The organism is Pseudosulfitobacter sp. DSM 107133, from assembly GCF_022788695.1.
Classification (GTDB): Bacteria; Pseudomonadota; Alphaproteobacteria; order Rhodobacterales; family Rhodobacteraceae; genus Pseudosulfitobacter.
Genome location: NZ_CP085154.1, coordinates 2210041 through 2267711, shown reverse-complemented (window position 1 = coordinate 2267711; position 57671 = coordinate 2210041). Strand labels below are relative to the sequence as shown.

General features: G+C 60.7%; 50 protein-coding genes and 1 tRNA gene (1 of these 51 running past the window's edge). 29 read left to right on the top strand and 22 right to left on the bottom strand.

What is annotated here, in order from left to right; translation table 11 throughout:
- Nucleotides 1-21, top strand: the end of a protein-coding gene (locus DSM107133_RS11120; protein ID WP_114295526.1) for an HNH endonuclease. 564 nt of this gene lie to the left of the window's left edge; the window shows 21 of its 585 coding nt (coding positions 565-585); its start codon lies off the left edge, out of view; the stop codon is at nt 19-21.
- 40 nt (nt 22-61) lie between these two features.
- Here DSM107133_RS11120 and DSM107133_RS11115 read toward each other — a convergent pair whose 3' ends face one another.
- Nucleotides 62-1108: an ornithine cyclodeaminase gene (locus DSM107133_RS11115; protein WP_114295525.1), complete on the bottom strand. Its 1047-nt coding sequence runs from the start codon at nt 1106-1108 to the stop codon at nt 62-64.
- A gap of 10 nt (nt 1109-1118) precedes the next feature.
- Nucleotides 1119-2042 carry an arginase gene (gene rocF, locus DSM107133_RS11110; protein ID WP_114295524.1) on the bottom strand — a complete coding sequence of 308 codons (924 nt, stop codon included), beginning with the start codon at nt 2040-2042 and terminating at the stop codon, nt 1119-1121.
- A 108-nt stretch (nt 2043-2150) separates the two neighbouring features.
- Here rocF and DSM107133_RS11105 point away from each other — a divergent pair, with 108 nt between their 5' ends.
- Entirely contained in the window at nt 2151-2576 is a 426-nt protein-coding gene (locus DSM107133_RS11105) for an Lrp/AsnC family transcriptional regulator (RefSeq protein ID WP_114295609.1), read from the top strand.
- Here the strand turns inward: DSM107133_RS11105 and DSM107133_RS11100 are convergent.
- Both DSM107133_RS11100 and DSM107133_RS11095 read right to left on the bottom strand, forming a co-directional pair.
- A complete protein-coding gene (locus DSM107133_RS11100; RefSeq protein WP_114295523.1) occupies nt 2573-3031 on the bottom strand; it encodes a disulfide bond formation protein B in 459 nt (152 codons plus the stop codon). The two genes, DSM107133_RS11105 and DSM107133_RS11100, sit on opposite strands and share 4 nt — an antisense overlap.
- Nucleotides 3028-3606 carry a YqaA family protein gene (locus tag DSM107133_RS11095; protein ID WP_114295608.1) on the bottom strand — a complete coding sequence of 193 codons (579 nt, stop codon included), beginning with the start codon at nt 3604-3606 and terminating at the stop codon, nt 3028-3030. Before DSM107133_RS11095 ends, DSM107133_RS11100 begins: the two co-directional genes overlap by 4 nt.
- A gap of 134 nt (nt 3607-3740) precedes the next feature.
- Here DSM107133_RS11095 and DSM107133_RS11090 point away from each other — a divergent pair.
- The 3 genes from DSM107133_RS11090 (at nt 3741) to DSM107133_RS11080 (ending at nt 11200) form a co-directional block, all read left to right on the top strand.
- A tRNA-Leu gene (locus DSM107133_RS11090) sits at nt 3741-3824 on the top strand.
- A gap of 830 nt (nt 3825-4654) precedes the next feature.
- The gene (locus DSM107133_RS11085) at nt 4655-9031 is read left to right on the top strand and encodes a Hint domain-containing protein (protein WP_162792167.1); all 4377 of its coding nucleotides are present in this window, start codon (nt 4655-4657) and stop codon (nt 9029-9031) included.
- Nucleotides 9032-9346: 315 nt separating this feature from the next.
- A complete protein-coding gene (locus tag DSM107133_RS11080) occupies nt 9347-11200 on the top strand; it encodes a Hint domain-containing protein (protein WP_114295521.1) in 1854 nt (617 codons plus the stop codon).
- Here DSM107133_RS11080 and DSM107133_RS11075 read toward each other — a convergent pair.
- The gene (locus DSM107133_RS11075) at nt 11197-11805 is read right to left on the bottom strand and encodes a nucleotidyltransferase family protein (protein ID WP_114295520.1); all 609 of its coding nucleotides are present in this window, start codon (nt 11803-11805) and stop codon (nt 11197-11199) included. The genes DSM107133_RS11080 and DSM107133_RS11075 overlap by 4 nt on opposite strands.
- 13 nt (nt 11806-11818) lie before the next feature.
- Nucleotides 11819-14236 (bottom strand): FAD-dependent oxidoreductase, encoded by a 2418-nt coding sequence (locus tag DSM107133_RS11070; protein WP_114295519.1) that lies wholly within the window; start codon nt 14234-14236, stop codon nt 11819-11821.
- Nucleotides 14237-14503: 267 nt separating this feature from the next.
- Between DSM107133_RS11070 and DSM107133_RS11065 the strand changes: the two genes are divergently transcribed.
- Nucleotides 14504-16924, top strand: a complete 2421-nt coding sequence (locus DSM107133_RS11065; protein ID WP_114295607.1) for an FAD-dependent oxidoreductase — start codon at nt 14504-14506, stop codon at nt 16922-16924.
- A 72-nt stretch (nt 16925-16996) separates the two neighbouring features.
- A complete protein-coding gene (locus DSM107133_RS11060; RefSeq protein WP_114295518.1) occupies nt 16997-18121 on the top strand; it encodes a histidine kinase dimerization/phosphoacceptor domain -containing protein in 1125 nt (374 codons plus the stop codon).
- Here the strand turns inward: DSM107133_RS11060 and DSM107133_RS11055 are convergent.
- The 4 genes from DSM107133_RS11055 to DSM107133_RS11040 form a co-directional block, all read right to left on the bottom strand.
- Complete coding sequence (locus DSM107133_RS11055; RefSeq protein ID WP_114295517.1) at nt 18096-19412, bottom strand: HlyC/CorC family transporter; 1317 nt, start codon at nt 19410-19412, stop codon at nt 18096-18098. The two genes, DSM107133_RS11060 and DSM107133_RS11055, sit on opposite strands and share 26 nt — an antisense overlap.
- Before the next feature lie 156 nt (nt 19413-19568).
- Complete coding sequence (locus DSM107133_RS11050; RefSeq protein WP_114295516.1) at nt 19569-20543, bottom strand: tyrosine recombinase; 975 nt, start codon at nt 20541-20543, stop codon at nt 19569-19571.
- Entirely contained in the window at nt 20540-22042 is a 1503-nt protein-coding gene (locus DSM107133_RS11045; RefSeq protein ID WP_240310694.1) for a hypothetical protein, read from the bottom strand. Before DSM107133_RS11045 ends, DSM107133_RS11050 begins: the two co-directional genes overlap by 4 nt.
- 28 nt (nt 22043-22070) lie before the next feature.
- Nucleotides 22071-22220 carry a hypothetical protein gene (locus DSM107133_RS11040; RefSeq protein ID WP_205387912.1) on the bottom strand — a complete coding sequence of 50 codons (150 nt, stop codon included), beginning with the start codon at nt 22218-22220 and terminating at the stop codon, nt 22071-22073.
- Between the two features lie 80 nt (nt 22221-22300).
- Here DSM107133_RS11040 and DSM107133_RS11035 point away from each other — a divergent pair, with 80 nt between their 5' ends.
- Together DSM107133_RS11035 and aroB are read left to right on the top strand one after the other, a co-directional pair.
- A complete protein-coding gene (locus tag DSM107133_RS11035; protein WP_114295513.1) occupies nt 22301-22897 on the top strand; it encodes a shikimate kinase in 597 nt (198 codons plus the stop codon).
- Complete coding sequence (gene aroB, locus DSM107133_RS11030; protein WP_114295512.1) at nt 22890-23990, top strand: 3-dehydroquinate synthase; 1101 nt, start codon at nt 22890-22892, stop codon at nt 23988-23990. The genes DSM107133_RS11035 and aroB overlap by 8 nt, the downstream gene beginning before the upstream one ends.
- A gap of 21 nt (nt 23991-24011) precedes the next feature.
- Here aroB and DSM107133_RS11025 read toward each other — a convergent pair whose 3' ends face one another.
- On the bottom strand, nt 24012-24515 hold the full coding sequence (locus tag DSM107133_RS11025; RefSeq protein WP_114295511.1) for a single-stranded DNA-binding protein: 504 nt from the start codon (nt 24513-24515) through the stop codon (nt 24012-24014).
- Nucleotides 24516-24713: 198 nt separating this feature from the next.
- Here DSM107133_RS11025 and DSM107133_RS11020 point away from each other — a divergent pair, with 198 nt between their 5' ends.
- Nucleotides 24714-25298 (top strand): transglycosylase SLT domain-containing protein, encoded by a 585-nt coding sequence (locus tag DSM107133_RS11020; RefSeq protein ID WP_114295510.1) that lies wholly within the window; start codon nt 24714-24716, stop codon nt 25296-25298.
- 169 nt (nt 25299-25467) lie between these two features.
- Entirely contained in the window at nt 25468-25974 is a 507-nt protein-coding gene (locus DSM107133_RS11015) for a hypothetical protein (RefSeq protein WP_114295509.1), read from the top strand.
- Nucleotides 25975-26027: 53 nt separating this feature from the next.
- Here DSM107133_RS11015 and DSM107133_RS11010 read toward each other — a convergent pair whose 3' ends face one another.
- From DSM107133_RS11010 to miaA, 5 genes are all read right to left on the bottom strand, one after another.
- Entirely contained in the window at nt 26028-28112 is a 2085-nt protein-coding gene (locus tag DSM107133_RS11010) for an ABC transporter ATP-binding protein (RefSeq protein ID WP_114295508.1), read from the bottom strand.
- A 95-nt stretch (nt 28113-28207) separates the two neighbouring features.
- On the bottom strand, nt 28208-29677 hold the full coding sequence (locus tag DSM107133_RS11005) for an ABC transporter permease (protein WP_205387911.1): 1470 nt from the start codon (nt 29675-29677) through the stop codon (nt 28208-28210).
- Between the two features lie 14 nt (nt 29678-29691).
- Nucleotides 29692-30738 (bottom strand): ABC transporter permease, encoded by a 1047-nt coding sequence (locus DSM107133_RS11000; protein ID WP_114295507.1) that lies wholly within the window; start codon nt 30736-30738, stop codon nt 29692-29694.
- Nucleotides 30739-31095: 357 nt separating this feature from the next.
- Nucleotides 31096-31896 carry an AraC family transcriptional regulator gene (locus DSM107133_RS10995; protein WP_114295506.1) on the bottom strand — a complete coding sequence of 267 codons (801 nt, stop codon included), beginning with the start codon at nt 31894-31896 and terminating at the stop codon, nt 31096-31098.
- 87 nt (nt 31897-31983) lie between these two features.
- Nucleotides 31984-32874, bottom strand: coding sequence for a tRNA (adenosine(37)-N6)-dimethylallyltransferase MiaA (miaA, locus tag DSM107133_RS10990; RefSeq protein WP_114295505.1), 891 nt, complete (start codon nt 32872-32874; stop codon nt 31984-31986).
- Nucleotides 32875-32967: 93 nt separating this feature from the next.
- Here miaA and pyrH point away from each other — a divergent pair, with 93 nt between their 5' ends.
- The 12 genes from pyrH (at nt 32968) to lpxB (ending at nt 45071) form a co-directional block, all read left to right on the top strand.
- Nucleotides 32968-33705 carry a UMP kinase gene (gene pyrH / locus DSM107133_RS10985; RefSeq protein ID WP_114295504.1) on the top strand — a complete coding sequence of 246 codons (738 nt, stop codon included), beginning with the start codon at nt 32968-32970 and terminating at the stop codon, nt 33703-33705.
- A 111-nt stretch (nt 33706-33816) separates the two neighbouring features.
- On the top strand, nt 33817-34380 hold the full coding sequence (gene frr, locus DSM107133_RS10980; protein ID WP_114295503.1) for a ribosome recycling factor: 564 nt from the start codon (nt 33817-33819) through the stop codon (nt 34378-34380).
- 125 nt (nt 34381-34505) lie between these two features.
- Entirely contained in the window at nt 34506-35180 is a 675-nt protein-coding gene (uppS, locus tag DSM107133_RS10975) for a polyprenyl diphosphate synthase (protein WP_114295502.1), read from the top strand.
- Nucleotides 35177-35971 (top strand): phosphatidate cytidylyltransferase, encoded by a 795-nt coding sequence (locus DSM107133_RS10970; RefSeq protein WP_114295501.1) that lies wholly within the window; start codon nt 35177-35179, stop codon nt 35969-35971. Before uppS ends, DSM107133_RS10970 begins: the two co-directional genes overlap by 4 nt.
- A gap of 6 nt (nt 35972-35977) precedes the next feature.
- On the top strand, nt 35978-37156 hold the full coding sequence (gene dxr / locus DSM107133_RS10965; RefSeq protein WP_114295500.1) for a 1-deoxy-D-xylulose-5-phosphate reductoisomerase: 1179 nt from the start codon (nt 35978-35980) through the stop codon (nt 37154-37156).
- A 4-nt stretch (nt 37157-37160) separates the two neighbouring features.
- Nucleotides 37161-38510: an RIP metalloprotease RseP gene (gene rseP, locus DSM107133_RS10960; protein ID WP_114295499.1), complete on the top strand. Its 1350-nt coding sequence runs from the start codon at nt 37161-37163 to the stop codon at nt 38508-38510.
- A gap of 349 nt (nt 38511-38859) precedes the next feature.
- Complete coding sequence (gene bamA / locus DSM107133_RS10955) at nt 38860-41217, top strand: outer membrane protein assembly factor BamA (RefSeq protein WP_114295498.1); 2358 nt, start codon at nt 38860-38862, stop codon at nt 41215-41217.
- An 8-nt stretch (nt 41218-41225) separates the two neighbouring features.
- Entirely contained in the window at nt 41226-41786 is a 561-nt protein-coding gene (locus DSM107133_RS10950; protein WP_114295497.1) for an OmpH family outer membrane protein, read from the top strand.
- A gap of 79 nt (nt 41787-41865) precedes the next feature.
- Nucleotides 41866-42339, top strand: coding sequence for a 3-hydroxyacyl-ACP dehydratase FabZ (gene fabZ / locus DSM107133_RS10945; protein ID WP_114295496.1), 474 nt, complete (start codon nt 41866-41868; stop codon nt 42337-42339).
- Entirely contained in the window at nt 42336-43118 is a 783-nt protein-coding gene (gene lpxA, locus DSM107133_RS10940; protein WP_114295495.1) for an acyl-ACP--UDP-N-acetylglucosamine O-acyltransferase, read from the top strand. The genes fabZ and lpxA overlap by 4 nt, the downstream gene beginning before the upstream one ends.
- Nucleotides 43119-43125: 7 nt before the next feature.
- Nucleotides 43126-43914, top strand: coding sequence for a UDP-2,3-diacylglucosamine diphosphatase LpxI (gene lpxI, locus DSM107133_RS10935; protein WP_114295494.1), 789 nt, complete (start codon nt 43126-43128; stop codon nt 43912-43914).
- Nucleotides 43914-45071 (top strand): lipid-A-disaccharide synthase, encoded by a 1158-nt coding sequence (gene lpxB, locus DSM107133_RS10930; RefSeq protein WP_114295493.1) that lies wholly within the window; start codon nt 43914-43916, stop codon nt 45069-45071. The genes lpxI and lpxB overlap by 1 nt, the downstream gene beginning before the upstream one ends.
- Before the next feature lie 18 nt (nt 45072-45089).
- Here lpxB and mnmA read toward each other — a convergent pair whose 3' ends face one another.
- A complete protein-coding gene (gene mnmA / locus DSM107133_RS10925) occupies nt 45090-46232 on the bottom strand; it encodes a tRNA 2-thiouridine(34) synthase MnmA (RefSeq protein ID WP_114295492.1) in 1143 nt (380 codons plus the stop codon).
- A 123-nt stretch (nt 46233-46355) separates the two neighbouring features.
- On the opposite strand from mnmA, the gene DSM107133_RS10920 reads away from it, so the two are divergent.
- The 5 genes from DSM107133_RS10920 (at nt 46356) to DSM107133_RS25000 (ending at nt 52083) form a co-directional block, all read left to right on the top strand.
- Nucleotides 46356-46637, top strand: a complete 282-nt coding sequence (locus DSM107133_RS10920) for a DUF1153 domain-containing protein (RefSeq protein ID WP_114295491.1) — start codon at nt 46356-46358, stop codon at nt 46635-46637.
- 131 nt (nt 46638-46768) lie between these two features.
- The gene (locus tag DSM107133_RS10915) at nt 46769-47494 is read left to right on the top strand and encodes a response regulator transcription factor CtrA (protein ID WP_114295490.1); all 726 of its coding nucleotides are present in this window, start codon (nt 46769-46771) and stop codon (nt 47492-47494) included.
- 167 nt (nt 47495-47661) lie between these two features.
- Nucleotides 47662-49755 carry an NAD-dependent DNA ligase LigA gene (gene ligA, locus DSM107133_RS10910; protein WP_205387922.1) on the top strand — a complete coding sequence of 698 codons (2094 nt, stop codon included), beginning with the start codon at nt 47662-47664 and terminating at the stop codon, nt 49753-49755.
- Entirely contained in the window at nt 49752-51842 is a 2091-nt protein-coding gene (gene recG, locus DSM107133_RS10905) for an ATP-dependent DNA helicase RecG (protein ID WP_114295488.1), read from the top strand. The genes ligA and recG overlap by 4 nt, the downstream gene beginning before the upstream one ends.
- 112 nt (nt 51843-51954) lie before the next feature.
- On the top strand, nt 51955-52083 hold the full coding sequence (locus DSM107133_RS25000; RefSeq protein ID WP_275890977.1) for a hypothetical protein: 129 nt from the start codon (nt 51955-51957) through the stop codon (nt 52081-52083).
- A 191-nt stretch (nt 52084-52274) separates the two neighbouring features.
- Here the strand turns inward: DSM107133_RS25000 and DSM107133_RS10900 are convergent, their stop codons facing one another.
- Together DSM107133_RS10900 and DSM107133_RS10895 are read right to left on the bottom strand one after the other, a co-directional pair.
- Nucleotides 52275-53669 carry a methyl-accepting chemotaxis protein gene (locus DSM107133_RS10900; RefSeq protein WP_114295487.1) on the bottom strand — a complete coding sequence of 465 codons (1395 nt, stop codon included), beginning with the start codon at nt 53667-53669 and terminating at the stop codon, nt 52275-52277.
- A gap of 68 nt (nt 53670-53737) precedes the next feature.
- Nucleotides 53738-54187, bottom strand: coding sequence for an iron-sulfur cluster assembly scaffold protein (locus tag DSM107133_RS10895; RefSeq protein WP_114295486.1), 450 nt, complete (start codon nt 54185-54187; stop codon nt 53738-53740).
- Between the two features lie 69 nt (nt 54188-54256).
- On the opposite strand from DSM107133_RS10895, the gene hisI reads away from it, so the two are divergent.
- Nucleotides 54257-54622, top strand: a complete 366-nt coding sequence (gene hisI / locus DSM107133_RS10890) for a phosphoribosyl-AMP cyclohydrolase (RefSeq protein WP_114295485.1) — start codon at nt 54257-54259, stop codon at nt 54620-54622.
- Here the strand turns inward: hisI and gluQRS are convergent.
- From gluQRS to trmFO, 3 genes are read right to left on the bottom strand one after another with little or no spacing between them, the layout of a single operon-like run.
- Nucleotides 54619-55515 carry a tRNA glutamyl-Q(34) synthetase GluQRS gene (gene gluQRS / locus DSM107133_RS10885; RefSeq protein ID WP_114295484.1) on the bottom strand — a complete coding sequence of 299 codons (897 nt, stop codon included), beginning with the start codon at nt 55513-55515 and terminating at the stop codon, nt 54619-54621. The two genes, hisI and gluQRS, sit on opposite strands and share 4 nt — an antisense overlap.
- On the bottom strand, nt 55512-56123 hold the full coding sequence (locus DSM107133_RS10880; RefSeq protein WP_114295483.1) for a class I SAM-dependent methyltransferase: 612 nt from the start codon (nt 56121-56123) through the stop codon (nt 55512-55514). Before DSM107133_RS10880 ends, gluQRS begins: the two co-directional genes overlap by 4 nt.
- A gap of 24 nt (nt 56124-56147) precedes the next feature.
- Nucleotides 56148-57518 (bottom strand): methylenetetrahydrofolate--tRNA-(uracil(54)-C(5))-methyltransferase (FADH(2)-oxidizing) TrmFO, encoded by a 1371-nt coding sequence (trmFO, locus tag DSM107133_RS10875; RefSeq protein ID WP_114295482.1) that lies wholly within the window; start codon nt 57516-57518, stop codon nt 56148-56150.
- Between the last annotated feature and the right edge of the window lie 153 nt (nt 57519-57671).

Genomic DNA, 57671 nt, shown 5'->3' with positions numbered 1-57671 from the left:
GACGCCGAGCTGGAGGCGTAGGCCCGCGCGACAACGGGTGACGCGGATCGTCGTGCGCCCCTCAGGCGTTCGACCGTTGCAGCATTCCGAACAGATCCCGTGGATCGTCAGGATCGGCCAGCAGGTCCAGCGGGTGAAAATACGCAGTCCCCGCGATCCGGTCGCGCACATAGCGCAGTGCGCTGAAATCCTCGGTGGCAAAGCCCACGCTGTCGAACAGGGTGATCTTCGCCTGCGAGGTGCGCCCCGGTTTGGCTCCGCTCAGCACCTCCCAGAACTCGGTCACCGGATGATCGGGCGCAAGCTGCTGAATCTCGCCCTCGATCCGCGTTTGTGGCGGGAATTCCACAAAGATGTCAGAGCGTTCTAGAATCGCAGGGGCCAGTTCGGTCTTGCCCGGGCAATCACCACCAATGGCGTTGATGTGAACGCCCGCACCCACCATGTTGTCGGTCAGGATCGTCGCATATTGCTTGTCTGCGGTGCAGGTGGTCAGGATCTGCGCGCCTTCAATGGCCTCTTCCGGGCTGGAGCAGGACACAACCGTCAGCCCGCTGCCCGCCAGATTGGCCGCGCACTTCGCGGTGGCCTTGGGGTCAGTGTCGTACAGGCGCACCGTATCAATGCCCACGATCGCCTTCATCGCGATGCTCTGGAATTCGGACTGCGCGCCATTGCCGATCATGGCCATGGTCGTGGCCCCCTTGGGCGCCAGCACCCGCGCCACCAGTGCCGAGGTGGCGGCAGTGCGCATCGCGGTCAGCATGGTCATTTCCGACAGCAGCACCGGATAGCCGGTGGCGACATCGGCCAGCAGGCCAAAGGCGGTGACCGTTTGCAAACCGTCTGCGGTGTTCTTGGGGTGTCCGTTTACATATTTGAAGCCGTAAACCTCACCGTCCGAGGTTGGCATCAGTTCGATAACGCCCTCGGCAGAATGCGAGGCCACGCGCGGCGTCTTGTCGAACAGTTCCCAGCGGCGAAAATCGGCTTCGATATAATCGGCAAGTCCGATCAATGCGGGTTCGATCCCGATGTGATGGATCAGCTGCATCATGTGGTCGACAGAGACGAAGGGCACGAGGGCCTTTTCGGAGGGGGTCAGCATGTGCGTCTCCTTAGCTGAAAGCGCGTGTGGGGCGGTCGAAAATGCGGCGGCCAAGCGCAGAGGCGGTCAGTTCCACCATCAGCTGCGCAGTGCGGCCGCGTTCGTCCAGAAACGGATTCAGTTCGACCAGATCAAGCGAGGTCATCAGGCCGCTGTCGTGCAGCATCTCCATCACCAGATGCGCCTCGCGCACGGTGGCGCCGCCCGGAACCGTGGTGCCGACGGCAGGGGCGACAGACGGGTCGAGGAAATCGACGTCCAGCGACACATGCAACATGCCACCTGCCGCGCGCACCTTGTCGAGGAAGGCATTCAGCGGACCTGCGATGCCGTGTTCGTCAATGGCGCGCATGTCGATATAGGTGACATCGGTGTCTTGCAGCGCCGCACGTTCCGCCGGATCGACCGAGCGCAGGCCCAGCATACAGATATTGGCGTGGGGGACCGGGTGTTCGACCACCGGAAAACCGTCAAAGCCTTCGCGCCCCGCGAGATAACCCATGGGCGTGCCGTGCAGGTTGCCGGTGTCTGTGGTCTGTGGCGTGTGGTAATCGGTGTGCGCATCCAGCCACAGCACGAACAGCGGCTTGTTCTGTGCGGCGGCATGGCGGGTGGCCCCCAATACGGTGCCAAGGGCCAGCGCGTGATCGCCGCCCATGAAGATCGGAAAGCCGTCTTGCAACGCCGTTTCGCTGGCATCGGCCAGCGCCTTGGTCCAGGCAATGGTTTCGGGCAGCTTGTGCAGGCGGTCATGGGGGATGGGATCGACAGCGGCAGGGGTGACATTGCCACGATCCTGCACGGTATGACCCAGCGATTGCAGCGCGCCTGCCAGATCGGCGGTGCGATAGGCATCGGGGCCCATCAGGCACCCGGCACGGCGCTTGCCGCAATCCATCGGTGCGCCGATCAGAATACAGTTTTGGGTGGTCATTGCGGCTCTCCTGTCTTGTTATGAACAGAGATATTGCGCGAAACGGGTTGCCGGCAAGCGGCCAAAGTGATCGTATCGGGTGCAGATTGCTCGAAACGGGAGGATGACTTGGACGAAATGGACAAACGCCTGATTGCCGCCCTGCGCCATGATGCGCGTGCATCGCTGTCGGATCTGGCCTTAAGCCTTGGTGTCACCCGCACCACGGTGCGCGGGCGCATTGAAAAGCTGCAGGCACGGGGCGATATTCTGGGGTTCTCGGTTGTCCTGCGCGAGGACGCGCTGCAAGATCCGGTGCGCGGGCTGATGATGATCGGCATCGAAGGACGCGGCACCGAGCGGATCATCCGCCAGCTTCAGGGCATGAGCGCGGTGCGCCATATCCATTCGACCAACGGCCGCTGGGACGTGATCGTTGAAATCGGCACAGAGACGCTGGAAAGTTTCGACAAAGTGCTGTTCGACATCCGCCGTCTTGACGGCGTTGTGGCTTCGGAGACTTCGTTGCTGCTGTCGACGCGCAAATCCTCTTAGGGCTTGCGCAGCGCCATTAGCCAGCACCCGACCAGCACGAACGACAGGATCGCGTTCCAGCCGGCCATCGACAGGCCGCCCAGTTGCCAGACGATATCGTCGCAGCGGGTCAGCGGTGCGCTCATGATCTGGTCGAACAGCGCATCCGTGCTCATTCCCGTGATGTCGCCGGAGGTGCAGGTGGTCGGACCCTGCCACCATTTCCATTCAACGCCCGCATGATAGACGCCAAAGCCCCCGGTGACAGCGGCGCTGGCAGCGCCCAGCAGGATCAGCAGACGGTTGGGCATCCACAATGCAATTGCGCCGATGACGATGGCGACCACATGCGGATAGCGCTGCCAGTAGCACAGCTTGCACGGATGAAACCCGCCAAGGTACTGAAACCCCAGCGCGCCCAGCATCAGGGCAGTCGACCCCAGCGTTGCAATCGTGATCCAGTGGCGCTGTGTCATAGGTACCTCGTCGCGTAAAATCCGACGACCAAAAGCAACAGACATAAGGTAAAGACAAGACCCAAACGCCGTTCGATGAAATCACGAATTGGTGCGCCAAAGCGCCAAAGCAGGCCCGCAACCACGAAAAACCGGATACCGCGCGCGAGGATTGAGGTGACAATAAAGGTGCCCAGCGGCATCCCGGTCCAGCCTGACATGATCGTAATCACCTTGAACGGGAAGGGGGTGATGCCCGCGCCCAGAACCGCCCAAAAGCCGAGATCGTTAAAGCGGGTGTTGAATTCGGCCATCGCGTCGGCCTTGCCCAGCATCGCCAGAATCGGTTGCCCCAATGTGTCAAAAGCCAGCGCGCCAATGGCATAGCCCAGCAGCCCGCCCAGCACCGACGCGACCAGCGCAATGGTCGCAATCAGCCAGGCCCGCGACGGGCGGGCGATAATCATCGGGATCATCAGGATGTCCGGCGGGATCGGAAAGACCGAGCTTTCGATAAAGGCAATGCCCGCCAGCAGCCACATGGCTTTGGGGTGATCTGCCATGCGCAGAACCCAGTCGTATAACTTGCGTATCACCTGTGGCCCTCTTTGCGCCGCTTTGCCCTGCAAGACCATGCAGGACATTTCGCGTCAAGACTATGCGCTGTCGAGTGCACAGGTAAAAAGCCTCTGGACGCGCGCAAGCCGGCGCGCTAAACGGCACCTGTGAGGCCCAAGTGGCGGAATGGTAGACGCAGGGGATTCAAAATCCCCCGCCGCGAGGCGTGCCGGTTCGAGTCCGGCCTTGGGTACCACCTTACAGACAATATTTTGCTGGGCGTTTGTCGTCCCATCAACCACGCCGTTCGTGGGCGCTTGTGCTGTCGGTGGCGTGCGCTGCGTCCTGCGGCCCTTTTTCCTGACCTGAAAAACGCTTTGAAGCGCAACTGCATCCGTGCGTCAGACAGGGGGATCGGACGGCGCAACGAATCGCATTGATTTCAAGCTTTAGGGGAGATTTTGAACCAAAAGCGCAATTCAGACACAATTGGTTCTTAATTCTGAACACCTTCAATTTCCACGGGCCCTGAATTGGGGCAAAATATGGGCTTTGGTTTTTGTATTGCGTTGTTTCCCATTCGGAAACCTAAACCCTGTTCGGCGGCGCCAAAATCGCAAACTTGCACGCTAAGCATTGATTTTTTCATTTTATAGCGGAAACAATTTGGAAAACATGCGCCGCAACTGTCAGTTGATTTGCGGCGTCAAGCGGGCTTTATTGTGCAATTGTTGCTGTTTTTCCGACATTTTTCGCTTTGTTCGCCACATTGGCAATTGTATGACTGAAGGTGCCCAACTGGGGGGCGATGTCTGAAGGTCACGGGGGCGACCGCACTGAGACGCATCAATTTTGATGTGGAAGATGTGCGTGAGCCGGGTTGCTGCCGCAACACCGTATACGCATGAGGTCAAGGCTGTGCCTTGGCTACTGTACCTGCGCGTCAGGACATCTTCCCACGGCTTGTGTGTTTCGTGTGCGGCTCGCCCGACCGCCGAATGCATCGTTCTTTTCAAGGGTACGAGTTTGGTTAGTCCGCAGTGGTGCGGCGTTGGCGTGCACCACGCCTTTAGAGGAAGAGAAACGATGACATTATCCAATGATCCCAAGAGCCCTGCGGACACGCTGAAAACAATCGGTGACGGCGTGGTTGATGGCGATAACAATGCCAACGTGATCGACGCGGGTTACACAGGTGACCCCGAAGGCGACCGGATTGACAACAACGATGCGGTTCTTGCCGGTGAAACCGGTGATATGGACATTGTAGATGCGCGTGGTGGTGACGATCTGGTCAACTCTGGCGCCGATGATGACAAGGTTTTTGCAGGCGCGGGCGACGACACAGTCAACGGCGGCGCAGGGGACGATCTGGTTTACGGTGACAGCGATTACACGCGTGGCACCGACGCTGACCCCACCGCTGCGCGCGATGTCGGCAATGACGTTCTGAACGGCGATGCGGGCGAAGACACCATTTACGGTCAGGGCGGCAGCGACACCATCGACGGCGGTGCCGACAACGACCTGCTGGTCGGCGGTCAGGGCGATGACAGCATCGACGGCGGCACAGGCGACGACGTGATCTATGGTGACAGTGCGGGCGCAACACCCGAAGGATCGACTGAAACCGTGCGCGAAAGCTTTGAATGGGATCAGGCGGGCTTTGCCAACGATCAGGATCTGACGGAGTTCACCCAGAACACCGGCAACGTTGATGTAACGTTCCGCATCACCAACACGACGGGCACCACCGACACCGAGTTTTCGATCGACGAGCAGATCGTTGACGGGATCGTCGATGACGGCGCGCCTGTGGACACCCGCAGCTCGCTTGACAGTTTGACCCAAGGCCGCGGCAACGAAGCCGACTATGAACTGGCCTTTAGCAACGCGGTTGAAAACGTATCCTTCCGCGTGAACGACATTGATGGCGACGGTCTGATCCGCATCAAGGCCTATGATCTGGATGGTAACGAAATCAACGTCGACATGACCGCTGGTGCCAATCTGACACTGGTCGACACCGATGGTCAGTTCGGTGCCGACACCGCAGACAGCAACGGCGGCTATGAAGAAGATACATCAGATAATTATTCGATCCTCGTAGACATTCCGGGCCCTGTTGGCCGGATCACTATTGAACACGATCAGGACGGTTGGAACAATTCGGGTATCAAGGTGACGGATGTCTACTTTGATGCCACGGTTGACGTGCCGGCGGGTGCCGACGGCAACGATGTGCTGAACGGCGGCGACGGCGACGATATGATCTTTGGCGAAGGCGGCGATGACACGCTGACCGGCGGCGAAGGCAACGACACCCTGTCGGGTGGCGACAATGCCGACGTGATCTATGGCGGCGCAGGTGATGTGGTTGACGGCGGTGCCGGCGGTTATGACGCCAATCCAGCGCTGAACACAGACAACGACACACTGGACCTGACGGGTCAGGGATCGTTCTACATCACCGATCAGGTGGCCGACAGCAACGGCAACGGCACAAACGGCACCATCGTCTTTGTGGACGGCGACGGCACCCCGACCGGCGATACGATTGCATTTACCGAGATTGAAAACATCATCGGCGACGAAGTGAACCAGGCGCCCGACGCGATGGACGACACAGCCACCACCGAGGAAGACACCGCGGTGACAGTGGATGTTTTGGCCAATGACACCGATGGCGACGGCGATACGCTGACGATCACTTCGGCAACTGTTCCCGCGGCGCAGGGCACCGTTGAAATCGTCGGCAACCAGCTGGTGTTTACACCTGCCGAAAACTTCAATGGCGACGCGACACTGACCTATGTGGTCAGCGACGGCATGGGCGGCGAAGACACTGGTGAAGCGGTTGTGACCGTGACGCCGGTGAATGACGATCCTGTGGCAATGGATGACACGGCCACTACCGATGAAGATACGTCCGTCACTATCGACGTGCTGGCCAACGACAGCGATGTGGACGGCGACACGCTGACCGTGACATCTGCGACGGTGCCTGCCGCGCAAGGGACCGTAGAGGTTGTTGACAATCAGGTGGTGTTCACGCCGACCGACGGCTTTGTCGGTGATGCGACCGTCAGCTATGTGGTTCAGGACGGCAATGGCGGTGAAGACACCGGCGAAGCGGTCGTGACCGTGAACAACGTCAACAGCGGCCCCGATGCCGTGGACGACGCTGCCGCGACCTTTGAAGCGACGCCGGTTCTGATTGACGCCGTGGCCAATGATACCGATCCCGATGGCGACGCGCTGACAATCGTCAGTGTCTCGGTTCCTGCCGAGCAGGGCAGCGCAGCCATTCAGGACAACCGGGTTCTGTTCACACCGGCAGCAGATTTCGAAGGTGTTGCGACCATCAGCTACACGGTCGAAGACCCCGACGGGGAAACAGATACGGCTGACATTCAGGTGACAGTCAACGACGGTATCGTCAGTGGCACCGACGGTGGCGACCTGATCGACGGCGCCTATATGGGCGATCCCGGCGGCGACGTGGTGGACGGCGGCGACAACGCATTCTCGACCGATCCGGCCGAAGCCGATGATGACATCATCGACGCGGGTGCCGGTGATGACACGGTGCGCGCCGGAGAAGGCGATGATCTGGTCAATGCAGGCGACGGCGACGACACCGTTGCCGGCGGTCAGGGCGATGACACGCTGAACGGTGATGCGGGTAACGACACGTTGGCTGGCGGTGCCGGTGACGACGTGATCGACGGCGGCGAAGGCGACGACAGCATCAACGGCGGCGACGGTTCGGACACCATCTTTGGCGGTGCGGGCAACGACGTGATCAACTCCAGCGATTCCGACAACGATCTGCTGGTCGACAAGGGCTATCCAGGCCTGTTCCCCGGCGAAGAGGGCACGCCCGCAGCCGAGAACGAACGTGACTATGTTGACGGCGGCGACGGCGACGACACAATCAGCACTGGCGATGACCGCGACACCATCGTGGGTGGCACTGGCAACGACGTGATCGACGGCGGCATCGACGACGATGAGATCACCGGCGACGACGGCGACGACCGGATTGTCGGCGGCGAAGGCAATGATATCATTCTGGGCGGTATCGGCGACGACACCATCTACGCAGGCAACGATCCGCTGCTGGTGCCCGATGCGGTTAACATCGAAGACGACGGGTCCAACCCGTTCGGCCCCGATCTGCGCACCGACAATGGCCGCGACACTGTTTACGGCGGTGAAGGCAACGACGTGATCTATGGCGCCGACGACGATGACCTGCTGTATGGTGACGAAGGCGACGATTTCATCGACGGTGAAATCGACGACGACACCATCTATGGCGGCACCGGCAACGACACGCTGATGGGCGGTCAGGGCAACGACGAGATCGACGGCGGTGAAGGCGACGATTACATCAACGCGGGTCGCAATGCAGACACCGTCACCGGCGGCGCTGGCAAGGACACGATCTTTGGTGAAAACGGCGCCGACCTGTTGATGGGTGGCGACGGCGACGACTGGATTGACGGCGGCACCGGTGACGACACATTGGACGGCGGTGATGGCGATGACATGATCGTCGGCGCAACCGGTGACGACGTGATGACCGGCGGTGCTGGAAACGACACCATCGACGGCGGCAATGGCGGCGACGATCTGATGTCTGGCGGCGCCGATCGCGACACCTTCCTGAACGCCAATGCGGGTGACACCGTGGACGGCGGCACCGACGGTGACGACTTTGACACGCTGGATCTGACGGGACGGGGTGCCTACGAATTCGTGACACGCACTGTGGATGATGATGGCGACTCTACCTCGGGCACCATCCGCTTTATCAACGGTGACGGCACCGATGGAGGTACACTGGACTTTGCCGAGATTGAATCGATCATTCCCTGCTTTACCCCCGGCACCCTGATCGCCACGCCAAAAGGCGAGCGTCGTGTCGAGGATCTGCAAGTCGGCGACCGGGTCATCACCCGCGACAACGGCATCCAGGACATCCGCTGGGTGGGTCAAAAGTCGATGACAGGCGCCGAGTTCGAGCGTGCCCAGCACCTTAAGCCGGTCCTGATCCGTCAGGGTGCGCTGGGGGGCGGTCTGCCCGAGCGTGACATGATGGTTTCGCCCAACCACCGGGTTCTGGTGGCCAACGACAAAACCGCGCTTTACTTCGAAGAGCGTGAGGTTCTGGTCGCGGCCAAGCACCTGACCGGTCTGGAAGGGGTCGATATTGTTGACGTCAGCGCAACAACCTACATCCACCTGATGTTTGACCAGCACGAAGTGATCCTGTCGGACGGTGCCTGGACCGAAAGCTTCCAGCCTGGCGATCTGACACTGGCAGGTATCGGCAATGCGCAGCGCAACGAACTTTTCGAGCTCTTCCCCGAGCTGAAAACGCGCGAAGGCATCGACGCATACACGTCGGCGCGCCGGTCCCTGAAAAAGCACGAGGCGGTCCTTTTGACCAAGTAAGCGCGCCTCGCGCCATCTGAACATATGCAGCACATGAGTCGCCGGTGTGGCCCCAGGCCACACCGGACGAGAAGGGCGACGCAGGGGGCTGTGTCGCTTTTCGCGTTAATGCACCCTTCGATGGCAAAACTGTTTCTGCTTGGGAAATTGCGCCACAAGAAGATGCCTCAACTAGGGCAAGAATATGATGAATTTGCCGATTTCTTGAACGATTGCCGTGTACTTTGGTCCATTGAAGAGTAGATAGATACCCAAGGCGCGCGTGGGGGCGTGGCGCTGGATGTATGTACTTTGAACAGTAAAGGCAGAGCTGCCGTGGCCGTTATCACTGGAACCAGCAACAACGATACCCTTCAGGGCGGACCGGATGACGATGTCATCTCGGGCCTGAACGGACAGGATCTGATCTCGGGCGAGGGGGGCAATGACAGCATCTCTGGCGGAGATGGAGACGATACCATTTTTGGCGATGCCGGCGCGGGCACTGCCCCCGGCGTGGATGCCTCACCGCTGAATCTGGACATCAACAATGTCGTGTCCCAAAGCTATCATGGAAACAATGCCGGCATTAACGATTATGCCGTTTACAGCAATGTGGCGACACTGGCAGATGGCACACCGATTTCGGGCCGTCTGATCCTGGTGTCCAAGTCCGACAGCAAAATGACGGTTGATCTGACGGGCGACAGAGGCTCGGAAATCGTGCTGAACGGGCATGGCATTGGTGACAAAGCCAGCTTTCGTTTCGAGTTTTTCGATCCCGCCACCGGCCAGCCCGTGGCGCTGAATTCGGTGGCCACATTCAATGATCTGGACAGCAACAAAGGCGCTGACCAAGAGGCCGTTACGCTGGACGCGTCCAGCTTTTCCGCCTTTGGTGTATCGCCGGATTCGGTGCTGAACATTGTGCAGGGGGCAGGCACCGTCACCGCCGAAGGGCGCGGGAACAACCAGCCCGATGACCAACAGGCCTGGTTCAGTGCGCAGTTCGAGAACCGAAATTTCATCGAATTCACCTTGGAATCGCGGGATTCGGACTCGGGCTTTACCTTTTCCGGCGATCTGATCGACAATGCGGTGGTAACGCCGATTATCGCGGGCGACGACACCATCGACGGTGGTTCAGGTCAGGACGTGATTTTTGGGCAGGGTGGCAATGACGTGCTGTCTGGCGGCGACGGCGATGACATGCTGGACGGCGGCGAAGGCGACGATGTGCTGGACGGCGGTCAGGGGCAGGACACTTTGATCGGTGGCGCAGGCAACGATACGTTGTCCGGCGGCACCGGCGACGACAAAATGTATGGTGGCGAAGGGCAGGACACCTTCGTGCTTGGCCCCAACAACGACCATGCCGAAGGCGGCACCGGCAACGACCGGTTCACATTTGACGGGATCGGCAACCATACCATCATCGGTGGCGAAGACGCAGATGGCAGCGATATCGACGTGATCGACCTGACCGGCGTGCGGGCCAATGTGTTTACTGATGGCCCCGGAACAGAGTCGGGGCGGATCGAGTTTCTGGATGACCACGGCAACATTTCGGGTCGCACCGTATATTCGGAGATCGAACAGATCATCGTGTGTTTCACACCCGGCACCATGATTGCGACCGACAGGGGCGAGGTGGCCGTCGAGGCGCTGAAGCCCGGTATGCGCGTGTTCACACGCGACAACGGGCTGCAAGAATTGCGCTGGACCGGACGCCGCGACCTGGGCCGTGCAGAGCTGGAAGCGACGCCGGAATTTAACCCGGTTCTGATCCGTCAGGGCGCTTTGGGACGTGGATTGCCCGACCGTGACATGCTGGTCAGCCCGAACCACCGCATGCTGATCACATCCGATCTGGCGGCGTTGATGTTTGATGATCGTGAAGTGCTGGTTGCAGCCAAGCACCTGACAACCATGGAAGGTGTGGACATCGTTCAGGCGAACAGCGTCAGCTATATCCACCTGATGTTCGACCACCACGAAGTAATCCTGGGTGATGGCACCTGGACCGAAAGCTTTCAGCCGGGCGACCTGTCCTTGCGTGGCATCGGTTCCGAGCAACGTCAGGAAATCCTGTCGTTGTTCCCCGAGCTTGAGACGGTTGAGGGTCTGGAAGGGTACACATCGGCCCGCCGGTCGCTGAAAGCCTTCGAGGTCCGCTCGCTTTTGGGTTAATCTCTGCGGGCACGCCAGTTGGCCCACTCTTCGGGCGTGTCCAGATCATTGCGCGCATGGTTGCCTGTCAGGGCAACCAGCGCGACCTTGTTACCGGCATTCTTGACAATCGACTGCCCGCCATTGTCGCCTGTCAGCTTTGCAAACTCTGCAAATAGTGACTTTGCAAATACGATGGGATGGCCCGCACGCCCGTCAGATGTCGTGCCGCGCCAGATCAGTTTTTCTGAATTCATATCAACGGATTGTATGACTTTCTTTAAGTCATCTGAAGTCAGGTCCGGCAAGTCTCCCAACAGCAAAAGCACCGCTTGGGCATCGTCCGGCAAGGCGGAAAAGGCCGTGCGCAGCGATGCGCCCATCCCCTCGGCAGCACTGGCCACTGGCACCGCTGTCACGTCCAATCCGCGGATCGCGCCATAGCGATCATGCGGCGCAGGTGGCAGGGCCACATAGACCCGTTCGCAAACCTGCCGCGCGATCCGGCATTGCCGCCGGACCAGCGGTTCGCCGTCTACGTCTTGCAGCAGTTTGTCGGTGCCGCGCATGCGCGACGATTGCCCAGCGGCAAGAACGATGGCGGGGATATTGCTAAGCTGACCCATGGGGCCATCATACTCAGCCCCGCATCCGTGCGCCATCGGCATCAAAGGGCGGGGTCAGCGTGACTGTAGCGGGGCGCATCTGTCCAAGGATTTCAATTTCTACCTTCAAACCGTCCGCGATGGCCTCTCTTGGCAAGAACCCTTGGGCAATTGACGTGCCGGTATGGTGCGAATAGCCACCAGAGGTGCAGAACCCCACAACCTCGCCGTCCAGCCAGATCGGTTCGTAGCCCTGCACATCTGCATCGTCCGCGTCGACCGCAAAAGCCACCAGCCGGCGCGCAGCCCCCTTGGCGCGCTCGGCCTCGGCGGCGGCGCGGCCAATGAATTTGGTATTTTTCTTGAAGTTGATGAACCGGTCCAATCCGGTCTCGGCGGCCGTGTAGTCGGGCGAGAACTCGGCCATCCAGCTGCCGAAATGCTTGTCCAGCCGCAGCGACATCATCGCACGCATGCCAAAGGGCACCATGCCGTGCGGCAGGCCTGCATTCCATAGGGTCCACCAAAGGGCGCGCTGGCCCATCGGGTCGCAGTAGATTTCATAGCCCAGGTCGCCGGTATAGCTGACCCGCTGCACAATGCAGTCGGTCATGCCCACGGTCATGCGGCGCACGTCAAGGAATTTCATGTCCGAAATATCGGCCAGCGTGCAGGCGGCCAAAACGTCCCGCGCTTTGGGGCCTGCGATCTGGAAGCCGTTGCGTTTGTCACTGATGTTCTCAACATGAACACCATCTTCCAAGTGGCTGTTAAACCATCGGAAATGGTAATTCTGACTGCCATAGGATGCAGTCAGCAGGAATTCTTTTTCGCTCAGGCACGACATGGTGAAATCACCAATCAACTTGCCCTTTTCCGACAGCATCGGCGTCAGCGACAACCGCCCCGGCTGCGGCACGCGGCCCGCCATGATCCGGTCCAGCCAGGCCCGCGCGCGCGGGCCGGTGACGCGGTATTTGCCAAAGTTGTGCACCTCGTTGATGCCCACACCATCGCGCACCCCGCGCACCTCGCGCGCGGTGGCGTCAAAGGCGTCCGAGCGTCTGAAAGATGGGGTTTCATAGCTCGGCTCGCCCTCCTGGGCAAAATAGTTCACCACCTCTAGCCCGTATTGCTGGCCCCAGACCGCGCCCATGTCCGAAAAGATATCATACATCGGCGTGGTACGGTTGGGACGCGCGGCGGGCAGTTCTTCGTTGGGATAGCTGACGGAGAACCGTTTCTGATAGTTCTCGATGACCTTGGGCAGGGTATAGCCGGGGCTGATCCAGTCGCCAAAGCGGGCCACATCCATGGCCATCACGTCACGCTCCGGCTCGCCTTCGATCATCCATTGCGCCAGCGTCAGGCCGACGCCGCCGCCCTGGGAAAAGCCCGCCATGACACCGCAGGCCGACCAATAGTTGCGCACGCCGGGCACGGGGCCGACCAGCGGGTTGCCATCGGGGGCAAAGGTAAAGGGCCCGTGGATCACCGATTTGACACCTGCGGTTTCCAGCGCCGGAAAGCGTTTGTAGGCAAAGGCGATGCTGTCCTCGATCTTGTCGAAATCATCGGGCAGCAGTTCATGGCCAAAGGTCCACGGCGTGCCGTTCACCGCCCAGGGGCGGCAGGGTTGTTCGTAGAATCCGATGCACAGCCCGCGTCCTTCCTGCCGCAGATAGCTTTCGCCGGCGGGGTCCATCACATGCGGGTGTTCGCCGCCCGCGTTCACGATGTCGGCGATCATCGGCACCTCTTCGGTGACGATATACTGGTGCTCCATCGGGTGAAGGGGGAAATAGATGCCCGCCATCGCGCCCACTTCGCGCGCCCACAGACCGCCCGCATTGACGATATGTTCGGCGTGGATCGTACCCTGATCGGTAACCACATCCCATGTGCCGTCGGGGCGCTGGTTGGTTTCGGTCACCATTGTATGGGTCCGGATCGTGGCACCGCCCATGCGCGCGGCCTTGGCATAGGCGTGGGTGGTGCCCGAGGGGTCAAGGTGGCCATCAAGCGGATCATACAGGCCGCCGATGATCCCCGCGATATTGGTCACGGGCGCGATTTTGGCGATTTCTTCAGGGGTGACAATCTCGGTCTCCAGCCCCATGAACCGGTGCTTGGCCCGCTCGGCCAGCAGCATGTCGAACCGGTCCTGATTGTCGGCCAGCGTGATGCCACCCACATGGTGCAGCCCGCAGGACATGCCGGTGATCTCTTCCAGTTCTTTATACAGACGGATCGTATAGCCCTGAAGGGCGGCCATATTGGTGTCGCCGTTCAGCGTGTGAAATCCGCCCGCCGCGTGCCATGTGCTGCCCGAAGTCAGCTCGGACCGTTCGATCAGCATCACATCGGACCAGCCGAGTTTTGTCAGGTGATAGAGCACAGAGGCGCCCACAACGCCCCCTCCGATAACGGCGACGCGGGTGGTGGTTTGCATGGGGCAGCCTCCGGCAGTGATGTTGGATCGGGTCAAGTTTAGGAGCGCGCAGAAGGTGGGCTGGCCCGTTTGCGACAACTATTGTCGTTTGCGCGGGTCGGACGGGCGTATCGGGGCGCTGCCCCGGACCCCGGAGTTTGTCTGGCAAGATGAAGGGATTTATTTCTGCGCTTGGTGTCTGGCCGACATCGGGCGTCGGAAACGATCAATCCTGCGTGGGGCAAGACGGCAGGCTGGACGCAGCAATTTTATCAACGAGGCTACACCATGCGCACCCATGCCCAAGCTGTCGTGATCGGCGGCGGCGTTATCGGATGTTCGATCCTGTACCATCTGGCCAAGCTGGGCTGGCGCGATGTGGTGTTGCTGGAACGCGACGAGCTGACCTCGGGCAGCACATGGCATGCGGCGGCCAATATTCACGGGCTGCACGACAGCACCAACATCAGCCGTATCCAGCATTACACGATGGGTCTGTATAAAGAGCTGGAACAGGAAACGGGGCAGGGTTGTGGCGTGTTCCAGCCCGGATCGCTGTATTTGGCACAGACCGAGGCCCGCGAGCATCAACTGCGGTTGCAGGCGGCCAAGGCCAAACTCTATGGCATGAACTTTTCCGAAGTGGATCGCGACGAAGCGGAACGGTTGCACCCGCTGGTAAACTTCGACGGCATTCGCTGCATCATGTGGGAGCCCGAGGGCGGCAATGTCGACCCTTCGGGCGTGACCCATGCCTATGCTGCGGGCGCGCGGGCGATGGGGGCCGAGATTGTGCGGTTTTGCCCCGTCACGGGCACAGAGCAGCAGGCAGATGGAACATGGATCGTGCGCACCGAACAGGGTGATATTGCAACGCCCTGGGTGGTGAACGCTGCGGGGCTGTGGGGGCGAGAGGTGGCCGCGATGGCGGGTCTGGCGCTGCCGTTGCAACCGACCGAGCACCAGTATTTCGTGACCGAGACAATTGCCGAGATTGCTGCCCTGGACCGCCGGTTGCCCTCGGTCGCGGACCGTGACGGCGAATATTACTTGCGCCAGGAGGGCAAGGGGCTGCTGGTGGGCGCCTATGAGAAAGACATGCGGTTCTGGGCCGAGGACGGCACGCCGCAAGGGTTCGGCCACGAGCTGTTTGCAGACGATCTGGAGCGGATCGAGGACAACATGATGCGCGCGATCGACCGTGTGCCGGTGGTGGGCACGGCGGGCGTCAAACGTGTGATCAACGGGCCGATGATCTGGTCGCCCGACGCCAATGTCTTGTTCGGGCCGGTGCCGGAACTGCGCGGGTATTTCTGCTGTAACGGGATCATTCCGGGGTTTTCGCAGTCGGGGGGCATGGGCCTGTTGGCCGCGCAGTGGATCATCGAGGGTGAGACGCAATACGATATGTTCGCCTGGGATATGGCACGGTTTGGCGACTGGGCGGACAAGGCCTTTACCAAGGCGCGGGTGCGGGACCAATACGCCAACCGTTTCAAAATCCATTTCCCCAACGAGGAACGCAGCGCAGGGCGACCTGCGCGCACGCGGCCTGTTTACGGGATGCAGGGGCAGATGGGGGCTGTCTTTGGCCTGAATGCCGGGTGGGAACATCCGCTGTGGTTTGCCGATGCGCCCGGTGCGCAGGATACCGAGGGGTTCACGCGGCAGAACTGGTGGGGGCCTGTGGGGACGGAATGCCGGATGCTGCGGGAACGGGCGGGGATCATCGACATCTCGAACTTTGCCAAATACCGCTGCAAGGGCGCGGGGGCCGAGGCATGGCTGAACGCGGTCTTTGCCAACCGGATGCCCACAGTGGTCGGGCGGTCGTGCCTGACGCCGCTGATCGGCAAGCGGGGCGGGATTGCGGGGGATTTCACCGTGACGCGGTTGGGCGCGGATGAGTTCTGGGTGATCGGCTCGGGCATGGCGGAACGCTATCACCAGCGGTTTTTCCGTGCCGTGCCGCTGCCCGATGGGACCAGCTTTGAAAGCATGACCGAGGCAATGTGCGGCTTCAACGTGGCGGGGCCGCGCAGCCGCGCGCTGTTGCAGCGGCTGACCAATGCCGCGCTGGAGACAGTGGATTTTCCATTCATGCGGTCGCAGTGGATTGAACTGGCCGGTGTGCAGGTGCTGGCGCTGCGGGTGTCGTTTACCGGTGATCTGGGGTGGGAGTTGCATTGCCGCGCGCAAGATCAGGCGCAGCTGTATGCGGCGTTGATCGACGCAGGCAAAGATATGGGGGCCGGCCCCGTGGGCAGCCGTGCGCTGATGAGCCTGCGGATCGAAAAGGGCTATGGTTCGTGGGGGCGCGAGTATAGCCCGGAATACTGGCCGCAAGAGGTGGCGCTTGAGCGGCTGTGCAAGATGGACAAGACATTTTTGAACAGCGATGCGCTGGCCAAGACGCTGGCGCAGCCTGCGCGGGAACGGCTGGTGTTGCTGGCACTTGATGCCGCAGACACCGACGCCTCTCAGGCCGATGCCACAGGCGGCGAGCCGATTTTTCGCGACGGGCAGGGCATCGGGCGTGTGACTTCGGGGGCCTATGGCTATTGGGTGGGGATGTCGCTGGCCTTGGGCTATGTCAAAGATGCCGGTGCGGGGGATCAGGTGGATGTGATGGTGCTGGGCCGACCGCACCGTGCCACGATCCTTGAGGCGCCGCCCTTTGACCCCGATGGTACGCGGTTACGCGCCTAAACGCTTGCGAACCCCTTGATTGGATGCGCCTATTGTATAGGACTATCGTCTGAACCGATTTGAGGGATCCGCATGCGCGCACCGCTTCATCCCAGACAGAGCGAACGGCTGGCACATCTGCGCAAGCTTGGGATTCTGGACACCAGGACAGAACAGCAGTTCGATGAAGTCGTTGATCTGGCTGCCCGAATTTGCGAGGTGCCGATTTGCCTGATCTCGCTGGTGGATGAGAACCGCCAATGGTTCAAGGCGCGCGTCGGGCTGGATGTTGCGCAGACCGATCTGGACCGTTCGATTTGCAGCCATGTGATCTTGCAGGGTGATCTGGTCGAGATTTCCGACACCACACAAGATTTGCGCACGGCGGACAATCCGCTGGTGACCGGGGCCGATCATATCCGGTTTTACGCAGGCGTGCCGTTGATCTCGGATGATGGGTTGCCGGTTGGGACATTGTGCGTTCTGGACACCAGGCCGCGCAGCCTGACCGAATTGCAACGCAGCACGCTGCGGGTGCTGGGCGCACAGTTGATGCGCCAGTTTGAACTGCGTCTTGCGCTGCATCAGGCCGAGGTTTTGCGCGGCGAGATTGACCACCGCGTCAAGAATTCGCTGCAAACCGTGTTGTCGGTGGTGCGCATGTACAAGTCGCGCGTCGATAATGCCGTGGCGACCGAAGCACTGGCGGCGGTCGAACGGCGCATTGATGCGGTGGCCATGCTGCATCAGGAGCTGTATCAGACCAGCCAGTCGAACCGCGTGGCTCTACAACCCTATCTTGAGCGTGTGGCCTCCTTGCTCGAGGCATCGGCGCCGTCGAATGTGCGTCTGGACATCACCGTGTGCCGGGCGCAGATCCTGCCCTCGGTGGCTGCCAATATCGGCATGATTATCAGTGAATTTACCGCCAATGCGATCAAACACGCCTTTCCCGACGGGCGGCGTGGCACGGTGACCGTCACGGTTGAACAAAGCGACGAGACTGCGGGGCTTCTGGTGCATTGTCGTGACGATGGCATCGGCAGCGCAAATCCGGCCGAGGAAAGCGAAGTGACCCGTCTGGGGCAACGCCTGATGCAGGCGGCAGCCATCCAGATCGGGGCCGAATTTTCGCTGATGGCGCAATCAGACGGCTATCACCTGAACATGCAGGTGCCGCTGAAAGATGCGCCTAGCGCCGAATTAGCGGCCGAATAGCAAGGGCGGCAATGCGGTTGCCGTCGCGCGCGGTCACTTCGAACCGGAAGCCGTGGAACGAAAACACCTGTCCCACTTCGGGGATCATTTGTGCCTCGTGGATCACCAGACCGGCAACGGTGTTCGCCTCGTCATCGGGCAGCGACCATTCGGTTGCGCGGTTCAGGTCGCGGATGGTCATAGATCCGTCGACGATAAACTGGCCGTCATCGCCACGGGTCACCGGATGGTCGGCGTCGGGGTCGAATTCATCGGTGATCTCGCCCACGATCTCTTCCAGGATATCTTCAAGCGTGATCAGACCCTGAAGGCTGCCGTATTCATCCACCACCAGCGCGAAATGGGTGTTCAGACGCAGGAACTGGCGCATCTGATCATCCAGTGTGGTGGTTTCCGGCACGAAATAGGGGGCTGTCGCCACATCCAGAATGTTGAATGATTTGAGCGCCTTGGCGTCACCGTCCGGCCCGCCGACGATCTTGTACATCGCGCGCAGCAGGTCTTTGGCGTGTACCACGCCAATGATGTTTTCCACATCATCGCGATACAGGGGCAGGCGGGTGTGGCTGGATTTCAGGCACTGTTCAAAGATGGTTTCCGGATCGTCTTGCGCATCGATCATCTCGATGCCCGAACGGTGCAACATGATCTCTTCGACCATACGGTCGCCCAGATCCAGCGCGCCCAAAATCCGGTCGCGGTCTTCTTTTTCAACCACACCTTCCGAATGGCCCAGATGCAGTGCGCCGGCAATCTCTTCGCGCACGGCGAGCACGTTGCTGTTGGGATCAATGCGCACGCCAAAGATGAACAACACACCGCGCACGAAATAACGCACAGCCGCGACGATGGGCGAAAACACCAGAATAATCAGCGCAATGGGCCGCGACACGGCGGCGGCCGCGCTTTCGGCATTGGTGATGGCATAGGTCTTGGGCAGCACCTCGGCAAAGACCAGCACCAGCAGCGTCATCACCAGCGTCGCCAGCGCCACGCCGCTTTCGCCAAACACGCGGGTGAACAGGGCAGTGGCCATCGAGGCCGCCAGAATGTTCACCAGGTTGTTGCCCAGCAGCACCGATCCGATCAGCCGTTCATTGTCTTCGGTGATTTTCAGTGCGCGTTGGGCCCCGCGCGAGCCCTTGTCGGCCTGGCTGCGCAGTTTCCCGCGCGATGCGGCGGTCAGGGCGGTTTCCGAGCCCGAGAAAAAACCGGAGAGGAAAAGAAGAAACAGGATGATCCCGCAGGTTATCCAGAAAGCGCTGTCCAGCGTTGCAGAAGAAGGGTCCATTGGTAAGACTGTGTTCCTTGAAGGTTCATAGGGTTATGGGGGCGATGGCCCGCGCATTCAAGGGAAGGCTGTCAGATCAATATACCGGATTCGACACAACGGGGACGATCAGGGGCGTTTTTTGCGGATTGCCCCCCTTTTGTATCGGTCCTGACCCTAGGGGTCGTTCCGCGATGTCTTTCCCGACACTTTGCGGGGGGCGTCGCCCGCTAACGGGTGATGCTCCAGCACCAGTTCGGTCAGGCGCGCGTCCAGCACATGGGTATAAATTTCCGTGGTGGCGACATCGGCATGGCCCAGCAGCGCCTGAATCGAACGCAGATCGGCGCCGCCCGCCAGCAGGTGCGTCGCAAAAGCGTGCCGCAACGTGTGCGGCGTAACCTTCTCTGGCGATACGCCACCCGCCACTGCAAATTCCTTGATCATCAGATAAAAGCGATGGCGCGTCAGATGCCCCGCCACCCCGCGCGAGGGGAACAGAAACCGCGATGCGGGCTTGCCCCTGGCCTTGCCGGCCTCTTCGGCCTGATCGCGTGTTTTCAGCCAGTCGGTCAAAGCGGCGCGGGCAGGGGGCGACAGCGGCACGATGCGTTCCTTGCCGCCTTTGCCAAGGATCAGCAACATGCGCGGATCGCCACGCGCGGCGCTGACGGGCAGGCCCACCAGCTCGCTGACGCGCATGCCGGTGGCATAGAGAAGCTCCATCAGACAGGTGTTGCGCGTGCTGTCGGCGGCGTTGCGCCCCGAGCTGCGGGCGGCCTCCAGCAACCGGTCAACTTCTGCGATGTCCAGTGTCTTGGGCAGGCGTTTGTCCTGTCCGGGCCCCGAAATCTGGATTGCAGGGTTTTCCGCGCGCCATCCTTCTTCAAAGGCAAAGCGGTACATCTGCTTGATCGACGACAACCGCCGTGCGCGGGTGGATTTGGCCAGACCCTGTTCGTCGCAATAGACCAGATAGGCCTCGATGTCGGCCTGTTTCACGGTGTCAAAGGTGCGTCCCTGTCGGGTGGCCCAGGCGGCAAAATCCTTCAGATCGCGCCCATAGGCCAGCAGGGTGTTCTGCGCAGCCCCCAATTCAGCAGCCTGCGCCTCGATAAAGGTGGAAATCCAGCGGTCGGTTTCGGCGCTCATAAGGCGGGCCTTAGCATGATTTGCAGGGCGGCCCGGCGGGCGTTGTCCTCCAGCCCCAATGCGCGCAGGGTGGCAAGCCCCTGACGCAGGGCGCCGGGATCGCCCTTGCTGCCTTCGTTCACCAGCTCAAGCGCACCCAGCAACGCGCGACCCAGCTTGCCGGTGCGCGCCATGCCGATCAGCGTGGCGTCGGGCGGGGCACCGGCAAAGGCGTCGGCCAGTGCCTTTTCCATGGGTCCGTTAGGCTGCGCATCGCTGGTATCGCCCCGCGCAAGCGCGACCAAAAGCGGGGCGCGGGCTGCGGCCTGCGGGTACTTGGTGGCTGCCAGCTCATATGCTGGCGACAGCAGCGTGGTTTCAAATGCGGCGGCGGTGGCGGCGCGGTCCTTTAGCTCGGGAAGACGATCGCCAAAGAGGTTGGCAAAATGCACGGCCAGACCGGCCGCCTGCATTTCGCGCCACGCGGCCGGCAGGGTTTTGGCCACAGCTTCGGCGCTGTTGCTGTCCAGCGCGGTTTCAAAACGTTGCACGGCACGCACACGCTCCCACAGACCGCCAGAAGCTGCGGGCTGACGGTCGGTGTAGATGCCCAGCAAACGGTTGTCGGCGACAGCTCCGGTCTGCGCCAAGCGTTCGACCGCCAGCAATTGCGACCGCCAGCCTGCGATCTCGCGCAGATCGGCATTGGCATAGATGCGCGGCCACAGAGTAGTGGCTATCGGCGTGCCGATGGATTCGTAAACGCGAAAGGCCAGCGGATCGGGCTGGGCGGGTGTCGGCAGATCGGCCTCGCCCTCGAACAGGTCGGGGTCAAGGAAACGTTCCAGCATATCGGCTTGTGCTTCGCTCATGCTGCCCAGCACCCGCGCGGTGCCCAGCAACAAAACGGCGGTGTCCCAATCCCCTGCGCGTGCGGTGCAAAACACCCGCGCGGCGTAACCGGGGGCCAGAGACGGCTTGGCCATGACCCTGGCACAGGCGGCGTCTTCGGTGCCCGCCAGAAGGCTGGCGTCGAAAAAGCGGGCAAAGACGGCGGCAGACGATTCGGGGCCGATCTGCTCCAGAAGCGCCAGGGCAGGGTCGAGCGCACCCAATTGCAGCAGGGCGTCGACACGGGCCAGATTAAAAGCCTCGTCATGCACCGATGGCGGCAGCGCCTCGGCCAGCAGCAGCGTGTAAAACAGCGACTGGGCGGCGGGCAGGCGAATGGATTTGGTGGCGCGTATCGCCTCGGCCAGCTCGAAACCGTCCGAGCCTGTCCACAGCGTATCGGGCAGGCCGGTGATCGACGCAGGGGCCAGTCCCACACGCCGCGCTGCCGGACCATCCAGCGGCGCAACCGTGATTGCGGGCACATTGCCGCTGGGCGCAACGGCGGGTTCGCTGGTTATCGGGCGGGTCTGAACGGCAGGTGTTGGCGCGTTTCGGTCCAGCCAGTCGATCACCGACAGGGGTGCCTCTTGTGCCAAAGCCGTGCCGATAGGCGAAACCGCGCCCATCAGAAGACCCAGCCAAATTGCGCTAACCTTAATCGGCATCGAGGGTCACGGGCACGCGTACTTCGTTTTGCGGCGGGTCAAAGTCCGCGCCGAAAAACGGGCCGGCATAGGCATAGACCACCAAGCCGATAAGTCCCAGAATAATTAGATATATCAAGTATTTGATCAGTCGTCCCATAAATTTGCCTGCCCCGGGTCTTTTGATTTTGACCAACTTATATATGGCCTTTTCTGCAATATCACGTCATTCAACGGAATATGAGCGAAATTCAGCAATCAACGTCAGACAGTTCGTCAGATTCTGTGCAATTTGCACTGCACAAGACCGTTGTCATGGTCGGAATGATGGGCGCAGGAAAAACCGCAGTGGGCAAGGTGCTGGCGGCAAAACTGGGCGTGCCCTTTATCGACAGCGATCACGAAATCGAAACCGCGGCAAACATGACCGTTCCCGAAATCTTTGAACGCGACGGCGAGCCGTTCTTTCGGGTCAAGGAAACGCAAGTGATCTCGCGCCTGCTGGACAATTCCCACGGGATTCTGTCGACCGGTGGCGGCGCGTTCCTGAGCGCTGAAAACCGCCAGAACATTTCACAACGCGGCGTATCAGTGTGGCTGAACGCTGACCTTTCGCTGTTGTGGCATCGTGTCCGTTACAAGGACACGCGCCCGTTGCTGCGCAGTGCTGACCCCAAGGGCAGGCTGACCGAACTGTATGAAGCGCGCGTGCCGATCTACAAACTGGCCGATCTTCATGTGCCCTCCAAACCCTCGTACAGCATTGAAGAGATGGCGGAACGGGTGATTGCGGCGCTGTTGACGCGGCCTGATGTTCTGGAGAAACTGGATGCTTGAAACTGTACATGTCGACTTGCCGGGGCGCGCCTATGACGTGTTGATCGGCACCGGACTGCTGGGCGACGCAGGCACCCATATCGCACCTTTGCTGAAACGCGCGCGGGTTGTGGTGATTTCGGACGAAACCGTGGCGGGGCTGCACCTTGGGGCCTTGCAGGACGGGCTGCGCGGCCATGGCATCGACTGCGCTGCCATGTCCCTGCCTGCGGGCGAAGCCACCAAAAGCTGGCCACATCTGATGAGTTGCGTTGACTGGCTGCTGGATCAAAAGGTCGAGCGCGGCGATATCGTCGTGGCCCTGGGGGGCGGCGTGATTGGCGATCTGGTCGGCTTTGCCGCCGCGATCCTGCGGCGCGGGGTGCGCTTTGTGCAAATGCCCACGTCGCTGCTGGCACAGGTCGACAGTTCGGTGGGCGGCAAGACGGGAATTAACTCCCGGCATGGCAAGAACCTGATCGGCGCGTTCCACCAGCCCAGCCTGGTGCTGGCCGATGTTGACCTGTTGGGCACGCTGCAACCGCGCGATTTTCTGTCTGGCTACGGCGAGGTCGTGAAATACGGCTTGCTGGGCGATGCTGCATTTTTTGAGTGGCTTGAAGGGCAGGGGCCGGCATTGGCCGCAGGTGACGTGCGCGCGCGCATCGAGGCGGTGCGCCGCTCGGTGCAGATGAAAGCCGACATCGTCGTGCGCGACGAAACCGAACAGGGCGACCGTGCCCTCCTGAATCTTGGCCATACCTTTGGCCACGCACTGGAATCTGCCACGGGTTATTCCAGCCGCCTGCTGCACGGCGAAGGTGTTGCGGTGGGCTGTGCGATGGCTTTTGAACTGTCGGCGCGCCTGGGCCTGTGCAGTCAGGAAGATCCAAGTCGCGTCCGCGCGCATCTGCGCGACATGGGCATGAAGACCAATCTGGCCGACATCGACGGCGCATTGCCGGGGCCACAAGCGTTGCTCGCGCTGATGGGGCAGGACAAGAAGGTGGTGGATGGCCAGCTGCGCTTTGTGCTGGCGCGCGGCATCGGTGATGCCTTTGTCACGTCGGATGTTCCGGCGCAGACGGTTCTGGAGGTTCTGCGCGACGGCTGAGCGGCGCGCAGAACCAAAAGCTTAGAACGGGATTTCGTCGTCCAGATCACGCGAAGGCGTCGGCGCATTGCCACCACCCGACGACGGCCCACCATAACGATCATCCGACGGGCCGCTGTCATAGCTGGAGCCGCCACCGCCGCCATAGTTCCCACCGCCGCCACCGCCGCCGCCGGGACCATCCAGCATGGTCAGCGTGCTGCCGAACCCTTGCAGAACGACCTCGGTCGAATAGCGGTCCTGACCGGACTGGTCCTGCCATTTGCGGGTCTGCAACTGGCCTTCGATATACACTTTCGAGCCCTTTTTCAGGTACTGCTCGGCCACGCGCACCAGACCTTCGCTGAAGATTGCAACCGAATGCCATTCGGTGCGCTCTTTGCGTTCGCCGGTGTTACGGTCTTTCCATGTTTCTGAGGTGGCGATGCGCAGGTTGCACACCTTGCCGCCATTCTGGAAACTGCGCACTTCGGGATCGCGGCCCAGATTGCCGATTAGGATCACTTTATTAACTGAGCCAGCCATGTTGTCCTCTCACTCATTCGTACCCGCGCGGGCGATTCCCGAACGGTCGTGACAACCTACAGATTGGTCGGAACATGGTAAACACAAGGCTAATGGTTATCCGAACCAAAGGGGTGGCCCAAAGCGTCGATTTTTGTATAGTGTCGTAATGGGTAAAATCAGAGCCGTGCGGGCTCGGTATCTCGGGGGCGGAAAGTTATGCGCGCAATGATTTCAGCGCTGGTGATCGGTGCGACCATGGCAGGGGCAGCCCATGCCGACGTATTTTCGTCGCGCAGTCGCAGCAAGCTGTTCGGATCGCAGTTGAAAGTGTTGGATTCGCGCGCGTCGCAGCAATACACGGCCTCGGTCAAATTGCAGCCACCCAAGGTGAACACACCAACCAAATGGGACGTGAACCCGGCCTATAGCGGCAAGTACAAAGGTGTTTATCTGGTCGCCGCGCGCGAAGCCGCGCGTCGACATGGCGTGCCCGAAGATTTGTTCCTGCGGCTGATCCAGCAGGAATCCGGCTGGAATCCGCGTGCCAAATCGCACAAGGGAGCCCTGGGGCTGGCACAGCTGATGCCCGCCACAGCACGCCGTTTGCGCGTCGATCCCAGCGATCCGCACGAAAATCTGGAAGGTGGCGCGCGCTATCTCAGCCAGCAGTACCGCACGTTCGGCAGCTGGCGTCTGGCGCTGGCGGCCTATAACGCGGGCCCCGAGGCCGTGAAACGCCACAAAGGCGTGCCGCCCTACAAAGAAACCCAGAATTACGTCAAGGTTATCTGGGGCAGCTGATTTCAGGCTGATTTGAAGAAATACCTATTGGATTCAGATTTTCGGGCGGGTTTCCGCCTGTTTGTCGCGCCCTCGGTCCCGGCTTGGCCATGGCCGAAGGAACAACGACACCCTAAGCCAAGTTGTCATGCATATCGCGGGCCATCACGGCCACCGAAGGAGCAAGACAATGAAAACGACTTTTGCAAAGCTGGCCGCTGCCACGGCCATCGCAGTGTTGCCGTTGGGAGCTTTCGCCGCATCTCCCATTTCCGAAGTGACCGTCAATGCGGATCTTAATGAGCACGTCGACGCCAACGCGATGCAATATTATCCCCAGATCGAAGAGGACGTGATGCGCATGATCGCCGAGCGTATCGAACTGACCGGTGACGCGGGTGATCCTGCCATCAAAGTTGAGATCAAAGGCGTGTTGCTGGATGGCGATTCCGTGCTGCCAGACAGCGCCGAGTTCAACGAACTGGTCGCGACGATCAACTACACAGACGCCAATGCCGAGATCAATGAAGACACGGTTCCGGTGCATATTATGGCCAAGACGGCCGACATGCCCCATGATGGCGTGATTTATGTCGCCCCCGACCGCGCGGATTTTTATCAGGCGATGATTGCAGCCTTGGTTGACGACGTCGTCAATAACATCCCCGATACGCTGCGCTCGGACAGTTCCAAGTAACCGGCTGTATCTGTCTATCAGGGGCGCGGCGTGGGCCGTGGCCCTGATGTCCCCTATTCGGCAGCGATCTCGATCACCGGCTCCATTTCGGCAAATTTCTCTGCGCTCAGATGGCATTTCACCTGATGTCCCGTTGCCATATCGCGCAGCGGGGGCACCTCGGTTTCGCACAGATTGCCCGGCACCTGGCTTTTCCAGCGACAGCGCGTCTGGAACGGACAGCCCGGCGGCGGGTTCATTGCCGACGGAATGTCACCTTCCAGCACGATGTGTTTCTTGCGCACCTTGGTGTCGGCAATCGGCACCGCTGACAGAAGCGCTTCGGTATAAGGGTGATAGGGGGGGGCAAACACCTGATCGGTGGTGCCCAGTTCAACCACATGGCCCAGATACATCACCATCACACGGTCTGACAGATAGCGCACGATGCTCAGATCGTGGCTGATGAACAGCAATGTGGTCTTATGTTCGCGCTGGATTTCCATCAGCAGATCGGTCACCGCCGCCTGCACCGACACATCCAGTGCCGAGACGGGCTCATCCGCCACCACGATCCGCGCATCACCGGCAAAGGCGCGGGCAATGCCGACCCGTTGCTTTTGCCCGCCCGACAGTTGTCGCGGCATCCGGCCTGCAAATTCACGCGGCAGTTTCACCAGATCCAGCAGTTCCAGCATCCGCTGGCGCCGCTCGGCTTCGTTCTTGCCGATCTTGAAAATCTCCAGCGCGCGGATGATCTGGCGGCCCACGGTCATCGACGGGTTCAGCGTGTCGAACGGGTTCTGAAACACCATCTGCACGTCAGCCACCGTTTGCGTGTCGCGCTTTTCAATCGGAATGTCCTGTATTTCGCGGTTCCCCAGGGTAATCGTGCCCTCGGTCGCGGTCTCCAGCCCCATCAGCACCTTGGCAAAGGTCGACTTGCCACAACCGCTTTCGCCCACAATCGCCAATGTCTCGGATTCGCGTGCCTCAAAGCTCAGCGTCTCATTGGCCTTGACCACTTTGGTGGCGCCGCCGCCAAACAGGGCATTGGCGGCCACTTCGTAGTATTTCTTGAGGTTGTCCATCCTCAGAACCACATCACCGATCTCGCCTTTCTGCTTGACCTCGGCCAGTGCCAGCGGGGCCTGCCAGTCAATCTCCTGAAAGCGCAGACAGCGGGTGTTGTGCACGTCGTCACCGGGCACGGGGAACATCTGGATGTCACCCTGATCGCAGCGGCCCGCCTCGAAATAGTCGCAGCGCGGGCCAAAGTTGCAGCCCCGTGGCCGCTCGTGGGGCAGGGGAAAGTTGCCGGGAATGGCGATCAGGGGGCGCGCGTTCTTGTCCGCGCCGGGCAGTGGGATCGAGCGGAACAAAGCCTGCGTATAGGGGTGCTGCATCTCGTCAAAGACATCTTCGATACTGCCGCGTTCGACCGCCTCGCCCGAATACATCACGCAGATGCGGTCGCAGGTTTCCAGAACCAGCCCAAGATTGTGGCTGATGAACAGCATCGAGGTGCCGTATTTCTTGCCCAGATCCTTGACCAGTTCTACCACGGCAGCCTCGACCGTGACGTCCAGCGCCGTGGTCGGTTCGTCCAGGATCAGCAGCGAAGGTTCGGACATCAGCGCCATGGCAATGACGATGCGCTGCTGTTGCCCGCCCGACAGCTGGTGCGGATAGGCGTCCAGAATCCGCTTGGGATCGGGCAGCTTTACATCCGTCACCACTTGCAAGGCGCGGGCATAGGCATCTGCCTCACACATATCGGCATGGATCATCGGCACTTCCATCAGCTGTTTGCCGATCTTCATCGCCGGGTTCAGCGAGGCCATCGGCTCCTGATAGATCATTGCGATTTCCGAGCCGCGGATCGCGCGCAGTTCGTCCTGCGTCATCGCCCCCAGATCGCGCCCCTTGAACTTGATCGACCCGCCGACAACGCGCCCGTTCACGCCCAGATCCTGCATCACCCCCAGCGCCACCGTCGACTTGCCACAACCGCTTTCGCCCACCAGCCCCACGGCCTCGCCCGGTTGCACGCTGACCGAAAAATCCATCACCGCAGGGATTTCCCGCAGCCGTGTGAAAAACGAAATCGACAGTTTGTCGATCTCCAGAATGGGGCCGTCATATGCGTCTTTGACCATTGTCGTTCTCCCTTGCCGCAGCGCCTCTCTTGGGCTTCTTTTGGCACTAAATATCCCGGGGGTCCGGGGGCAGCGCCCCCGAACGCGCCCCCTTGTCAGTCGCGCAAGGATTCCTCGCGCAGACCATCCGCCAACAGGTTCAGCCCCAGCACCAGCGTCATCAGCGCAAAGGCCGGCACCATCGCCGCATGCGGATACAGCGACAACAGCCGCCGGCCCGAGTTGATGGTGGTCCCCCAGTCAGGGCTTTCGCTCTCCAGCCCCAGACCAAAGAAGCCAAGCGTGCCCAGCAGGATAGTGGTGTAGCCAATGCGCAGGCAGAAATCGACAATCAGCGGCCCGCGCGCGTTGGGCAGGATTTCCCACAGCATGATGTACCACGGACCCTCGCCACGGGTCTGCGCAGCGGCCACATAATCGCGCGTCTTGATGTCCAGCGCCAGGCCCCGCACAATACGGAACACCGTGGGCGCGTTGACAAAGACCACCGCCACAAACACGGTCAGCAGCCCGCCGTCCATGTCGATCCAGTCCAGCATCGCAGGCAGGCCCGGAATGCGGTAGCTGTCATTGGCCACAATCGCCCCGTTGTTTGAAATCAGCGACAGATAGGCCCACAGCAATCCTCCCAGCACCACGATCAGCAGCGGGGTGCGGACCGAAGGTTGCGTGTAATAGCGCGCGTTCAGCAGCACCGCGCAGAACACGATGGGAAAGAAGAACAGCACCGCAGCCATGTAATTGGGAATGCCGGTTTCGACGATCTCCGGCGTGACCAGCAGATAAAACAGCAGGATCACCGGAAAGGCCAGGATCAGGTTGGCCAGAAACGACAGGAAGGTGTCCAGCCGTCCGCTGTAATAGCCCGCAGGCAGGCCAAGCGTGATGCCCACCATGAAGGCGAACAGCGTTGCCATCGGCGCGATCTTGACGACGATCCACGCGCCTTTGACCAGCCGCGAGAACACATCGCGCGCCAGATTGTCACCGCCCAGCAGGAACCATTGGTAATCGTCTGCCTCGGCGCCGCGCAGGGGGGTGCCGGGCAGTTTGTTCTTCATGCCCGAAAACTGGCTCAGCGGATCATGGGTGATCAGCATGTCGAACGCGCCGCCCATGATGCCGGTGAACACCCAGAACATGACCAGCCCAAAGCCAATCATGCCGATGGTGCTGTCGAACAGCTTACCATACAGCCCCAGCTTGCGTTTGAAGGTGATCGACACCACAAACAGCACGATCAATGCGATCCACACGGGCAGCATGTTGCGTGACAGCCCGCCGATGATTCCCGCACGCGTGCCCAATACGACGCCGCCGACCACATAGACCAGCACCAGCGCCACCAATGCGAAAAAGCTGTAGCGCAGGGCCTTTGCACTCAGCCCGACCAGTCCGGTCGGGGCCATCAGTGTGCCGTCAGAGTTGACGCCCAGCGGCCCTGTGTCGCGCGCGAACATCGACACGGCGATGCTGGCCAAAATCGAAACCGCAAGCGCAACGATGGAAAGATAGAAAACAACGTTCAGACCGCTCAGGGCGCCTGTCCATGTCAATGGTTCCATGAGTCAGACCTCCCTTATGAAATGCGGATGCGCGGGTTGAGGATGACATAGCCGATGTCCGAGATCAGCTGCGTCAAGAGCACTACGATCACCGACACAACCGAGACCGCCAACAGCAGCTCGATGTCGTTGTTGCCTGCCGCCTGCACCAGAACCCAGCCAAAGCCTTTGTAATTGAACAGGGTTTCGACAATCACAACGCCGTTCAGCAGCCACGGGATTTGCAGCATGATCACGGTAAACGGCGCGATCAGCGCGTTGCGCAGGGCGTGTTTGAGGACGATGTTGCGAAAGCTGACACCTTTGAGCCGTGCGGTGCGAATGTATTGCGCGGTCATCACCTCGGTCATCGACGCGCGCGTCATGCGGGCGATATAGCCCATCCCATACAGCGCGATGGTCAGCACCGGCAGGGTGAAATTCTCGAAGGTTGCGTTTTCCATGGCCGAGGTGGCCGAGCCCTTGAACCACTTGAGGCCAAAGGCAGAGGAAGAAAACACCGCAATGAAGATCACCCCCGACACATATTCCGGCGTGGCCGTGGTGGCGATCGAGAAGGTCGACAGCGTCCGGTCCAGCGGTGACCCTTCGCGCATCCCCGCAAGCACCCCGATCAGCAGGGAAGAGGGCACCATGACCAGCAGCACAAATCCCATCAACTTGCCCGTCAGGCCCAGCCGTTCACGGACGATACCGCCGACATCGTCCTTGAACACTGTCGATTGCCCCCAATTGCCCTGCAACACGCCGCAATAGGTGGCGCGGTCTTCGGGCGGGGTGTCGGGGCCGAAACAGCGGCCCGTCACCGTGCCATCGGGCGCTTCGGTCACCCAGCCGGGGACAACGCCCAGCCATCGGCCGAATTTGACCGGCATCGGGTCCAGATACCCGCGTTTGCCCAGATAGCTGGCCACGGCTTCGTCCGACATGCGAAAGTTGCCTTGGGTCTTGGCCAGTTTTTCCAGGTTCGGGTAAAGATTGGTCAGAAAGAACACGATAAAGGTCAGGCACAAGGCCGTGACGATCATCACGCCCAGACGTCTGAGTATAAATAGTCCCATGTATGCCCCTGTTGGTAGGCTGATACGGGAAGAACCCGCTGGTGAAATTGACCTGCCTTTTGGCTTGGCCGTTTTGATGTTGAAGTGGTCCTTGCGACCGGGTGCGCCGGATGGGCGGCGCGATAGCTTCCCTGTTTCGTGGCCCTGACGGCATATCGGTTTCGAACCGACGGTCAGTCTTGCGCTTGACGTGGTGCGCAGCGGGCGCGTTGCAATTCTGTTGCTCTATCAGGCAATATACAGAGCGAGACGTCAACAAATGGTTTCGCTCGGGATGTTTCGAATGCGACGTATTTCCGCGCAAAAACCGACATTTCGGTTCACGTTTTCTGGCGCTGCGCGGTGGTCGGCTGTCCGTCAGGCGCTGCGCAAAGTGGCGGATTTGCGCAACTGGCTGGGTGTTTTGCCCGTCTGTGTCTGGATGTAGCGGGTGAAATAGGCCGCACTGCCAAAGCCAAGGTGGCGGGCGATATCCTGCATCGGCACGGTGGTGTCGACCAGGGCGCAGCGGGCCGCGTGCAGGATACGCTGGCCCAGCAACTCGGCAGCCGTGTGACCGGTTGCAGCCTTGCAGGCGCGGGCAAGATGGGTGCCGGTTACGCCCAGTTCTTCGGCATGTTCTGCGACGGACATGCCGTTGGCATGATGCCGCGCAACCCGCTCGCAGAACCGCGCAGACAGGCGCGCCGCACCATTCGGCTTCTTCGGCAGGTGGTCGTCCAGGGCCATCTGGCGTCGCAGCCAGACCGAGACCAGCGCCATATATCCGTCCAGTGCATCCTGTGTCAGGCTGCGCTGTGCCGCCGCCTCGCGTTGGGCTGCGTCCAGCAGTGCGGTCAGTTCGGAAATCGGGCCGGAGTCACGCAGGCGCAACTGGCGCGGGGTCTGGGGCAGGCGCACTTCGGTGCCCACGGGAATGGTGGCAATCAGTCCGATGCTTTGACGGCTGAGATCAAGCGCAAACAAATCGCCCGCGGGTACAAAGATTGCATTGTGCGCACCGACACCACGCCGGGTGCCGTGCAGCAGCAAACGACCCTGTCCGCGTGTGGTCCAGATCAGCAGGTGGTCAGGCACGTCGTGCGCCAGCGTCCAGCGCCAGTCATGTGCGCCCCCGGCAGGGGTGATTGTGCTGATGCGGATGGCGCCTAGGGTCATGGCCCTATCTATAGGGCATTGTTTTAAAATCGCAATAATATTGGCGTTCATCCCCAGATATACGGCAGAAATATGGCGGAAATGAAATCAGAACACGTCTGTCGATGGATCAACCCACTGCCAGCGGGCCATTTTCGAGCGTTGCCAGGTCCGCTGGCGCTTGGCGTATTGGCGCGTGGCAATCACCGCGGCGTCGCGGGCGGCCTCCAGCGTGATATCGCCGCGCGCATGGGCCATCAGTTCGGGCACGCCGATCGCGCGGCAACTGGGCAGGGCGGGGTCATAACGGGTGCCCATGGCGGCGATTTCGTCCAGCGCGCCGCCTGCCAGCATCATGTCGAACCGCCGGGCAATGCGCGCGTTCAGCCAGTCTGGCGGGCTGCTCAGCGCGATGCAGGTGGCGGCCCCGTCAGGCAGCAGCGGGGGCGGCGTGTCATCGTGCCAAGCGGCCAGACCCCGGCCCGTGGCCTGTTGCACCTCCCATGCGCGTTGCACCCGCGCGCGGTTGTTGGTGTCGATCCGCGCCGTGGTTTCGGGATCAAGCGCGGCCAACAGCTCGGGCAGGGGAATCGCATCGCCTGATGTGCGCACTGCGTCGGGTGTGGCGGGAATTTCGGCCAGCCCCTTGGTCAGCGCCGTGAAATACAGCCCCGTGCCGCCCACGATGATCGGCCGCTGTGGCCCCGACAGCAGCGGTGCGACCTCGCGCAGCCAGTGACCGGCGGAATAGCTCTGGTCAAAGGCCACATGCCCGTAAAGCAGATGTGGCGCACGGGCCAGATCGGCCGCATCGGGGCGTGCGGTGACCACTTGCCAGCAGTCGTATATCTGGCTGGCATCTGCATTCACGATCACACCACCCTGTGCCTCGGCAATGGCCAGCGCCAGTCCGGATTTGCCCGAAGCAGTCGGCCCCGCGATCAGCACGGGGCGGTCGGGATCGACAGCCGACAGATCAAGGGGGCCCAAAGCGTCCATTTCTTGCCGATACCTTCGTGCTGTGCATTGAACTGAGCGGGGTTTTAGGACAGTTTGCGCCCAAACAAAACTGCCCAAAACCCGGAGAATCCAATGAGCGACGCGATACAATCTGCCTCGGACGTCACTTTCAAACGTGTGATGCTGAAAATATCGGGCGAGGCGCTGATGGGGGATCAGGGCTTTGGCCTGCATCCGCCCACCGTTGAACGCATCGCCCGCGAGGTGCAGTCGGTGCACGAACTGGGCGTCGAGATATGTATGGTTATCGGCGGCGGCAACATCTTTCGCGGGCTGCAAGGGTCGGCGCAAGGGATGGAGCGGACCACGGCGGACTATATGGGGATGCTCGCCACGGTGATGAACGCGCTGGCCATGCAATCCGCCCTTGAGGGGCTGGGCATTCACACGCGGGTGATTTCCGCGATCACAATGAACGAAGTGGCTGAACCCTATATCCGCCGCCGCGCCGTGCGCCACCTTGAGAAAAAGCGGGTCTGCATCTTTGCTGCCGGAACGGGCAATCCCTATTTCACCACCGACACCGCCGCGACCCTGCGCGCCAACGAAATGTCCTGCGAGGCGATCTTCAAGGGCACCAAGGTTGATGGCGTTTATGACAAGGACCCTGTCAAACACGCCGATGCAAAACGCTATGACATCGTCAGCTATGACGACGTGCTGCAAAAGCGTCTGGGGGTAATGGATGCGTCAGCCATCGCCTTGGCACGCGACAACAACTTGCCGATCATCGTGTTTTCGCTGGACGAACCGGGAGGGTTCAAGGGCATTCTGGCCGGCAAGGGCACCTATACACGCGTTCAGGGCTAAGCCACCGCACGCACGTCCAAAGTGAAACCCTGCTGGCCTTTGGGCGGTGGGTTGATCTATACCCGCACCACGCCCGGGGAAGGGGCGCGCGACCAATAAGGGGAAAACCTCATGTCCGAAGACTTTATGCTGGATACCGACGATCTGACGCGGCGCATGGATGGCGCCATTTCAGCGTTGAAGACCGAATTTGCCTCTCTGCGCACCGGCCGCGGGTCGGCGTCGATGCTTGAACCCGTGATGGTCGAAGCCTATGGCCAGCGCACCCCGATCAACCAGGTCGGCACCGTCAACGTGCCCGAACCGCGTATGGTGACGATCAACGTGTGGGATAAATCCATGGTGAATGCCGTGGAAAAGGCCATTCGCGAAAGCGGTCTGGGCATCAACCCGCAGCTGAACGGCACCATCATCATGCTGCCGATCCCCGAGCTGAACGAAGAGCGCCGCCGCGAACTGTCCAAAGTCGCTGGTCAATACGCCGAACACGCCCGTGTCAGCATTCGCAACCTGCGCCGTGACGGCATGGACCAGATCAAGAAGGCCAAGGCCGACGGCCTGTCCGAAGACGACCAGAAAATCTGGGAAGGCGAAGTGCAGGATCTGACCAACACCTATATCAAGATGATCGACGACGCGCTTGAAAACAAGCAGGCAGAGATCATGCAGGTTTGATTGATTTGCCTTATACGTCAGGGCCTGTTGCTGCCCTGACGGCAGCCACGGACACGCATTGATGCCCAAGGAGCCTCGCCATCGCTGATTCCTCTCCACATGGACCACGTCACGTTGCCATCATTATGGACGGCAACGGGCGTTGGGCCACCCAGCGCGGTCGCCCGCGCTTGTTTGGCCATCGCGCCGGTGCCAAACGTGTCCGCGAGGTGGTGGAAAGCTGTCCTGACGTTGGGGTCGAATATCTGACGATCTTTGCCTTCTCGACCGAGAACTGGCGGCGCACGCAGGTGGAAGTGGCGGGGCTGATGAGCCTGTTTCGTATGTACATCAGCCGCGAAGCCCGCGCCCTGGACGAGTTCGGCGCACGGGTGCGGTTTATCGGCGATCGGGTGCGGCTGGATGCCAAGCTGGTCAAGCTGATGGACGAGCTGGAAGTGCTGACCGAGAACAACACCGCCGTGCACCTGACCATCGCGCTGAACTATGGCGGCCGCGACGAGGTGGCCCGCGCCACCCAGCGTCTGGCCCGCGATGTGGCCGCAGGCAAGCTGGACCCCGAAGACGTCGACGAAGAGACTCTGCCGAAATATCTCGACACCTGTGTGTTGCCCGATCCCGATCTGGTGATCCGCACATCGGGCGAGGCGCGGATTTCAAACTTTTTGCTGTGGCAGTCGGCCTATGCCGAGTATGAATTTATCGACACGCTGTGGCCGGACTTTACCAAAGAAGAGTTCGCCAGGCTGTGCGCGTCATACGGCGGGCGTGACCGGCGTTTCGGGGGGGTAAAGACATGAGCACGAGCGATACGAAATGGTCTGATCTGGCCGTGCGCATGGCCTCGGCTGCGGTGATGGTGGTTGTTGGTCTGGCGGGCGTGGCCATTGGCGGGCATCCCTTCAATGCGATGGTTGCCGTGATCTGCGGGCTGTGCGTGTGGGAACTGGTGCGTATGCTTGCGCCGCAAGCGCCAGCGCAGGCGCTGCAATTGGGGCTGTTGTCGGGGGCGGCGCTGCTGGTCTCGGCCTATCTGCCTGCGGGCTGGGCGCTGCCGATCCTGCTGGCGCCGATGATGGTGGGCTTTGGGCTGATGTCGCAGCACCGCACCATATTCATGTCTTACGCGGTCATGGTGCAGCTTGCGGGCTTTGGCATCATGTCGGTGCGTGGCGATCTGGGCTTTGGCTGGATGCTGTGGCTGGTTGTGGTTGTGGTTGTGACCGATGTGGGTGGCTATTTCGCAGGCCGTCTGATTGGCGGGCCGAAATTCTGGCCGCGTGTCAGCCCGAAGAAAACTTGGTCGGGCACCGCTGCAGGCTGGGTCGCGGCCGCAATCGTTGGCTGGATCACCATCGCTCTGACCGGCGCGACAAGCGGCTTGATTGGTATTTCCATCGCTCTTTCAATGGCCTCGCAAATGGGTGACATCGCGGAAAGCGCGATCAAACGGCACACGGGCGTCAAGGACAGCAGTACCCTGATCCCCGGACACGGCGGCGTTCTGGACCGGTTCGATGGGATGATGGGGGCCTCGGTGTTTCTGCTGATCGTGGGGCAGATCATCGGCTTTCCGCCCGGACTGGTCTGATCTGACATGACGCGCAGGCGGATCAGCATTCTGGGGGCCACAGGGTCTATCGGGCAGAACACCATTGATCTGATCAAACGGGATCTGGACGCCTACGAGGTGGTCGCGCTGACCGGCGCGGGCAATATCGCGCAACTGGCGGCAGACGCGCGCGCACTTGGCGCGCAGGTGGCCGTGACCGCAGATGAAAACCGTCTGGAGGATCTGCGTGCCGCCTTGAACGGGTCGGGGATTGTCGCCACGGCGGGGCAGACGGCCCTGTCCGAAGCGGCGGCATGGCCTGCCGACTGGGTGATGTCCGCGATTGTCGGGGCGGCGGGGCTGGCCCCCGGCATGGCAGCGCTGGAACAGGGTGCGACGCTTGCCTTGGCCAACAAGGAATCGCTGGTCTGCGCGGGGGCATTGATCCTTGAGACAGCGGCCAAGCACAATGCACGGCTGTTGCCGGTGGACAGCGAACATTCCGCCGTGTTTCAGGCGCTGGTCGGCGAGGATATGGCAGCCGTCGAACGGGTGGTTATCACCGCCTCGGGCGGGGCATTCCGTGACTGGCCGCTGGCCGATCTGCCCAATGCGACGCTGGCGCAGGCGTCGAGCCATCCCAATTGGGACATGGGCCAGCGGATTACAATTGATTCCGCATCCATGTTTAACAAGGCGTTGGAAGTTATTGAAACACGAGAGTATTTTGGTGTTTCGCCTGACAAGATCGAAGTGCTGGTGCATCCTGAATCGATGATTCACGCGCTGGTGGGTTTTCACGACGGGGCGCTGATGGCCCATGTCGGCCCGCCGGACATGCGCCATGCCATCGGCTATGCGCTGCATTGGCCCGAACGGCGTGCGCTGCCCGTGGAACGTCTGGATCTGGCCGCTATCGGCAGCCTGACCTTCCGTGCCCCCGACACCGCCCGCTGGCCCGCCTTGCGGCTGGCGCGCGAGGTGATGGCGCGCGGCGGGCTGGCGGGGGCGGTGTTCAATGCCGCCAAGGAAACCGCATTGGACGGGTTCATCGCAGGACAGCTGAATTTCACCGCCATGGCCGAGGTCGTCGAACAGGTTCTGACCCGGCTTGACGCAGCGGGCGGTCACATTGATGCCGCCATGACACTTGATAACGTCGCCGCCGCTGACCATGTGGCACGCAAGGCCGCGCGCGACATAATTGAAAAAAGAGCAGGGTAGAGTTTTGGACATTATTGGATTGCTTCCACAGGCCGGTGGCCTGCTTTGGACCATCGTTGCCTTTGTCGTGGCGCTGAGCGTGATTGTGACGATCCATGAATACGGCCACTATATCGTCGGGCGCTGGTCGGGCATTCATGCCGATGTTTTCTCGCTGGGCTTTGGTCCGGTGATCTACAAACGCACCGACAGGCGTGGCACCCAGTGGCAGATCGCAGCGTTGCCTTTTGGCGGTTATGTGAAGTTTGCGGGCGATGCGAATGCGACTTCGGGCAAGGATGAGGACGCGATGCAAGAGGCTGCCACCGATGCGGCCGCGTTGCGGCGCACCATGCACGGCGCCCCGTTGTGGGCACGATCGGCGACCGTTGCGGCCGGACCTGTGTTTAACTTTATCTTTTCGATTCTGGTCTTTAGCGCGATATTCTTAAGTTCAGGCGTGCCGCGCGATACGCTGACCGTGGGCCAATTGCGTGCGCTGCCTGCGCCGGTGAACGAATTGCAATCGGGTGATACCATTGTGCAGATCGCAGGGCAAACGGTGCCCGGGCTTAAGGATGAGGCCTATGTCCGTTTTCTCGAGGACCTTCCCAAGGCCGAAGTGCTGGATTACCGCGTAGCGCGTGACGGGGCCGAACAGGATGTGCGCGGCCCGTATATTTTCCCGCCTCTGATCGTGGGGCTTAGCCCGCGCAGTGCGGCGGTCGCGGCGGATCTTGAGGTGGGCGATGTGATCGTCGGCGTCAACGGCACGCCCATCGTGGCCTTTGACCAGTTGAAAACTGTCGTCGAAAGCTCGGACGGGGCGCCTGTGGCGCTGAAGGTCTGGCGCGACGGTACGATTTTGGACAAGACCCTGAACGCCAAACGCGTGGACGAACCGCAGGCAGACGGTGGTTACGCGACCGAGTGGCGGATTGGCATTCAGGGCGGCATGGCCTTTGATCTGGCCACCAGGCCGCTGGGTGTCGGGCAGGCCGTGTCACGCGGAGCGACACAGACCTGGAATATTGTGGCTGGTTCGTTGTCGGGGTTGGGTCACATCATTACCGGCGCCATCAGTACATGTAACCTGTCTGGCCCGATTGGCATTGCCCAGACCTCAAGCGTGATGGCCAGTCAGGGGGTCCAGTCCTTTGTGTGGTTTATTGCTGTGCTCAGCACGGCGGTGGGGCTGTTGAACCTGTTCCCGATCCCGGCCCTGGACGGCGGGCATCTGGTGTTTTATGCCTATGAGGCCGTGATGAAACGCCCGCCCAGTGATGGTGCCTTGCGCATTCTGATGGGGATCGGGGTGACATTGGTGTTGACGCTGATGGTTTTTGCCCTTGGGAACGACGTGTTTTGCCCTTGATATTTTGCGGGCGGGTCGATTGCCTTGTTTTTGCCATATTTTGACAAACTATCGCCGTAATGCTTGAATATGTCAGTTCCGATAAAAGGGGACATGTGTCATGCAAACACTTCAAAATGGTTACAAGGGCTTGAGCCTTTTGGTGCTTCTGAATGGCGATCGTGCGTTGTATCTGGTCACGATTGCAGCCGCTTTGTGGGTCGGGGCCTACTTCGCGGGGTGAATTCCGCGCCACTTCATTACAACCTGTAACAGCCCGCCCTTCAAGGCGGGCTTTGTCGTTTTGACAAGACGGGTCTTCTTGAGTACTCAGAAGACTAATGGGTGTCTAAAAGAATGGGTCAAAACCATGAGACTGGGGATTGAGGGCGGTGAAGCCAAGCGACAAGGTCGCGGGTACATCGCAGCAGGGTTTTTGCAAGCCTTCGGATTTTTAGCTGTTACTGCAACAGGTTATACATTTTACGCAACCGAGGCACAGGCGCAGACCTATCGTTTCGACCGCGTCGTGATTGAAGGCAATGCGCGGATCGGCCAGTCGGCCATCCTCAGCCAGGCCGGAATCGCACGCGGGCAAACGCTGTCTGCGGGGCAATTGAACGATGCCTATCAGCGGCTTCAGTCCAGCGGGCTGTTTGAAAGCGTTGCAATTGCGCCGCAGGGCAACACGCTACGCATTACCGTGGTCGAGCTGCCGACCATCAACCGCATCAGTTTCGAAGGAAACCGGCGGATCAAGGATGACGCATTGACCGCTCTGGTCAGCTCGTCCGAGCGCCGGGTGTTCAGTCCCGGCCTTGCCGAAAAAGACGCCGCTGCCATCTCCGAGGCCTATTCCAACGAGGGCCGTCTGGCCGCACGGGTCACACCCCGCGTAATCAAGCGTCGCGACAACCGTGTCGATCTGGTGTTTGAAATCTTTGAGGGCGATGTTGTCGAGGTCGAGCGCCTGAGCTTTGTGGGCAACCGCGTCTTTTCCGACCGCCGTTTGCGCCGCGTACTGGGCACCAAACAAGCGGGCCTTTTCCGGGCGTTGATCCGTGCCGACACCTTTGTGGCCGACCGCATCGAGTTCGACAAACAGATGCTGCGCGATTTCTACCTGTCGCGCGGCTATGTCGATTTTCGCGTAAACTCGGTCAACGCCGAGCTGACCAAAGAGCGCGACGGATATTTCCTGGTGTTCAACGTTCAGGAAGGCCAGCAGTTCAAGTTTGGTCAGGTGACCACGGTCAGCGAAATGCCGGGCGTGGATGCAGACGAATATCAGGCCGTGACAAAAATCCGTCCCGGCGTTGTCTATTCACCTGCGCTGGTCGAACAGGAAATCTCGCGCATGGAAGCGCTGGCAATCCGCAACACGGTTGATTTTATGCGGGTCGAACCGCGCATCACCCGCAACGACCGCGATCAGACGCTGGATGTCGAGTTTGTCATCAGCCGTGGCCCGCGCGTGTTTGTCGAACGGATCGACATCGAAGGCAACACGACCACGCTGGACCGCGTCTTGCGCCGCCAGTTCCCTGTCGCAGAGGGCGACCCGTTCAACCCGCGTGAGATCCGTGAAAGCGCGGAACGCATTCGTGCGCTGGACTATTTTGAAAACGCCGAAGTGAACGCCCGCGAGGGGTCCAGCCCCGAGCAGGTGATCGTTGACGTGGATGTGGTTGAAAAGCCAACAGGCTCGCTGAGCTTTGGCGGGACCTTTTCGTCTGATAACGGCTTTGGTTTGGCCGTGTCCTTTGTCGAACGCAACTTTGTGGGCCGGGGGCAGTCGCTGAAGCTGGACTTTTCGACCGCAGAAGAGGCCGAAACCTATGGTATTACCTTTGGCGAGCCTGCGTTGCTGGGCCGCGATCTGGCGTTCGGGTTCAAGCTGCAATACGGCACAACCAACAGCGACGCCAATTCGTTTGACACAGAACAGATCATCTTCCAGCCCAGCCTTGCCTTCCCGCTCAGCGAAAACGGCCGTTTGCAGGTGCGCTATACCGCAGAAGCCATTGATGTGCTTGCGCGCGATACGAACGAAAGCGGTGCGGTTATCACCGGTGACATTGCCGCAGGCGAACAGTTCCGGTCGTCAATCGGGTACACCTATTCCTATGACACCCGTCGCTCGGGTCTGGACCCGACGGCAGGCGTGCTGCTGGAGTTCGGTCAGGACTTTGCCGGTCTTGGTGGCGACAGTGAGTACATTCGCACCACAGCCAAGATTGTCGGCCAAAAGACGATCCTGAACGACGAGGTCACGCTGACCGCAACGCTGGAAGGCGGCGCGCTCAGCTGGCTGGGGGGCACCAACCGCAAGGTGGACCGCTTTGTTCTGGGTCCAAGCCTGATGCGCGGTTTTGAGGCGGGCGGCATTGGTCCGCGCGATCAAAGCAATGGCTTTGACAACTCTCTTGGCGGCAACCTGTATCTGACAGCCCGTTTCGAGGCGGAATTCCCACTGGGTCTGCCGGAAGAATACGGTATTCGCGGCGCGGTGTTCTATGACGTGGGCAACCTGTGGGATCTGAGCGACGTTAACCTTGCCGGCGGCACTGTTGTTGGCGAAAGCGGCTCCTTCCGTCACGTCCTCGGCTTTTCTATTCTGTGGGACACGCCGATTGGTCCGCTTCGGTTCAACTTTACCGACGCGATCAAGAAAGAAGCCTTTGACCGCGATCAAAGCTTCGATTTGACCCTTTCGACCACCTTCTGAGGATCGTGATGCGACGTTTAGCGCGCATCTTTTCGACCCTGCTGGCCGTTGTGCTGGCAGGGTCTTTTGCTGCCGCCCAAGAGCAGGCTGCCCCGACCCAACGCAGCGTCGTGCAAAGCCCGATCCTGACCGTTGACACGGACCGGCTGTATTCCCAAAGCGCTTTTGGCCTGCGTGTTGCCAAGGAAATCGACGAACGCGGCGCTGCTTTGGCTGCTGAAAACCGCAAAATCGAGGCAGAGCTGACGGAAGAAGAGCAGGATCTGACCGACAAACGCGCGACATTGACGCCCGAAGAGTTTCGGCCACTGGCAGATTCCTTCGACGAAAAGGTCCAAAGCACCCGCCGCGCCCAAGAAGCAAAAGGTCGCGAGTTGTCGCAGCAGCTGGAAAAAGAGCAGATCGCGTTCTTGAATGCGGCTGCACCCGTATTGGAGACGCTGATGCGTGATGCAGGGGCTGCTTTGATTCTGGAACGGCGCAGCGTCTTTCTAAGCACCAACGCGATTGACATCACCGACGAGGCCATTGCGCGGATCAACGCCGCACTGGGCGATGGAACCGACTAGCACGACAGCGCCGAAACCTTGCCCGGCTGCCAGCGGCTTGCTAGGCTAAGAGACTGAAACACCACAGAAAGAACAGCTTATGACAACCGAGCTTCTGACAGCCGACATCCACCTGATCCAGCGCATCCTGCCGCACCGCTATCCGTTTTTGCTGGTGGACAAGGTGGTGGACATCGACGGCTATCAGACCGCGCGCGGCATCAAGAACGTGACCATGAACGAGCCGCATTTTCAGGGGCATTTTCCGGGCAAACCGATCATGCCGGGCGTGACCATTGTCGAGGCGATGGCGCAGACGGCTGCCGTGATGGTGGGCACCGCGCTGAACATGGCCGACCGCGACATGCTGGTTTATTTCATGGCCATTGACGGCTGCAAGTTCCGTCGCATGGTCATCCCCGGTGACGTGCTTGAGCTGAAAATGCAAACCGTGCGTGGCAAGCCGGGCGGCAAGGTCTGGAAATTCTCGGGCGTGGCCGAAGTCGAGGGCGAGATGGCCTGCGAGGCGTCGTTCACCGCGATGATGGACCTGCCCAAGGATGTGGTGGCATGAGTGGCATCCACCCCTCTGCGGTCGTCGAAGACGGCGCACAGATCGACCCCAGCGCCACGGTTGGTCCGTTCTGCCTGATCGGGTCCGAGGTCGTGCTTGGTCCTGATGTCGAGCTGAAAAGCCATGTGGTCGTCACCGGGCGCACCACGGTGGGCGAAGGTACCGTGATCTTTTCCTTTGCCGTGATCGGTGAGATACCGCAGGATCTGAAATTCAAGGGCGAAACCTCGGCGCTCGAGATCGGCAAGCGCAACCGTATCCGCGAGCACGTCACAATGAACGGTGGCACCGAAGGTGGCGGCGGTGTGACCCGTGTGGGCGATGACGGGCTGTTCATGGCGGGCTGTCACATTGCGCATGACGCGCAGGTCGGCAACCGCGTGATCGTGGTCAACAACGCCGCCGTGGCAGGGCACTGTGTGCTTGAGGATGACGTGATCATCGGCGGCCTGTCAGGCATCCACCAGTTCGTCCGCATCGGGCAGGGCGCGATCATCGGGGCGGTCACCATGGTGACCAATGATGTGATTCCCTACGGTCTGGTCCAGGCCCCGCGCGGCGATCTGGACGGGCTGAACCTGGTCGGGCTGAAACGTCGTGGTGTGAAACGTGCCGACATCACAGCACTGCGCGCCGCGTTCCAGATGCTGGCTCAGGGCGAGGGCACGTTCCACGACCGCGCCGAGCGGTTGGGGGCCGAGACCGACAGCGATTATGTCAAACAGATCGTCGATTTCATTCTCGGTGACACCGACCGGTCTTTCCTGACACCAAAGTGAGTCTGCAATGCTGGCGTTGATCGTGGGAACGGGGCAGATGCCCAAAGTTGTGGCTGATGCGCAGCCACAGCTGCCGTTGGTTTGTATGCTTGCGGGCAATCCGCCTGACGGTCTGGTGCCTGATCTGACCTTTCGTCTGGAAACGCTTGGGTCGCTATTGGTCGACCTTGGCGCGCGCGGTGTGACCGATGTTTGCTTTGTCGGTGGCATTGCGCGGCCCGAACTGGACCCGGGCGCACTTGACGCCGAAACCGCGCCGCTGGTGCCGCTGTTCCAACAGGCGTTGGCGCAGGGCGATGACGGCGCGCTGCGCATTGTGTTGGATATTTTTGAAAAGACCGGCTTTGCCGTGCGCGGGGTCGAAGACCTGGTGCCCGCGCTGCTGGCCACTGCGGGCGTTTATGGTGACGCATGGCCCGACGCGCAGATGCGCCGCGATGCCGCGGCCGGCGCGGCCCACATTGCCCGCGAGGGTGCGCGCGACATCGGGCAGGCCTGTGTCGTGGCGAATGGCGTGGTGATCGGCATGGAGGATGCCGCAGGCACCGACGCGCTGATCGCGCGGATGGCAGGCAAGCCCAAAGACCGCGCCATCCTGTTTAAAGCTCCGAAGCCGGGGCAGGAACGGCGCATCGATCTGCCCACCATCGGCCCCGATACGATCACAGCCTGCGCCGCCGCAGGCTTTGTCGGCGTGGTTATTGACGCAGGTGATGTGCTGGTGCTGGAACGCGCGAAGTGCGCCGAACTGGCCGACCGGCATGGGCTGGTCCTGTGGGCGCGGACGGGCGAGTGATGCGGGTGTTCATCATCGCGGGCGAGCCGTCAGGTGACAAACTGGGCGGCGCGCTGATGGCGGGGCTGAAGGCGCTGGTGCCGGATGTCACCTTTGACGGCGTCGGCGGCGCCGAGATGCAGGCACAGGGTCTGGCCAGCCGCTTTGACATGTCCGAGCTCAGCATCATGGGGATCATGGAGGTGCTGCCCAAGTACCGCCACCTGAAACGCCGCATCGCCCAGACCGCACAGGCGGTTGTGGATACGGCACCGGATGTGATGATCACGATCGACAGCCCGGATTTCTGCCTGCGCGTCGCGCGGCTGGTCAAGGCGTCCAGCACCATTCGCACCGTGCATTACGTCGCCCCGACCGTCTGGGCATGGCGTCCCAAGCGCGCGGACCATATGGCCGAGGTCATCGACCACGTTCTGGCCCTGTTCCCGTTCGAGCCGCCCTATATGCAGGCCGCAGGCATGGACTGCGATTTCGTCGGTCACCCTGTGGTCTCCGAACCGCAGCCATCGCCGCAGGACGTGGCCCAGTTCCGCGTGCAATACGGGATGGAGACCGCCGACCCGCTGCTGCTGGTCTTGCCCGGATCGCGCAAGGGCGAGGTGTCGCGTCTGGCGCCGCGTCTGGGGGCCGCCTTGGCCCCCGTGCTGGCCGCGCATCCGGGCTTGCGCGTCGTTGTGCCCGCAGCGGCCCCCGTGGCCGAGATGGTGATCGCCGCTGTCGCAGACTGGCCGCTGGTGCCCAAGGTTCTGGATCCGCGCGGGCTGGATGTGGAAACGGCCGCCAATGCCAAACGGGTCGCTTTTGCGGCTGCCGATGCGGCGCTTGCGGCCTCTGGCACCGTGGCGCTGGAGCTTGCAGCGGCAGATACGCCGATGGTCAGCATCTATGACATGAACTGGCTCAGCCGCCGCATCGTGCAGCGGATGATGCAGATAGATACGACCAATTTGATCAATATCGTATCGGAAACCCGCACCGTGCCCGAGTTCATCGGCGCGCAATGCCGGTCTGACCTGATTGCCCAGGGCGTGCTGGATTTGCTGCAAGATCCCGAACCGCAGCGCGCCGCGATGCGCACCACGATGGACCTGCTGGGCCGGAAGAACGGCGAAGACCCAGGCCTGCGCGCCGCACAGGCCGTACTGGCGCGGCTTTAGCGGTCGGACGGCCCGCGATTATCCTTTGTGAATCCAGCCGCCGCCAAAGATGCGGCTGCTGTCGCGATCATAGAACACGCAGGCCTGTCCGGGGCTGACGCCCTCTTCGGGCAGGGTCAGCTCTACCGTCGCTTCGGTGGCGGAAATCGGACGCAGGATCGCGTCAGTGGGCGGACGTGTCGAGCGGACGCGCACGGCGATTTTCCAGGCGTCGCGCGACATCATCGGTTCATCGCCCAGCCAGTTGATCTCGCGCACCGGAACGGTGCGGGTGGCAAGCATTTCCTTGGGGCCGACGACAACGCGCGCGGTGTCTGCGTCCAGCTTGACCACATACAGCGGATCGGCCAGCCCGCCGATGCCCAGCCCCCGACGCTGACCGATGGTGTAATTGATCACCCCGTCATGGGTGCCCAGCACGGTGCCGTTCATATCGACAATCTCGCCCGGTGCCGCGGCTTCGGGGCGCAACTTGCGGATAACGCTGGCATAATCGCCGTTTGGCACGAAACAGATGTCCTGACTGTCCGGCTTGTCCGCCACGCTCAGCCCGTATTTCGCGGCCAAGGCGCGGGTCGCATCCTTGGACGGCAGGTGGCCCAGCGGAAAGCGCAGGTAATCCAGCTGCTGTGCTGTGGTCGAGAACAGGAAATAGCTTTGATCGCGCGCGGCATCCGTAGCGCAATGCAGCTCGGCCCCGCCGTCGCCCATCTTGCGCTGGATATAATGGCCGGTGGCCATGCAATCGGCCTCAAGGTCTTTGGCGGTTTCCAGCAGGTCCTTGAACTTGACCCGTTCGTTGCAGCGGATGCAGGGCACAGGCGTCGCGCCACCAAGGTAGCTGTCGGCAAATTCGTCGATCACCGCGTCTTTGAACACGTTTTCATAGTCCAGAACATAATGGGGAAAGCCCATTTCCTCAGCCACGCGGCGGGCATCGTGAATGTCCCGACCGGCACAGCACGCGCCCTTTTTCGCCAGCGCCGCGCCGTGGTCATACAACTGCAGGGTCACGCCGACCACATCATAGCCTTCTTCGGCCAGCTGGGCGGCCACGACCGAACTGTCGACGCCGCCGGACATGGCAACGACGACCCGTGTTTCTGCGGGCGGCTTGGCAAAACCCAGCGAATTCAGCGGGTGTGCAGTATCAAGTGGCATGACGAACTCCGAGGGTGTCAGGCGATATATAGGAAAATCCTAATTACTCTCAAGAGGCGGCTTCACCGAACCTTAAGACCGAAACGGGCAGTTGGACCTGTAAAGGCGCAACACGAGACAGTCATGTATCTGAAAAAAGTCGACGGTCCAAGGGCGGTCACATTGCTGGACGGGTCTGTAATGACGCAGGCCGATCTGCCCGACGCGGACACGCGACGCTGGGTGGCATCGCGCAAAGTGGCTGTGGTACGTGGTGTCTTGTACGGATTGATCGCCCAAAACGCTGCGCTAGAACGCTACGGAATCAGCGCCGAAGAATTCGAAGCATGGGTGCGCGCCGTCAGCCTACATGGTGAAGAGGCGCTAAAAGCAACTGCTTTGCAGCGGTTTAGGGGGATAGAATAGTAATATTTACAAGTTTATTATTAGCAACCTGAGGTTGCCTTCTGTAAACTCTTCGTCAGTAACGTGTGATTAACCTTTTTTATACAGTGTGTGGTCACTGCCTTATTCTTGACGTGATCCGGAGACTTATAATGCGTGTTCTGCTTGTTGAAGATGATCCGACGACCTCGAAAAGCATCGAACTGATGCTGACCCATGCAAATCTGAACGTCTATGCGACGGATCTGGGTGAAGAGGGGATCGATCTTGCCAAGCTATACGACTATGATTTGATCCTGCTTGACCTTGATTTGCCTGATATGAATGGACATGAAGTGCTGCGTCAGTTGCGTCTGGCACGGATTGAAACGCCGATTCTGATCCTGTCCGGGGCAGATGACACAGAGAACAAGATCAAGGGTTTCGGGTTCGGCGCAGACGATTATCTGACCAAACCGTTCCACCGCGAAGAGCTGGTCGCGCGTATTCATGCCATAATTCGCCGCTCGAAAGGGCATTCGCAGTCGGTTATCGAAACGGGCCTGATTTCGGTTAATCTGGATGCAAAAACCGTCAGCGTGGACAATAAGTCGGTGCATTTGACGGGCAAGGAATACCAGATGTTGGAACTTCTGAGTCTGCGCAAGGGCACAACGCTGACCAAAGAGATGTTCCTGAACCACCTGTATGGCGGCATGGATGAACCAGAACTGAAGATAATCGACGTTTTTATCTGCAAGCTGCGCAAAAAACTCAGCACCGCGACGGGCGGGCAGAATTATATCGAAACGGTTTGGGGGCGTGGCTATGTGCTGTGCGATCCGGAACCCAATGCATTGGGTGCAGACGACGGCCAAAGATTGGCAATCGGCGCCTGAACCAGCGGCCTGCGACTTTCGGGGAAAGACGCGGGATGTTTTCGACCACCACTCACGCTCACATTTCTGATCGGAATGAACTGGACCTGCCCGTGTCACGCTTCTATCTCTAGGGCGCGACATTACGAAAGGGCGGGTCTGTGTCTGACACCTCTAACATTGCCGACATGACCGAACCACAGGCGCGCGCCGAACTGGCGCGACTGGCCGATGTGCTGGGGGCTGCAAACCGCGCCTATCACACCGAAGATGCGCCGCAGATCAGCGACGCCGACTATGATGCGCTCAAGCGGCGTAACGCCGAAATTGAGGCCCGTTTTCCCGCATTGAAACGCGACGACAGCCCCACCGATCAGGTGGGGGCAGAACCTGCGGAAGGGTTTTCGAAACTGCGGCATGCTGTTTCGATGCTGTCACTGTCCAATGCGTTCGACGATGAAGACGTGATTGATTTCGATGGACGTGTACGCAAGTATCTGGGCCTGACGGCTGACGCCCCGGTGCGCTACACCGCAGAACCAAAGATTGACGGACTGTCGCTGTCATTGCGCTATGAGAACGGCGTGCTGGTATCGGCAGCCACCCGTGGTGACGGGCAGCTGGGCGAAAATGTGACCGCGAACGCGCTGACCATCGACGACATTCCCCGTACCATCAAAGATGCGCCAGACGTGTTGGAAGTGCGCGGCGAGGTCTACATGAGCCACGCAGATTTCGAAGCGCTGAACGCACGCCATCACGAACGCGGTGGCAAGACATTCGCCAACCCGCGCAACGCCGCCGCCGGATCGTTGCGCCAGCTGGATGCGTCGATCACCCGCGCGCGACCCTTGAAGTTTTTTGCCTATACCTGGGGCGAGATTTCCGAGCCTTTGGCCGAGACCCAGACAGCCGCGATCGAACGGTTGGCGCAAATGGGGTTCCAGACCAACCCGTTGACCCAAACCTTTGACGGCCCAACCGGCATGCTGACCCATTACGCCAAGATCGAACAGATGCGCAGCCAGCTTGGCTATGACATCGACGGCGTCGTTTACAAAGTTGACGATCTGGCCTTGCAAGCACGGTTGGGTTTCAGATCGACCACGCCCCGCTGGGCCATTGCCCATAAATTTCCCGCCGAACTGGCGTGGACACGACTGGAAGCCATCGACATTCAGGTGGGTCGTACCGGCGCGCTCAGCCCGGTCGCACGTCTGGCGCCGGTCACGGTGGGCGGCGTCGTAGTGTCGAACGCAACCCTGCATAACGAAGACTATATCATCGGCCGCGATTCCAAAGGCGGCGAGATTCGTGACGGCAAGGATATTCGCGTCGGCGACTGGGTGCAGGTTTACCGGGCGGGCGACGTGATCCCGAAAATCGCCGATGTGGATCTGGGCAAACGCCCCGATGACGCCGTTCCCTTTGACTTTCCCCAAATCTGCCCCCAGTGCCAAAGCGATGCAATCCGCGAGCCGGGGGATGCTGTGCGCCGCTGCTCGGGCGGATTGATCTGCCCTGCGCAGGCTGTTGAAAAGATGAAACATTTTGTATCGCGCAGCGCTTTTGACATTGACGGATTGGGCGCAAAGCAGGTCGAGCAATTCCATGCAGACGGCTGGATTGGCGAACCGGCGGATATTTTCACGTTGCGCGCACGCTATGGCTCTGGCCTGCAACAGCTGAAAAATCGGGAAGGTTGGGGGGAAAAATCGGCCGGCAATTTGTTCGATGCGATTGACGAGCGTCGTAAGATCCCGCTGGCACGGCTGATCTTCGGGCTGGGTATACGCCATGTGGGTGAGGCCGCGTCAAACCTGTTGGCGCTGCACTACGGCACATGGGTCGCCTTTGCCGCTGCCATGGACGCTGCCGCTGATCCCGAAAGCGAAGCCTGGGGGGATCTGATCGGTATCGACGGTGTGGGCGGTGTGATGGCAGGATCGCTGACAGCCGCTTTTGCGCAGGAGTCGGAACGCGCTGCAATCGATCGGCTGATTGCGCAATTGGACGTGCAGGCGGCGGAACGTCCCGACACTTCGGGCAGTCCGGTCGCGGGCAAGATCGTGGTCTTTACCGGCACGCTTGAGAAAATGACCCGCGCCGAGGCCAAGGCGCGGGCCGAAAGCCTGGGCGCGAAAGTATCGGGGTCGGTCAGTGCCAAGACCGACATTCTGGTCGCGGGGCCGGGGGCCGGATCAAAAGCCAAAAAGGCCGCGGAACTGGGCATTGAAACACTGGACGAAGACGGCTGGCTGGCGCTGATCGAGGGCGCATGAGCGGGCGCCCCGAACAGCTGTTTCCCCTGTTTGCCGAGACCCAGACGCTGGAGGGTGTCGGCCCGAAAACCGCTGACCTGATGGCGGCCACCGGCATCACCACCCCGCGCGATCTTCTGTTCACATTGCCGCATACAGGCATTGATCGCACCCCGCGCGCAACGCTGAAAAATGCGCCGCTGCCCGGCACCTATACGGTTGTTGTCACGGTGGGCCGTCATCATCCGCCGCGCAACAAGGGCGGGGCCTATCGCATCACGGTCGACGATGCCGAAACCGCTTTTCAGATCGTGTTCTTTCGCGGTCGCGCCGATTTTCTGTTGCGTCAACTGCCCGAAGGTGCGCGGCGCGTGGTGTCGGGCAAGGTCGAGCTGTTCGACGGCATGGCGCAGATGCTGCACCCCGATCACATTCTGCCCGAGGATGACGCAGGCGACATTCCCGCGTTCGAGCCGGTCTATCCGCTGACCGCCGGGGTCACGCAAAAGGTGATGTGGAAGGCGACGCGCGGGGCTTTGACCCGTGTGCCGCAGATGGCCGAATGGATTGATCCCGGCCAGTTGGCAAAAGCCGGCTGGCCCGATTTCGCACAGGCCGTGGCACAGGCCCATGCGCCGCAATCGCTGCGCGATATTGCGATCACTGCACCTGCGCGCGAGCGGTTGGCCTATGATGAACTGATGGCGCACCAAATCACGCTGGCGCTGGCGCGCGCCGCGGAACGTCGCAAACCGGGGCGGGCGAGCGTGGCCACGGGGGCATTGCAGCGCAAGGTCCTGGCGGCGCTGCCCTATCGTCCGACAGGTGCGCAAGAGCGCGCAATTGCCGAGATCACCGGTGATATGGCTCAGCCGCAGCGGATGAACCGGTTGTTGCAGGGCGATGTGGGCGCGGGCAAAACGCTGGTGGCTTTCATGGCGTTGCTGGTCGCGGTCGAGGCAGGCGGGCAGGGTGTGTTGATGGCGCCGACGGAAATCCTTGCGCGTCAACACCTTGAGGGGTTGCAACCGCTGGCCGAGGATGCAGGCGTTGTGCTGGAATTGCTGACAGGGCGGGACAAGGGCAGCGAGCGCAAGGCAAAGCTGGCCGCACTGGCCGACGGGCGTATTCGCATTCTGGTGGGCACTCATGCGGTGTTTCAAAAAGACGTCGAATTTCACGATCTGCGGCTGGCGATCATCGACGAACAGCACCGTTTCGGTGTGCGGCAACGTCTGGCCCTGGGGGCCAAGGGGACGCAGGCGGATGTGATGGTGATGACCGCAACACCGATCCCGCGGTCGCTGTCCCTGGCGCAATATGGCGATATGGACGTTTCGGTGCTGGATGAAAAACCGCCCGGGCGCAAACCGATCCGCACGGCGCTGGTCAGCACGGGACGCATGGACGAGGTGATAGACCGGCTGCGCGCGGCGATCGCCAAGGGGCAGCAATGTTACTGGGTCTGTCCACTGGTCGAGGAATCCGAACTGGTGGATCTGACGGCGGCAGGGGAACGGTTCAAACGGCTGCGCGCCGCATTGGGCGAGGGCGTGGTGGGTCTGGTACATGGCCAGATGCCACCGGTCGAAAAAGATGCGGCGATGGCGGCGTTTCAGGCGGGCGAAACATCGGTTCTGGTGGCGACGACGGTGATCGAGGTGGGGGTGAACGTGCCCAATGCCACGATTATGGTGATCGAGCGGGCCGAGATTTTCGGGCTGGCCCAGCTGCACCAGCTGCGCGGGCGTGTCGGGCGGGGCACTGCGGCGTCGACCTGTTTGCTGATGTATCAGCCGCCGCTCAGCGACAGCGGCCAAAAGCGTCTGGAGGTGCTGCGCGAAACCGAGGACGGGTTCGTGATTGCCGAGACCGATTTGCAGATGCGTGGGGCCGGTGATGTGATTGGCACGGCACAATCCGGTCTGCCCCGGTTCGCAGTTGCCGACCTTGAGCGGCAGGCGGGGCTGATGGCCATCGCCCAAAGTGATGCGCGCAAGCTGCTTGCAGATGATCCCAAGCTGGAAACCCCGCGCGGCAAGGCGGCGCGCCTGTTGCTGTGGCTGATGCGGCAGGACGAGGCCATTCGTTTGATTTCAGTGGGTTAAGTCAAATTTCCGTTCTGATGTTCCAATAAGTTCACAAATGTTCTCACTAAGTTCTTTACAGGGCGTTAAGAATATGAGAACAAAGGGGCAACAAAGAACGGGAGATGATACGATGACCACCATGCGAATGATCAAATCCATTGCCACCCGCGCCGAAAGCACATTGTTGCAAGATGCGGCAGGGGCTGCGGCCTTGATGGTGATGCTGGTTGTTGGATTGCACCTGCCTGCCTTTGTCTGATTTTCTGCCTGCGATTTCGTGCCGGCTGTCTGGCGTGTCCGTCCCAAATTGGCACGCATTAACGGGATTGCCTGTCCCAAGTTAACCAAGGTCCCCCTTGGCCGGACAGACCGGGTCCCACACGAAAAACGCTTTTCCTGCGCCGCCATCCCATCCGGGATGTGCGGCGCTTTTTTTGCCCGCTTGCTACGTCAGAAGGTGTAGGCCAGCCGCAAACCACCCCAGTGTCTGCCGTTGATGAAGATCGGGGCCGACAGATCCTTCATCATGGCGAAATTGCCGCCGCCCATGTCGCGCCGGTAAACTTGCAACAGGAACGGGTCGGTATTGCGCCCCGCCTTCAGGCCGACACGGTCGTCAAAGATTCGCCGGTTGCGGCAGTTTGCCATGTTCCACACCGGATCGGACCCCTGTGGCTGCGAGAATTTTCGGTTGTGAGTAGGTAAATAGCCATTCACATCCACTGCCGCGCAGAACACCACATGGTCGTCAAAATCCAGCGCGGGTTCCTGAATCTCGGGCATCACCTGATCCATCACCTTGGTAAAGGCCGTTACGACCTGTTCGGGATTGCTGTTGGGCACAGGTCGATAGGAACGGTCGAACATATCCGCCTGCGAAATCTGCCCCCGCGCGATGGCTTGTTCAAGACGTGCGCTTGCGGTGGCTGCACAGGCGCGGACATAGTCGATCAACGGTGCATCCTTGGTCGTGCCGCCAAGGGCCGCACTGGCCTGTACGATCTGTTCCGAGCGGTCAATCAGGCGGTTGATCCGTTCATGTGTGGATTTGATGCCGTTGGTACTCAGGGTGACTGCGGTCTCGATTCCCGCAAGGTTCGGCGAGAAGCTGGCCATTGCCACACCGACCACCTGCGCACGGTCCGCAATTCTTTCAACCTGATCAAAGGCGACCTGCATCGAACTTTCGATCTGGGTCAGGGCGATGTCGCTGTCACTGGTCAGATCAATGACCGTTCCAGCGGTTTCTGCGACGCTGCGCGCTTCGGTGCCAAGTTCGGAAATCCAGTCTGTCAAAGTCTCGACATTGTCGGTGATGCGCGAAGCGGCATCTTTGGTTTTGTGGCTCAGCTCGTTGATCGCCTCGGCCACGACGGCAAAGCCGCGCCCGCTTTCGCCGGCACGGGCCGCTTCGATCTTGGCGTTGATGGCAAGCGTGTTCACCTGCATTGCAATCGCGGCAATCTGGGTGTTGTTGTCTTTCACGGCTTCCAGCGTGTCGCCAATGGTTTGCGTGCGTTTGCGCAGCTCTTGCACCCAACCTGCGACTTCTGTCGTTTGTGTGCCCAATCCGCGAATCGTATCGGCAGATGATTTCACATCGCGCACCGCATCGCGTGTGCTGTCGGTCAGCGACAGCGCGGCATCGCGCATTTCGACGTTGGCGTTTTCGACTTTGCCCGCAGAATGGGTCAGTGCGGCCAGGGCAGTGCGTTGTTCGCGGGCCTGCGTTTCGACCACGTCCAGAAATCCGGCAAGGTCGACAATTTCATAACCCAGTTCAGACGCCCGTGCCGCCAGCCGGTTGATCTGCTGAAGCTCGTTAAATTCGGAATGTGCAGTCATTTTGCCCCGCCAGTTGATATGCAACGGCTAGCGCAGATTGGTTCACAATTTCCTAAGATTGAAGCGGTTCAGGCGCAGTTGGATTGCAGCGCCTGTTGCATTGCTTCGGCAGTGGCTTCGATGCTCAGCAGAATGGAGGCGTGGCGATTGCGATAGTCGCGCGCGGGTTCCAGGACCTTGAAACCGTCAAAGGGGGCATCAGGCACCGGCCCGCCATCCTTGAGCATGGCGCGCAGCTGGTCGCGGGCGGTTTCGATCTCTGCCAGTGTGCGTCCGATCACCGCCCCCCCCACAACAGCCGCCGAGGCCTGACCCAGCGCACAGGCTTTCACGTCCTGCCCAAAGTCCGAAATCACGCCGTCTTGGACGCTGACATCCACCGTCACGGTTGAACCGCACAAGGGCGCGCGTTTCTTGACTGTGGCACCGGGGGAGGCCAGCCGATCGCGGTGCGGAATATCCGTGGCCAGCGCCAGAATCTGGCCCGAGTAGAGTTTGATCAGGTCGCTGTCAGCCATGTCCGCTTTCCTTTCGGTCTTGTCTGATACATAAGCGCCCCGGCCCGAGATGCAAAAAGGTTTTCTGAAATGTCCGACCAAAGTTTTGATCCCGCGACGCTGACCTACAACGATGCAGGGCTGATCCCCGCGATTGCGCAGGATGCCACCAGTGGCGACGTGCTGATGATGGCCTGGATGAATGCCGATGCGGTGGCCCGCACCCTGAAAACCGGCAAGGTCACCTATTGGTCGCGCTCCCGCCAGGCGTTCTGGATCAAGGGCGAGACATCGGGACATGTGCAGGAACTGGTCGATTTCCGCTTTGATTGCGACAGCGATTGCCTGTTGGTAATGGTCAACCAGACCGGGCCGGCTTGCCACACCGGGCGGCAGAACTGCTTTTTCCGCGCGGTGCGGGGCGGTGAGGTGGTCGAACTGGAAGCTGCGCCTTAACCCGGCAATCCGACCATCGCGCGGATGTCTCCGGGCGTGGCCCCCTCTGCGCGGTATTTGGCGATGGCGCGCGCGTCGTCGCGTTTGGCCAGCCGTTTCCCTGCATCATCGCGGATCAGCCGGTGGTGGTGGTAAACAGGGGTGGGCAGGTTCAGCAGCCGTTGCAGGATGACGTGGATTTTCGTGGCCTCGAAGAGGTCCTGACCGCGCACCACATGGGTGACTCCCTGGGCGGCGTCGTCCAGCACCACGGACAAATGATAGGACGTGCCCATATCGCGCCGCGCAAGGACAACGTCGCCGATGGTGTCGATCGCTTCCCGCGCGGTGAATTCGATAAGGCCGGATTCTCCTTTTGGCCCTTCACCGGTTTCCGTGAAGTAGAAGACGTCTTCCTCTCCGACTCGGTGATCTGCGAACGGGAACGCCGTACCCATGAACAATCGCAGTGCGGTATTCTCGGGTTGGGCGAAATTGCCTGAAAATGAGCGAACATTGCGGCATGTCCCGGGGTATATCAGTCCGTCTGGTCCCATAGGTGGTTCCGCGCCTTCCTGTGGCGCGGAGACTGCGGCTTCAACATCTCGACGCGAGCACGAGCAGGCAAACGCGTAGTCCCATTCCCAGAGCCAATCGAGTTGTTTGCGGTAAGTATCCATTCGCTCAGACTGGCGCATGACAGGTTCAGGCCACCACAGCCCAAGCCATTGCAAATCATCATAAATCTGCGCCTCCCATTCGGGGCGGGCGCGGGATTGGTCGATGTCTTCAACGCGCAGCAGGAAATCACCGCCCGCGTCCATGGCCATATCATAGGCCAGTATCGCGGAATAGGCGTGCCCCAGATGCAGCGGCCCCGTGGGAGATGGCGCGAACCTTGTGATGAATGTCACGCTTTTTCAATCACATATACGGTAGAGTTCAGGTTGATTTTGGGCAGGTGCGGGCCGTCTTCGCGAAACAACAGGCGCGCAGCACCGCAGTCGGTCCATTCCGACAGCGCCGCCTTATAGTCCCGTTCCGCAAGCGTGTGATCGTTCAGTGAAAGCACCAGTTTGCCGTCCTTGGGCAGCTTGCGCATCAGCAGATGCAGCGCAGCCGCAGGGGCAGCCCCCACGCCAATGGACCCGACGGCCGCTATCAGCGCATAGGCACCATCGGCAAAGGGCAAGGCATCGCCGCCTTTGATCTGTGTCAGATTGCGATAGAGATCCTTTTTGCGGGCCTGTTCCAGCATTTCAGACGACAGGTCGATGCCGTCAATCACCTGAAACCCGGCCTCTTTCAAAGCTTGGCCCGACAGGCCGGTACCACAGCCGAAATCCAGCACCGGCGCATCGGTTTCAGATGTATATTTGCGTAAGGCAGCCGCACAACGGGCGGGCGAGGCATAACCGTTTTCGCCAATCTCGGCTTCATAGCCGGGCGCCCAGTCGTCATAGTGTTTGCGCGTGTCGCGAACGCTTTTCAGGGCGTAGGCCTTGGTCAGGAATGAGAACATAGGTCAAGACTATGCCCGACATTCTCATCCGTCCAGTGCGACGTGATCCTTTGTGGCTTGGGGGGCCAGCCAGTCCTGCCAATCGGCCTTGGCGCGGTCGGTATAGGCCTTGTAGCGGTCCTTGCGTCCGCGCCGTCCGCCTTTCAGCCCGTCGACGGGCGGGAACAGGCCAAAGTTCACGTTCATCGGCTGGAAGGTCTTGGCCTCGGCCCCGCCGGAAATATGGGTGATCAGCGCGCCCATCGCAGTGGTGGCGGGCGGTGTGTCCAATGTGCCGCCCAGCAGTTCGGTGGCGGCCATGCGGCCCGCCAGCAAACCCATGGCCGAAGATTCGACATAGCCCTCGACGCCGGTGATCTGACCGGCAAAGCGCACATTGGGACGCGAGCGCAGGCGCATCTGGCTGTCCAGCAGCGTCGGGCTGTTCAGGAAGGTGTTGCGGTGGATGCCGCCCAGACGGGCAAAGCTGGCGTTTTCCAGGCCCGGGATCATCTTGAACACTTCGGTCTGTGCGCCGTATTTCATTTTCGTCTGGAAACCGACGATATTGTACAACGTGCCCAGCTTGTTGTCGCGACGCAGCTGGACGACGGCGTGCGCCTTGACGTCGGGCTGGTGCGGATTGGTCAGGCCCACGGGTTTCATCGGGCCGTGGCGCAGTGTCTCGCGGCCACGTTCCGCCATCACTTCGATCGGCAGGCAGCCGTCGAAATAGCCGGCGGTTTCGCCCTCGTGGAACTCGGTCTTGTCGGCGGCCAGCAGGGCGTCGATGAAAGCGTCGTACTGGTCCTTGTCCATCGGACAGTTCAGGTAAGCGGTGCGCTCTTCCTCGGTCTCGCCCTTGTCATAGCGCGACTGCATCCAGGCGCGTTCCATGTCGATGCTGTCGTGGTAAACGATGGGCGCAATGGCGTCGAAAAACGCCAGCGCCTCGGCGCCGGTTTCGGCAGCAATCGCCTGACCCAGCTTGGTCGAGGTCAGCGGGCCGGTGGCAAAGATCCAGGTGCCATCGTCGGGCAGTTCGGTGATCTCGCCGTATTCCACGGAAATGTTGGGATGCGCCATCAGTGCGTCGGTGACCGATTGCGCAAAGGGATCGCGGTCCACGGCCAGCGCGCCGCCCGCGGGCAGACGGTGTTTGTCTGCCGTGGCCATGATCAACCCGTTTGCCGCGCGCATTTCCCAATGCAGCAGACCAACGGCGTTCTGTTCGCTGTCGTCCGAGCGGAACGAGTTGGAACAGACCATTTCGCCCAGCAATCCCGTCTGGTGGGCAAAGGTGCCGACCTGCGGGCGCATTTCATGGATAACGACCTGCACGCCCATGTTGGCGGCTTGCCATGCGGCTTCGGACCCGGCCATGCCGCCGCCCACGATATGAAGTGTATCTGTCATGGGGCTGATGTAGGGCAGGGCGGGGCCATGCGCAACGGGGCGCAGACATGCGAATACTGTCGACGCTCAGGTACTGTGAATTGTATGGGTTTTTATTTTGGGGTCGCCGCTGCGGGAATGGTCGGTCAGAGAGAGATGACCTGGAGGGACCTT

What these genes read in the sequence shown, in the direction of transcription:
- DSM107133_RS11115 (WP_114295525.1), bottom strand. Translation starts at nt 1,108, where the DNA reads ATGCTGACCCCCTCCGAAAAGGCCCTCGTGCCCTTCGTCTCTGTCGAC.
- rocF (WP_114295524.1), bottom strand. Translation starts at nt 2,042, where the DNA reads ATGACCACCCAAAACTGTATTCTGATCGGCGCACCGATGGATTGCGGC.
- DSM107133_RS11100 (WP_114295523.1), bottom strand. Translation starts at nt 3,031, where the DNA reads ATGACACAGCGCCACTGGATCACGATTGCAACGCTGGGGTCGACTGCC.
- DSM107133_RS11085 (WP_162792167.1), top strand. Translation starts at nt 4,655, where the DNA reads ATGACATTATCCAATGATCCCAAGAGCCCTGCGGACACGCTGAAAACA.
- DSM107133_RS11075 (WP_114295520.1), bottom strand. Translation starts at nt 11,805, where the DNA reads ATGGGTCAGCTTAGCAATATCCCCGCCATCGTTCTTGCCGCTGGGCAA.
- DSM107133_RS11070 (WP_114295519.1), bottom strand. Translation starts at nt 14,236, where the DNA reads ATGCAAACCACCACCCGCGTCGCCGTTATCGGAGGGGGCGTTGTGGGC.
- DSM107133_RS11065 (WP_114295607.1), top strand. Translation starts at nt 14,504, where the DNA reads ATGCGCACCCATGCCCAAGCTGTCGTGATCGGCGGCGGCGTTATCGGA.
- DSM107133_RS11060 (WP_114295518.1), top strand. Translation starts at nt 16,997, where the DNA reads ATGCGCGCACCGCTTCATCCCAGACAGAGCGAACGGCTGGCACATCTG.
- DSM107133_RS11055 (WP_114295517.1), bottom strand. Translation starts at nt 19,412, where the DNA reads ATGGACCCTTCTTCTGCAACGCTGGACAGCGCTTTCTGGATAACCTGC.
- DSM107133_RS11050 (WP_114295516.1), bottom strand. Translation starts at nt 20,543, where the DNA reads ATGAGCGCCGAAACCGACCGCTGGATTTCCACCTTTATCGAGGCGCAG.
- DSM107133_RS11045 (WP_240310694.1), bottom strand. Translation starts at nt 22,042, where the DNA reads ATGGGCGCGGTTTCGCCTATCGGCACGGCTTTGGCACAAGAGGCACCC.
- DSM107133_RS11040 (WP_205387912.1), bottom strand. Translation starts at nt 22,220, where the DNA reads ATGGGACGACTGATCAAATACTTGATATATCTAATTATTCTGGGACTT.
- DSM107133_RS11035 (WP_114295513.1), top strand. Translation starts at nt 22,301, where the DNA reads ATGAGCGAAATTCAGCAATCAACGTCAGACAGTTCGTCAGATTCTGTG.
- aroB (WP_114295512.1), top strand. Translation starts at nt 22,890, where the DNA reads ATGCTTGAAACTGTACATGTCGACTTGCCGGGGCGCGCCTATGACGTG.
- DSM107133_RS11025 (WP_114295511.1), bottom strand. Translation starts at nt 24,515, where the DNA reads ATGGCTGGCTCAGTTAATAAAGTGATCCTAATCGGCAATCTGGGCCGC.
- DSM107133_RS11020 (WP_114295510.1), top strand. Translation starts at nt 24,714, where the DNA reads ATGCGCGCAATGATTTCAGCGCTGGTGATCGGTGCGACCATGGCAGGG.
- DSM107133_RS11015 (WP_114295509.1), top strand. Translation starts at nt 25,468, where the DNA reads ATGAAAACGACTTTTGCAAAGCTGGCCGCTGCCACGGCCATCGCAGTG.
- DSM107133_RS11010 (WP_114295508.1), bottom strand. Translation starts at nt 28,112, where the DNA reads ATGGTCAAAGACGCATATGACGGCCCCATTCTGGAGATCGACAAACTG.
- DSM107133_RS11005 (WP_205387911.1), bottom strand. Translation starts at nt 29,677, where the DNA reads ATGGAACCATTGACATGGACAGGCGCCCTGAGCGGTCTGAACGTTGTT.
- DSM107133_RS11000 (WP_114295507.1), bottom strand. Translation starts at nt 30,738, where the DNA reads ATGGGACTATTTATACTCAGACGTCTGGGCGTGATGATCGTCACGGCC.
- DSM107133_RS10995 (WP_114295506.1), bottom strand. Translation starts at nt 31,896, where the DNA reads ATGACCCTAGGCGCCATCCGCATCAGCACAATCACCCCTGCCGGGGGC.
- miaA (WP_114295505.1), bottom strand. Translation starts at nt 32,874, where the DNA reads ATGGACGCTTTGGGCCCCCTTGATCTGTCGGCTGTCGATCCCGACCGC.
- pyrH (WP_114295504.1), top strand. Translation starts at nt 32,968, where the DNA reads ATGAGCGACGCGATACAATCTGCCTCGGACGTCACTTTCAAACGTGTG.
- frr (WP_114295503.1), top strand. Translation starts at nt 33,817, where the DNA reads ATGTCCGAAGACTTTATGCTGGATACCGACGATCTGACGCGGCGCATG.
- uppS (WP_114295502.1), top strand. Translation starts at nt 34,506, where the DNA reads ATGGACGGCAACGGGCGTTGGGCCACCCAGCGCGGTCGCCCGCGCTTG.
- DSM107133_RS10970 (WP_114295501.1), top strand. Translation starts at nt 35,177, where the DNA reads ATGAGCACGAGCGATACGAAATGGTCTGATCTGGCCGTGCGCATGGCC.
- dxr (WP_114295500.1), top strand. Translation starts at nt 35,978, where the DNA reads ATGACGCGCAGGCGGATCAGCATTCTGGGGGCCACAGGGTCTATCGGG.
- bamA (WP_114295498.1), top strand. Translation starts at nt 38,860, where the DNA reads ATGAGACTGGGGATTGAGGGCGGTGAAGCCAAGCGACAAGGTCGCGGG.
- DSM107133_RS10950 (WP_114295497.1), top strand. Translation starts at nt 41,226, where the DNA reads ATGCGACGTTTAGCGCGCATCTTTTCGACCCTGCTGGCCGTTGTGCTG.
- fabZ (WP_114295496.1), top strand. Translation starts at nt 41,866, where the DNA reads ATGACAACCGAGCTTCTGACAGCCGACATCCACCTGATCCAGCGCATC.
- lpxA (WP_114295495.1), top strand. Translation starts at nt 42,336, where the DNA reads ATGAGTGGCATCCACCCCTCTGCGGTCGTCGAAGACGGCGCACAGATC.
- lpxI (WP_114295494.1), top strand. Translation starts at nt 43,126, where the DNA reads ATGCTGGCGTTGATCGTGGGAACGGGGCAGATGCCCAAAGTTGTGGCT.
- lpxB (WP_114295493.1), top strand. Translation starts at nt 43,914, where the DNA reads ATGCGGGTGTTCATCATCGCGGGCGAGCCGTCAGGTGACAAACTGGGC.
- mnmA (WP_114295492.1), bottom strand. Translation starts at nt 46,232, where the DNA reads ATGCCACTTGATACTGCACACCCGCTGAATTCGCTGGGTTTTGCCAAG.
- DSM107133_RS10920 (WP_114295491.1), top strand. Translation starts at nt 46,356, where the DNA reads ATGTATCTGAAAAAAGTCGACGGTCCAAGGGCGGTCACATTGCTGGAC.
- DSM107133_RS10915 (WP_114295490.1), top strand. Translation starts at nt 46,769, where the DNA reads ATGCGTGTTCTGCTTGTTGAAGATGATCCGACGACCTCGAAAAGCATC.
- ligA (WP_205387922.1), top strand. Translation starts at nt 47,662, where the DNA reads ATGACCGAACCACAGGCGCGCGCCGAACTGGCGCGACTGGCCGATGTG.
- recG (WP_114295488.1), top strand. Translation starts at nt 49,752, where the DNA reads ATGAGCGGGCGCCCCGAACAGCTGTTTCCCCTGTTTGCCGAGACCCAG.
- DSM107133_RS25000 (WP_275890977.1), top strand. Translation starts at nt 51,955, where the DNA reads ATGACCACCATGCGAATGATCAAATCCATTGCCACCCGCGCCGAAAGC.
- DSM107133_RS10900 (WP_114295487.1), bottom strand. Translation starts at nt 53,669, where the DNA reads ATGACTGCACATTCCGAATTTAACGAGCTTCAGCAGATCAACCGGCTG.
- DSM107133_RS10895 (WP_114295486.1), bottom strand. Translation starts at nt 54,187, where the DNA reads ATGGCTGACAGCGACCTGATCAAACTCTACTCGGGCCAGATTCTGGCG.
- hisI (WP_114295485.1), top strand. Translation starts at nt 54,257, where the DNA reads ATGTCCGACCAAAGTTTTGATCCCGCGACGCTGACCTACAACGATGCA.
- DSM107133_RS10880 (WP_114295483.1), bottom strand. Translation starts at nt 56,123, where the DNA reads ATGTTCTCATTCCTGACCAAGGCCTACGCCCTGAAAAGCGTTCGCGAC.
- trmFO (WP_114295482.1), bottom strand. Translation starts at nt 57,518, where the DNA reads ATGACAGATACACTTCATATCGTGGGCGGCGGCATGGCCGGGTCCGAA.